The organism is Aliiglaciecola lipolytica E3, assembly GCF_000314975.1.
GTDB lineage: Bacteria > Pseudomonadota > Gammaproteobacteria > Enterobacterales > Alteromonadaceae > Aliiglaciecola > Aliiglaciecola lipolytica.
This window is the reverse complement of the sequence record NZ_BAEN01000059.1, coordinates 173,014-230,684: the sequence shown is the minus strand read 5'-3', so window position 1 is coordinate 230,684 and position 57,671 is coordinate 173,014. Positions and strand designations below refer to the sequence as shown.

General features: G+C 41.4%; 51 protein-coding genes (1 of these 51 running past the window's edge). 21 read left to right on the top strand and 30 right to left on the bottom strand.

Features of this window, described 5'->3' with window-relative positions:
- On the top strand, positions 1 to 1,471 hold the 3' portion of the coding sequence (locus GLIP_RS15215; protein ID WP_008845556.1) for an NADPH-dependent 2,4-dienoyl-CoA reductase. Its footprint begins 557 nt before the window's first position; 1,471 of the gene's 2,028 nt are visible here — the last part of the coding sequence; its start codon lies beyond the left edge, outside the window; its stop codon occupies positions 1,469 to 1,471.
- 67 nt (positions 1,472 to 1,538) lie between these two features.
- Here GLIP_RS15215 and GLIP_RS15210 read toward each other — a convergent pair whose 3' ends face one another.
- The 15 genes from GLIP_RS15210 to ccmA form a co-directional block, all read right to left on the bottom strand.
- On the bottom strand, positions 1,539 to 2,441 hold the full coding sequence (locus GLIP_RS15210) for a histone deacetylase family protein (protein ID WP_008845555.1): 903 nt from the start codon (positions 2,439 to 2,441) through the stop codon (positions 1,539 to 1,541).
- A gap of 35 nt (positions 2,442 to 2,476) precedes the next feature.
- Complete coding sequence (locus GLIP_RS15205; protein ID WP_008845554.1) at positions 2,477 to 3,136, bottom strand: TVP38/TMEM64 family protein; 660 nt, start codon at positions 3,134 to 3,136, stop codon at positions 2,477 to 2,479.
- Positions 3,123 to 3,911: a gamma-glutamyl-gamma-aminobutyrate hydrolase family protein gene (locus GLIP_RS15200; protein WP_008845553.1), complete on the bottom strand. Its 789-nt coding sequence runs from the start codon at positions 3,909 to 3,911 to the stop codon at positions 3,123 to 3,125. The genes GLIP_RS15205 and GLIP_RS15200 overlap by 14 nt, the downstream gene beginning before the upstream one ends.
- 378 nt (positions 3,912 to 4,289) lie before the next feature.
- On the bottom strand, positions 4,290 to 4,829 hold the full coding sequence (locus GLIP_RS15195) for a hypothetical protein (protein ID WP_008845552.1): 540 nt from the start codon (positions 4,827 to 4,829) through the stop codon (positions 4,290 to 4,292).
- Between the two features lie 74 nt (positions 4,830 to 4,903).
- Complete coding sequence (gene murI / locus GLIP_RS15190; protein ID WP_161602058.1) at positions 4,904 to 5,710, bottom strand: glutamate racemase; 807 nt, start codon at positions 5,708 to 5,710, stop codon at positions 4,904 to 4,906.
- A gap of 30 nt (positions 5,711 to 5,740) precedes the next feature.
- Positions 5,741 to 6,517: an MlaA family lipoprotein gene (locus GLIP_RS15185; protein ID WP_008845550.1), complete on the bottom strand. Its 777-nt coding sequence runs from the start codon at positions 6,515 to 6,517 to the stop codon at positions 5,741 to 5,743.
- A complete protein-coding gene (gene ccmI, locus GLIP_RS15180) occupies positions 6,517 to 7,761 on the bottom strand; it encodes a c-type cytochrome biogenesis protein CcmI (protein WP_008845549.1) in 1,245 nt (414 codons plus the stop codon). Before ccmI ends, GLIP_RS15185 begins: the two co-directional genes overlap by 1 nt.
- Positions 7,758 to 8,204: a cytochrome c-type biogenesis protein gene (locus GLIP_RS15175; protein ID WP_008845548.1), complete on the bottom strand. Its 447-nt coding sequence runs from the start codon at positions 8,202 to 8,204 to the stop codon at positions 7,758 to 7,760. Before GLIP_RS15175 ends, ccmI begins: the two co-directional genes overlap by 4 nt.
- Positions 8,201 to 8,773 carry a DsbE family thiol:disulfide interchange protein gene (locus GLIP_RS15170; RefSeq protein ID WP_008845547.1) on the bottom strand — a complete coding sequence of 191 codons (573 nt, stop codon included), beginning with the start codon at positions 8,771 to 8,773 and terminating at the stop codon, positions 8,201 to 8,203. Before GLIP_RS15170 ends, GLIP_RS15175 begins: the two co-directional genes overlap by 4 nt.
- 2 nt (positions 8,774 to 8,775) lie before the next feature.
- Positions 8,776 to 10,806: a heme lyase CcmF/NrfE family subunit gene (locus tag GLIP_RS15165; RefSeq protein WP_008845546.1), complete on the bottom strand. Its 2,031-nt coding sequence runs from the start codon at positions 10,804 to 10,806 to the stop codon at positions 8,776 to 8,778.
- A 12-nt stretch (positions 10,807 to 10,818) separates the two neighbouring features.
- Positions 10,819 to 11,307, bottom strand: a complete 489-nt coding sequence (gene ccmE, locus GLIP_RS15160) for a cytochrome c maturation protein CcmE (protein ID WP_008845545.1) — start codon at positions 11,305 to 11,307, stop codon at positions 10,819 to 10,821.
- Positions 11,304 to 11,576 carry a heme exporter protein CcmD gene (ccmD, locus tag GLIP_RS21510; RefSeq protein ID WP_008845544.1) on the bottom strand — a complete coding sequence of 91 codons (273 nt, stop codon included), beginning with the start codon at positions 11,574 to 11,576 and terminating at the stop codon, positions 11,304 to 11,306. The genes ccmE and ccmD overlap by 4 nt, the downstream gene beginning before the upstream one ends.
- The gene (locus GLIP_RS15150; protein WP_008845543.1) at positions 11,573 to 12,319 is read right to left on the bottom strand and encodes a heme ABC transporter permease; all 747 of its coding nucleotides are present in this window, start codon (positions 12,317 to 12,319) and stop codon (positions 11,573 to 11,575) included. The genes ccmD and GLIP_RS15150 overlap by 4 nt, the downstream gene beginning before the upstream one ends.
- A complete protein-coding gene (gene ccmB / locus GLIP_RS15145) occupies positions 12,319 to 12,987 on the bottom strand; it encodes a heme exporter protein CcmB (protein ID WP_008845542.1) in 669 nt (222 codons plus the stop codon). The genes GLIP_RS15150 and ccmB overlap by 1 nt, the downstream gene beginning before the upstream one ends.
- Entirely contained in the window at positions 12,984 to 13,613 is a 630-nt protein-coding gene (gene ccmA / locus GLIP_RS15140; RefSeq protein WP_008845541.1) for a cytochrome c biogenesis heme-transporting ATPase CcmA, read from the bottom strand. The genes ccmB and ccmA overlap by 4 nt, the downstream gene beginning before the upstream one ends.
- A 213-nt stretch (positions 13,614 to 13,826) precedes the next feature.
- Here ccmA and GLIP_RS15135 point away from each other — a divergent pair, with 213 nt between their 5' ends.
- The 4 genes from GLIP_RS15135 (at position 13,827) to GLIP_RS15120 (ending at position 21,869) form a co-directional block, all read left to right on the top strand.
- On the top strand, positions 13,827 to 16,034 hold the full coding sequence (locus GLIP_RS15135; RefSeq protein ID WP_161602057.1) for a flagellar hook-length control protein FliK: 2,208 nt from the start codon (positions 13,827 to 13,829) through the stop codon (positions 16,032 to 16,034).
- A 12-nt stretch (positions 16,035 to 16,046) separates the two neighbouring features.
- Positions 16,047 to 16,361, top strand: a complete 315-nt coding sequence (locus GLIP_RS15130) for an EscU/YscU/HrcU family type III secretion system export apparatus switch protein (protein WP_008845539.1) — start codon at positions 16,047 to 16,049, stop codon at positions 16,359 to 16,361.
- Positions 16,362 to 16,551: 190 nt separating this feature from the next.
- Entirely contained in the window at positions 16,552 to 21,528 is a 4,977-nt protein-coding gene (locus GLIP_RS15125) for a PAS domain-containing protein (RefSeq protein WP_153886349.1), read from the top strand.
- A 122-nt stretch (positions 21,529 to 21,650) separates the two neighbouring features.
- Positions 21,651 to 21,869, top strand: coding sequence for a hypothetical protein (locus tag GLIP_RS15120; RefSeq protein WP_008845537.1), 219 nt, complete (start codon positions 21,651 to 21,653; stop codon positions 21,867 to 21,869).
- A gap of 90 nt (positions 21,870 to 21,959) precedes the next feature.
- Here GLIP_RS15120 and GLIP_RS15115 read toward each other — a convergent pair whose 3' ends face one another.
- Entirely contained in the window at positions 21,960 to 22,433 is a 474-nt protein-coding gene (locus GLIP_RS15115; RefSeq protein ID WP_008845536.1) for a hypothetical protein, read from the bottom strand.
- Positions 22,434 to 22,982: 549 nt separating this feature from the next.
- Here GLIP_RS15115 and GLIP_RS21505 point away from each other — a divergent pair.
- Genes GLIP_RS21505 through GLIP_RS15100 form a run of 3 tightly spaced genes read left to right on the top strand, consistent with a single transcriptional unit; the run spans position 22,983 to position 25,801 of the window.
- Positions 22,983 to 23,543 (top strand): hypothetical protein, encoded by a 561-nt coding sequence (locus tag GLIP_RS21505; protein ID WP_008845535.1) that lies wholly within the window; start codon positions 22,983 to 22,985, stop codon positions 23,541 to 23,543.
- Positions 23,515 to 24,450, top strand: coding sequence for a hypothetical protein (locus GLIP_RS15105; RefSeq protein WP_040523101.1), 936 nt, complete (start codon positions 23,515 to 23,517; stop codon positions 24,448 to 24,450). The genes GLIP_RS21505 and GLIP_RS15105 overlap by 29 nt, the downstream gene beginning before the upstream one ends.
- Positions 24,431 to 25,801 carry a hypothetical protein gene (locus GLIP_RS15100; protein ID WP_040523098.1) on the top strand — a complete coding sequence of 457 codons (1,371 nt, stop codon included), beginning with the start codon at positions 24,431 to 24,433 and terminating at the stop codon, positions 25,799 to 25,801. The genes GLIP_RS15105 and GLIP_RS15100 overlap by 20 nt, the downstream gene beginning before the upstream one ends.
- A gap of 81 nt (positions 25,802 to 25,882) precedes the next feature.
- Here the strand turns inward: GLIP_RS15100 and GLIP_RS15095 are convergent, their stop codons facing one another.
- From GLIP_RS15095 to GLIP_RS15080, 4 genes are all read right to left on the bottom strand, one after another.
- On the bottom strand, positions 25,883 to 27,517 hold the full coding sequence (locus GLIP_RS15095) for an alpha-L-fucosidase (RefSeq protein ID WP_008845532.1): 1,635 nt from the start codon (positions 27,515 to 27,517) through the stop codon (positions 25,883 to 25,885).
- 171 nt (positions 27,518 to 27,688) lie between these two features.
- Positions 27,689 to 28,864, bottom strand: a complete 1,176-nt coding sequence (locus GLIP_RS15090) for a pyridoxal phosphate-dependent aminotransferase (protein WP_008845531.1) — start codon at positions 28,862 to 28,864, stop codon at positions 27,689 to 27,691.
- A 30-nt stretch (positions 28,865 to 28,894) separates the two neighbouring features.
- Entirely contained in the window at positions 28,895 to 29,719 is an 825-nt protein-coding gene (locus GLIP_RS15085) for a sulfite exporter TauE/SafE family protein (RefSeq protein ID WP_008845530.1), read from the bottom strand.
- 126 nt (positions 29,720 to 29,845) lie between these two features.
- A complete protein-coding gene (locus tag GLIP_RS15080; RefSeq protein WP_008845529.1) occupies positions 29,846 to 32,461 on the bottom strand; it encodes a TonB-dependent receptor plug domain-containing protein in 2,616 nt (871 codons plus the stop codon).
- 536 nt (positions 32,462 to 32,997) lie between these two features.
- Between GLIP_RS15080 and GLIP_RS15075 the strand changes: the two genes are divergently transcribed.
- Positions 32,998 to 33,996: a LysR family transcriptional regulator gene (locus GLIP_RS15075; RefSeq protein WP_008845526.1), complete on the top strand. Its 999-nt coding sequence runs from the start codon at positions 32,998 to 33,000 to the stop codon at positions 33,994 to 33,996.
- A 24-nt stretch (positions 33,997 to 34,020) separates the two neighbouring features.
- Here the strand turns inward: GLIP_RS15075 and GLIP_RS21500 are convergent, their stop codons facing one another.
- From GLIP_RS21500 to GLIP_RS15055, 4 genes are all read right to left on the bottom strand, one after another.
- A complete protein-coding gene (locus tag GLIP_RS21500; RefSeq protein ID WP_008845525.1) occupies positions 34,021 to 34,365 on the bottom strand; it encodes a hypothetical protein in 345 nt (114 codons plus the stop codon).
- A gap of 334 nt (positions 34,366 to 34,699) precedes the next feature.
- Positions 34,700 to 34,939, bottom strand: coding sequence for a hypothetical protein (locus GLIP_RS15065; protein ID WP_008845523.1), 240 nt, complete (start codon positions 34,937 to 34,939; stop codon positions 34,700 to 34,702).
- 8 nt (positions 34,940 to 34,947) lie between these two features.
- Positions 34,948 to 35,385, bottom strand: a complete 438-nt coding sequence (locus tag GLIP_RS15060) for a hypothetical protein (protein WP_008845522.1) — start codon at positions 35,383 to 35,385, stop codon at positions 34,948 to 34,950.
- Positions 35,386 to 35,392: 7 nt separating this feature from the next.
- Positions 35,393 to 35,710 carry a hypothetical protein gene (locus GLIP_RS15055; protein ID WP_008845521.1) on the bottom strand — a complete coding sequence of 106 codons (318 nt, stop codon included), beginning with the start codon at positions 35,708 to 35,710 and terminating at the stop codon, positions 35,393 to 35,395.
- A 218-nt stretch (positions 35,711 to 35,928) separates the two neighbouring features.
- Here GLIP_RS15055 and GLIP_RS15050 point away from each other — a divergent pair, with 218 nt between their 5' ends.
- Positions 35,929 to 36,906, top strand: coding sequence for an endonuclease/exonuclease/phosphatase family protein (locus tag GLIP_RS15050; protein WP_008845520.1), 978 nt, complete (start codon positions 35,929 to 35,931; stop codon positions 36,904 to 36,906).
- A gap of 102 nt (positions 36,907 to 37,008) precedes the next feature.
- Here the strand turns inward: GLIP_RS15050 and GLIP_RS21730 are convergent, their stop codons facing one another.
- The 4 genes from GLIP_RS21730 to GLIP_RS15030 form a co-directional block, all read right to left on the bottom strand.
- A complete protein-coding gene (locus GLIP_RS21730; RefSeq protein WP_008845519.1) occupies positions 37,009 to 37,167 on the bottom strand; it encodes a YqaE/Pmp3 family membrane protein in 159 nt (52 codons plus the stop codon).
- A 71-nt stretch (positions 37,168 to 37,238) separates the two neighbouring features.
- Positions 37,239 to 37,685, bottom strand: a complete 447-nt coding sequence (locus tag GLIP_RS15040) for a PA2169 family four-helix-bundle protein (RefSeq protein WP_008845518.1) — start codon at positions 37,683 to 37,685, stop codon at positions 37,239 to 37,241.
- 364 nt (positions 37,686 to 38,049) lie between these two features.
- On the bottom strand, positions 38,050 to 39,084 hold the full coding sequence (gene recA / locus GLIP_RS15035; RefSeq protein ID WP_008845517.1) for a recombinase RecA: 1,035 nt from the start codon (positions 39,082 to 39,084) through the stop codon (positions 38,050 to 38,052).
- Between the two features lie 204 nt (positions 39,085 to 39,288).
- On the bottom strand, positions 39,289 to 39,783 hold the full coding sequence (locus GLIP_RS15030; RefSeq protein WP_008845516.1) for a CinA family protein: 495 nt from the start codon (positions 39,781 to 39,783) through the stop codon (positions 39,289 to 39,291).
- 164 nt (positions 39,784 to 39,947) lie between these two features.
- Between GLIP_RS15030 and mutS the strand changes: the two genes are divergently transcribed.
- From mutS to GLIP_RS14985, 9 genes are all read left to right on the top strand, one after another.
- Complete coding sequence (gene mutS, locus GLIP_RS15025) at positions 39,948 to 42,518, top strand: DNA mismatch repair protein MutS (protein WP_008845515.1); 2,571 nt, start codon at positions 39,948 to 39,950, stop codon at positions 42,516 to 42,518.
- A 193-nt stretch (positions 42,519 to 42,711) separates the two neighbouring features.
- A complete protein-coding gene (locus GLIP_RS15020) occupies positions 42,712 to 44,343 on the top strand; it encodes a CTP synthase (RefSeq protein WP_008845514.1) in 1,632 nt (543 codons plus the stop codon).
- Positions 44,344 to 44,449: 106 nt separating this feature from the next.
- Positions 44,450 to 45,742 (top strand): phosphopyruvate hydratase, encoded by a 1,293-nt coding sequence (gene eno, locus GLIP_RS15015; protein ID WP_008845513.1) that lies wholly within the window; start codon positions 44,450 to 44,452, stop codon positions 45,740 to 45,742.
- A 58-nt stretch (positions 45,743 to 45,800) separates the two neighbouring features.
- Positions 45,801 to 46,463: a hypothetical protein gene (locus tag GLIP_RS15010; RefSeq protein ID WP_226992230.1), complete on the top strand. Its 663-nt coding sequence runs from the start codon at positions 45,801 to 45,803 to the stop codon at positions 46,461 to 46,463.
- A gap of 270 nt (positions 46,464 to 46,733) precedes the next feature.
- The gene (gene leuA, locus GLIP_RS15005; protein ID WP_008845511.1) at positions 46,734 to 48,293 is read left to right on the top strand and encodes a 2-isopropylmalate synthase; all 1,560 of its coding nucleotides are present in this window, start codon (positions 46,734 to 46,736) and stop codon (positions 48,291 to 48,293) included.
- A gap of 7 nt (positions 48,294 to 48,300) precedes the next feature.
- Positions 48,301 to 49,410, top strand: a complete 1,110-nt coding sequence (gene leuB, locus GLIP_RS15000) for a 3-isopropylmalate dehydrogenase (protein WP_008845510.1) — start codon at positions 48,301 to 48,303, stop codon at positions 49,408 to 49,410.
- A gap of 21 nt (positions 49,411 to 49,431) precedes the next feature.
- Positions 49,432 to 50,826 carry a 3-isopropylmalate dehydratase large subunit gene (leuC, locus tag GLIP_RS14995; protein WP_008845509.1) on the top strand — a complete coding sequence of 465 codons (1,395 nt, stop codon included), beginning with the start codon at positions 49,432 to 49,434 and terminating at the stop codon, positions 50,824 to 50,826.
- A 9-nt stretch (positions 50,827 to 50,835) separates the two neighbouring features.
- A complete protein-coding gene (leuD, locus tag GLIP_RS14990) occupies positions 50,836 to 51,438 on the top strand; it encodes a 3-isopropylmalate dehydratase small subunit (protein ID WP_008845508.1) in 603 nt (200 codons plus the stop codon).
- Between the two features lie 162 nt (positions 51,439 to 51,600).
- The gene (locus tag GLIP_RS14985; protein WP_008845507.1) at positions 51,601 to 52,803 is read left to right on the top strand and encodes an HD-GYP domain-containing protein; all 1,203 of its coding nucleotides are present in this window, start codon (positions 51,601 to 51,603) and stop codon (positions 52,801 to 52,803) included.
- A 131-nt stretch (positions 52,804 to 52,934) separates the two neighbouring features.
- Here GLIP_RS14985 and GLIP_RS14980 read toward each other — a convergent pair whose 3' ends face one another.
- Positions 52,935 to 53,990: a general secretion pathway protein GspB gene (locus GLIP_RS14980; protein WP_008845506.1), complete on the bottom strand. Its 1,056-nt coding sequence runs from the start codon at positions 53,988 to 53,990 to the stop codon at positions 52,935 to 52,937.
- Between the two features lies 1 nt (position 53,991).
- Positions 53,992 to 54,894 carry an ExeA family protein gene (locus GLIP_RS14975; protein ID WP_040523094.1) on the bottom strand — a complete coding sequence of 301 codons (903 nt, stop codon included), beginning with the start codon at positions 54,892 to 54,894 and terminating at the stop codon, positions 53,992 to 53,994.
- A 119-nt stretch (positions 54,895 to 55,013) separates the two neighbouring features.
- On the opposite strand from GLIP_RS14975, the gene GLIP_RS14970 reads away from it, so the two are divergent.
- Positions 55,014 to 56,246: a multifunctional CCA addition/repair protein gene (locus GLIP_RS14970; protein WP_008845504.1), complete on the top strand. Its 1,233-nt coding sequence runs from the start codon at positions 55,014 to 55,016 to the stop codon at positions 56,244 to 56,246.
- 124 nt (positions 56,247 to 56,370) lie between these two features.
- Positions 56,371 to 57,585 carry an ATP-dependent RNA helicase SrmB gene (srmB, locus tag GLIP_RS14965; RefSeq protein WP_008845503.1) on the top strand — a complete coding sequence of 405 codons (1,215 nt, stop codon included), beginning with the start codon at positions 56,371 to 56,373 and terminating at the stop codon, positions 57,583 to 57,585.
- Positions 57,586 to 57,671 lie beyond the last annotated feature (86 nt).

Here is a 57,671-nt window from a genome sequence, read left to right as displayed (position 1 = left end):
TGAATGGGGCGGCAGTCTAGAAAACCGAGCACGTTTAGCGATTGAAACAGTTAAACAAACACGCCAAAAAGTGGGTAGCAATTTTATTATTATTTATCGCTTATCCATGATCGACTTAGTAGAAGGCGGCGCACCTTGGGAAGAGGTGGTGTATTTGGCCAAAGAGATTGAAAAAGCCGGCGCAACTATTATCAATACAGGCATTGGCTGGCACGAAGCACGAATCCCCACCATTTCGACTTCGGTACCACGCGCAGCCTTCACATGGGTTACCAAAAAACTAAAATCAGAAGTCAACATTCCACTTATTACCACAAACCGCATCAATACCCCCGAAGTTGCAGAATCGGTCTTAGCAAATGGTGATGCAGATATGGTTTCAATGGCGAGACCATTTTTAGCCGATGCAGATTTTGTTGTTAAAGCAATGCGAAATGAATCAGATCAAATTAACACATGCATTGCATGCAATCAGGCGTGTTTAGATCATGCCTTTGCGCAAAAAAGAGCGAGTTGTTTAGTTAATCCTCAGGCCTGTTATGAAACAGAGTTGATTTTCAAAACTGTGGCATCGCCTAAGAAAATCGCGGTTGTAGGTGCAGGGCCAGCCGGATTGGCGTTCTCTACTTATGCCGCTGAACGTGGTCATGAAGTACACTTATTTGAAAAATCAGCGGAAATTGGAGGACAGTTCAATTACGCCAAGCAAATTCCTGGTAAAGAAGAGTTTTATGAAACTTTACGATATTACGCTCGCCGCATTGATGTATTAGGGGTTAACTTGCACTTAAATACTAATGTTGACGTGACTAGGTTAACAGGGCAAGGCTTTGATGAGGTCGTCATGGCCACCGGCATAAAACCGCGTCAATTGAACATTCCGGGCATAGACCATCCCAGTGTAATGAGTTATTTAGATGTATTACGTGACCACAAGAAAGTAGGCAAACGAGTCGCCATTATTGGCGCTGGCGGGATCGGATTTGATGTTGCAGAATATTTAGTTGAACAGGAAAACCTCACCACTAACCTAGATAAATGGTTATCGCATTGGGGCATTGACAAAAATTTCGCAAATCCCGGGGCGCTGATGCCGCCTCAGATAACACCCACTGAGCGAGAAGTATTTTTACTTCAACGTAAAGACACCAAAGTCGGTGCAGGTTTAGGAAAAACCACAGGCTGGATCCACCGTACTTCTCTTGCCCATCATAAAGTTAACATGATCAACTCTGTGACCTACGAAGAAATAAACGACAAAGGGTTTCACATCAAAATTGGTGATAAACCTAAGCTATTGGAGGTAGACAATATAATTGTCTGCGCTGGACAAGAACCGTTTAGAGAGCTCGAAAGTAGTTTGCTTGATGCGGGTATGTCAGTGCATGTGATTGGCGGTGCAGATGTAGCTGCAGAGTTAGATGCAAAACGTGCGATACGCCAAGGTGCTGAATTAGCAGCGAAAATTTGAGGATGCCGTAGCGCGGGGATTTATCCTCGATTCCAGAGACAAACACCATGGGCTAAGGCCATGTTACTTATTTTTGATAAACGCCCGCGGCTTGAAAAAGTTGTAAATGCACATCTACTAAGGCATCGATATTGCGCTGATAACCTCCGCCGATAACAGCAGCGACAGGTAAACCTTTGCGCTCACAAAGTTCGAAAACTAATTTGTCGCGTAAATATACCCCCTGAGTACTGATCAATAAATGGCCTAAATCGTCATTTTCATGGACATCCACACCTGCATCATAAATCACAGCATCGGGTTGGAAACTATTAATGGCTAAATTTAACGCACAATCGACAGTGTCCAAATAGTCGAAATCAGTTGTGCCTTTTGGTAGCGGAAAGTCTAAATCAGACTGTTGTTTGCGATGCGGAAAGTTCTTCTCACCGTGAATAGAAACTGTTTTTATATTCGGATTATTCTCCGCCAACTTTGCAGTACCATCGCCCTGATGAACGTCACAATCAAATATCAAAACGCGGTCAATTTGCGGATGTCGTAACATTTGTAGTGCGCTTAAATACAAATCATTGACCATACAAAACCCAGAACCAAAATTAGCAAATGCGTGATGGTATCCACCGGTGAGATTAATTGCTTTTCCATACTCTAATGCCAATTGACTCGCCAACAAGGTTCCTCCTGCAGCCGTCAAGGTACGAGTAATCAGTTGCTCTGACCATGGAAAACCAATACGTCTCATTGCTTTCGCATCAAGTTTTCCGGAGGTGAGTTCTTGAATGTAAAGCGGGTTGAAAACCTGTTTTAGGTTATCGATAGCAACAGGTTCTGGTTGATAAAATTGAGTTTCAGGAACACCCAGTTCCCGCAATTGCGAATAGATTGCCTGATACTTTTGAATCGGAAAGCGATGCCGCACGGGTAAATCTAAGATTGAATAAATCGGGTGAAATACCAGTGGGATCATACTTGGCCTAAATTCTATCCATTGAGTTGATTGGGTTATTGTTCAGTTTGCTTTCTAACCATAATGCGATAAACAATAAATAAAATCACTGCAGCAACGATTGAGGTCGCTGCTAAGCCCGAAGGCTCTTTCATCATTTTTAACGCTCCTTCTCCAAAAAACACCGCACTTAACCCAAGAGGCATAATACCAAGCGTCGAACCTAAAGCATATTTCCATATATTAAGCTGCAATGAACCACCAATAATACTAGTGACAGTGAACGGTGGAGTTGGTGCAAGTCGCAAAGCAAGGACAGCCCAAGCTCCTTTATCATCCATTTTATCTTTGACCTTTTCTAGACTCTTACCAATCTTTTCACCGAAAACTTCTACGCCGATGAATCTACCTACACCATAACCACTTAAACTGGCGAATAAAAAGCCGGGAATGCAAATTAAAATACTGATCCAAAGATTAAAGACTAGACCCACTGCGAAAGCCATCAATGGAATTGGGACCAGAAGACTTCCCCCAATAAAAAAAACGCCTAAAAAGACCAGTGCAGTGGTAAAACTCTGAGGTACGCTGTCTGTGAATTCTGTTATTTTCTCGATACTCAAATAGTCTCCAAGTGGAGTGAAAAAATAAGCAATAACTGCAGCAATTAATATTGTAACAATCACACCCAATTTTATGTAGTTACTTTTCGCCATTATTATCACCCATATTTTTGCTATCTTGTTTAGCTGTTTGCACCAGCCATTCGAATATATTTCTATGTGCTTTCATATAAAACAAATATTCAGGATGCCATTGCACGCCAAGCAATTTGTCACTACTTTTACTTTCAATTACTTGACTAATTCCAGCTTTCTCTTTTGCGGTCACCTCTAAATCGTCTGCGGGCTTTGCTATTGCCTGTGAATGAATCGCGTTCACTTCAATAGGATCATCTCCAGCGATCTCTGAAATCAGTGATTCATCTTTTGTGTAAATAACTTTTTTTCTAGGAAAGGGGCTACGGATCCGCATTTTTTTTTGCAGTAAAGGTAAGGTAGATTGATACATAGTGCCGCCTAATTTAGCATTCAAAAGTTGATGCCCGCGGCAAATCCCTAAAATGGGTTTATCGTGTTCAATTGCGAAATCAATAAACTGCTTCTCCATTTCATCTCGCTCTTTATCGTATGCAGGTTTTGAAAAGTAACTCAACAGTTCCATCGGATAACATAATACTTCTTTAATCTTGAGCCATAGTGAACGATTCACATTTGGAGTTCTCTGTGCAGTGTAGTTATCTGGGTGGATGTCTGAACCACCACCAATAATAACGCCGTCAAAATGGAAACTCCCTTCGAAACGACTTGGTGTGACTCGTACCGGATACCCGCCTGCAATGCGTACATTAAGCGAGGTAAATAGCCAAGCCGTAAGACCAGATTTATCCGGCCCTGTAACGGCAATAGAAGGACGATATTCAACTGTCATGCAACCTCCCCAAAAATACAGGCGCAGAATAAACAGTTTTTAATTCTGTCGATTGAGTATTCAACGTATTTTCCAATTATTATTTTTATATCAATGGTATACAGCAAAGTGTAGGCCACTTAATTGGAAAATGGAGTGCAACGTTAATTTATATTAAAATCAATTAGTTATATAAAAACTCTAATTTAACAAACTAGAAAGCATGATATCAAAACACGTCTAAAGTGAATTAATTTCATAGCTAAATGTAGTTTTTCTATATTTAGCTAGCGTGCTCGTCTACGCCACACTCAGCGGTGCTGGGAGATTTAATCTGGGTGCTAAACCCTATGGAATTTAACTCTAATTTGCTAAGTGACTGTAGCGAAATATGAATTCTTAAGACTGCGGGCAAGTATTGTTTTGTGCCCCCATATCGCATAGAAAGGTATCTTCCATACGTTGTTTCCATTGCTCAAAAGTGCTTTCTTCAACCTCAAAAGCCCAGACTTTTTGAATGTGATAAAAACTCTCTTGACCTTGCATCATCAAATGCAGCATTCGCGCAACTTCCCGCTCCCCGACGAAACATCGAGTTTGCCAAAAGTTCACGCCCTGACCTGACATTTTAGGGTGTGACATATCGATAGATTGAAATTCTTGGCAATGCGACTTACCTGGCTCATCCATTTGCAATCGCTTCTGAGTTAAATCAGCTATCTGATGATAATATATACTCACCGCAAAAGTATCAGCCCAACGCTCACCACGTTTTTGCCACATATCAGATCGATAGGTTTTATCTTCTTTATGAAATAACTGCCAACTTTTAAGTTCTGCAATAGACGGGACAACCAAGTGCTCGCCCTGATAAACGTTTTTGTGACTGGCACAGGCTGTGAGAATGAGTGCGCTAACAGCAATGATTAGGTAACGCATTGTCGAATTCCAAGTTTATAAAAGTCCGAATAACCATAGTCTGAACCAACACGATTTCCAAATAAAAAACTGTTTTAATCCACAGGAAATGGGTGTATTACTTCAACTTCATTTGGCCACAAATGCTCAACGATATTCAAAGAATTTGGATTTGCCTGATTGGAAAAAAGCACGGTTTCTCCTTGTTGTGTATCCGTACTTTTAAGACCTTCTCGGTTTAGTACCGCCAACGTCTGTCTTGCTATAGCATCGCTGGTGTTCACCAAACTAGCTCTGTCCTTCACAATCTCATGAATTTGACGGCTAACGAATCCATAATGTGTGCAGCCTAGAACAATCTGATCAGCACCTTGGTCGATTAGCGGGGTTACAAATTGTTTGATGAGTAGCTGGGTACTTGTAGATTCGATTTCGCCCGCCTCAATTCTGTCTACTAGTCCGTTACAAGCCTGAGATAGCACTCGGCTCTGTTGACTTAAACGCGACACTAGCTGTCGATATTGCAAACTATTGACGGTATTTTGAGTTGCAAGAACACCGACAACACCTGATTGGCTGGCTAACAAAGCTGGTTTAATACCTGGCTCAACACCGATAAATTGAATTGGATATAAAGCGCGTAATTTTGAAATACAAATTAACGTCGCCGTGTTACATGCAACCACGATCAGTTTGACTTTTTGCTGAATAAGAAACTCAACAATGCGCTGACAACGTTGCAATACAAATTGCTCAGACTTTCCGCCATAAGGGGCATTTGCGCTATCTGCCACATAAAGGATATTTTCTTCAGGCATCATTTTGCGGATAGCCGCAGCGACCGATATTCCTCCGATACCTGAATCAAAAATGCCAATTGCTGCGTTGTTTTGGTGAGACAACAAACGATGTCCTTAATGGTTTAGACGATTTTATAAATCGTCTAAAAAGTCCTCAAAGTTCTCTTCTTCCACTTCCGGATCAGTGTTTAAATCAGAGGGTGGCACTTTCCCGTCCGTCACCCTAAATTCAAGATTCTGAAAATACGCATTTTTTACAAACGCGTAAGGATCCAATGATTGCTCTAATTGCCCTTCTTGCTCTATCAACTGAGCTCTTGCTTCTAATGCCTTTATACCGGTGCGAACAGCGGCCGCATAAAACGAAAGGTCTTGTAATGGGAAATAGGATGAATCAACCACATCACCGACAATTGAGCGAATATCAGAAGGTCCCATTGCTGGGATCATTAAATAAGTACCGGTACCAACACCGTACTTTCCTAATACTTCACCAAACTCTTCTTCTTCTCGTTCCAAGCCGATCTTCTCGGCAACATCAATAAATCCTAAAATACCAACAGTAGAATTGAGCACGAACCGTCCCAAACTGGTTAAACTACCGCCCACTTTTCCTTGTAGAAGATTATTCACTGAATTCGAAGGTTCTTCGAGATTTAATGCCGCATTGAATAACCCTTGCCGTGCAGGCTGAGGCACATAATCCACGTAAACAACGGTTGTGGGTCTCAGTATATAAGCATCAAGCACGTCATAATTGAAGTCCCACATGACGCGGTTAAATCCTTCTAAGGAATCGCGTGGATCATTATATTCAACATTCTCGGCTTGATCATATGCCGCCTGTTTTGAAGCACACCCGCCGAGCAATATAGTTGCCAACAAGAGTAAGCAAACTTTACGGTTCATTACTTCAGTTCCTTATCTATCACGATTGATTGACTCATTTTGTTTCCTGGTTGCAGGGTAACTTCCACTTCACCTTGTAACTCCCCAGGCGCTTGTGCAACATTCTCGTCTAAAGAAATTCTAGCGACTAAACGCACTTGCTGTAACTGAGATAACTTATATGTGGGCATCATTGCATTCGCATCAGATAGTTCAACTTGTAAAGGCAATTCAGCTAAACGACTTTTCACCACAGCAGCAGGCATTCGAACTGCACCGCTTGCATCTTGAGCAAAGACAAAAATGAAGGCATTTTCCGGTATTAACGCTTCCAATTCTGGTGTGATCGACACTGTGATTAATACTGACGTACCTGAATTAGCGGGTTTATCATCACTTTGTTGACTACTAGTTTGCCCTGTCAATTGTACAATTCTTTTATCGACTTCAGAGGCCATGGGATCATCGGCTGGTAACATTGCTTTTAACTTCCGCCAACTAGCCAATGCAGTTTGTGTGTCGCCTAACTGTGAAGATGCAACGGCTAACATACCCAAAGCATTTAGATCCTGTGGATTCTTTTGTGACATTTGCTGCAACAATTGTTGCGCTTGGCGAATATAATTCTCTTGTCCAGTCATTACCAGTGTCTGAGTGTAACTAGATAATACACCGTCATGCTCCGGCGCTAACGCATAGGCCTTTTCGAACGACTGCAACGCCGACTCTATACGATTTAACGAGGCATGTAATCTGCCCAGTAACAGCCAGCCTATATAATCATCTGGAGATGACACTAACTTACTTCGCATGGCCAAACTAAAATCACTTAAATCGTCAACCGTGATGCTCGGATCTGGCTCAATGACAATACGTCTGGCTAATTCTAAAGACTGTGACTTTACTCGTTCCCAGTGTTGTAAATCGGCTATTTCGTTACTTTTATAATAAAGAAACCCACATAATAATATTGCGACACCTATTCCAGTCAGAAGAGGCCACAATGCAGCTTTTTGATTGTCACTTCCAACAACCGACTCGTCCACTAAAGCTAACTTTAATTCTTTAACTGCTATCTCTTTATCTTCAGCAGAAATTAGCCCTTCTTGCACTTCACGATTCAGTTCCTGCATTCGTTGCTTGATTATTTGCGTGTTTGTCAGTACATCTTGCTGATGCCGATTACGTTTTCGTAACCAAGGAATGATTAAGATTCCTATAGCTAAGGCCGACAACAGACTAATACCCAGCCAGTAACTATTCATTTTTCTTTCTCCAATAACGAATCAGCTTGCGCTAACACATCTTCGTCAAATTCATTGCTTTGTTTTTTGCGTTGATTGAATACGAAAATCGCAGCGGCAATCACAAAAATCACAGGTAATAGCCACAGCCATATGGTTAGTGGAGTCACAGGAGGCTTATAAGAAACAAAGTCGCCATAACGGGATTTCATAAAGGCCACTATTTCGTCTCGACTTTTTCCCTGGTTGATTAACTCGTAGACCTTGCGACGCAGATCATGGGCTATCATCGCATCGGAATCGGCGATATTTTGGTTTTGACACTGTGGACAGCGTAACTCTTGGGTTAATTCAATGAACAAAGTTTGTTTACTTGGATCATCAAATTCATAGGCTTCTTCCAAGGCTAATACTGGACTTGTTATTAATACTAATAAGCAAATTAAAGTTGTTAAGGTTTTCATTGCGCCATTAACTCATTATAAAGTGGGGCAATTTTATTGCGCCAAACCCGCGTATTAATATCGCCAATATGATGCATTCTAATAATCCCTTGTTTATCAATTAAAAAGGTTTCAGGCGCACCGGTCACACCTAGATCCAAAGAATAATCCCGTTTTACATCAAAGATATTAAATTCATAGGGATTACCTAGCTGTGCAAGTTTTGCAGTCACTTCTTTTTGAATTGTAGGGATGCTCTTAATACCAAAGTCAGGATCCGTGTCTTGGTCGTAATAAAGGCCTATGATACGCACGCCTTGTTGACTCAACTCAGTCAAATAAGGCAGTTCTACGGCGCAGGTAACACACCAAACTCCCCACACATTCATCAAAGTAACCTGTCCTTTAAAGATTTGCGGATCGTAGGTAAGGTCTGGCTGCATCAAATCTGGCAACGAAAAATCGGGAGCTGGCTTATTTAAAACGGTGGAATCCAATTGACGAGGATCACCATATAAACCTTTATATAAAAATACCGATAACACCACAAACAGAGTGAGCGGAATCAAAAAAATATATGCCTTTCTCATGCTTATCCTTGTGTTTTGCTGGCGACAACGTGATTCGCTAAAGGCTTGTCGGCCTCGGCGTTTTTAAGCTGTTTTGCTTTAGCAACTTTAGCCATGCGATAACGTTTGTCTGAAATCGACATGATCCCGCCTAATGCCATGAAAAGTGCACCGGCCCATATCCAATTAACAAATGGCTTGATGTAAATTCTAATGGCCCACGCCCCATCATTGAGTTGTTCACCCAATGCCACAAATAAATCCCGAGTTATGCCACTATCTATACCGGCTTCGGTCATGCTAGTGCGTTGTACCGGATAAAAGCGCTTTTCTGCTTCTAGATGTGTCACTTTTTCGCTCAAAGTTGAATCTGTATACACATCCACTATGCCCACATGGCCGTCGTAATTCGGTCCTGATAAGTCACGAACACCGCTAAACTGGAATGCATACCCGCCTATTTCAATCACGTCACCGGCACGCATTCTGACATCTTTTTCTTGTTCGTAGTTACTGACCAAAGTAATGCCAATTAACATCACTGCGAACCCAACATGCCCTAACACCATTCCCCAATGGCTCGGCGTAAGCTTAGCCAATCGTTCTAGCATTGTTGAAGACTGAGATTTATCGGCAATGCGCTGCATGATTTCCTGCACAGTAGCGATAAGAACCCAAACACTTAAAATCATTCCCAATGTTGCCATATAGGTCATTTGGCTATAGCTTGCTTGTACCAGAAGTGCCGCACATACGCTTAAGGCAAAACCACTAATTAATTGCTTTTGAATGGCTTTTGCTGATTGCTTCTTCCAACGGGACAATGGCCCCATCGCTAACAACAGCACGAAGGGCACAATCAGATACACAAACATTTCATTAAAAAATGGCGCGCCAATGGAAATCGACCCTAAGCCAATTTCTTTATGCACCAATGGCAGCAATGTACCTAACAGCACCACTAATGTTGCTGCCGTTAATAACAAATTGTTACCCATCAACATGACTTCACGGGAAAACCATTCGTATCGTCCAACGCTTTTTAAATGCGGTGCTCTAATTGCGTATAAGGTCAATGAACTACCAATTACAACGCCTAAAATAGCCAGAATAAATAAGCCTCTGGTGGGATCGCTTGCAAACGAATGTACCGATACTAGGACACCAGAACGAACTAAAAATGTTCCCAACAAACTCAACGAAAAAGCGGAAATAGCGAGTAAGACTGTCCAAGATTTAAATATCTTGCGTTTTTCGGTTACCGCTAAACTATGTACTAATGCGGTCCCGACCAACCAAGGCATAAATGATGCATTTTCTACCGGATCCCAGAACCACCAGCCTCCCCAGCCTAATTCGTAATAAGCCCACCATGATCCCAGGGCAATACCAACCGTCAAAAAGCACCATGCTGCTAATGTCCAAGGTCGTGACCAACGTGCCCAAGTAGAGTCAAGTTGTCCTGAAATAAGCGCTGAAATCGCAAAAGCAAAAGCCACGGCGAATCCAACGTATCCCATATACAGCGTAGGGGGATGAATGATCATTCCGAAGTCTTGAAGCAGCGGATTGAGATCTCGTCCATCAACTGGGTAAAAAGGCAAAAGACTTTCGAACGGGTTAGACGCAATTATCACAAACAAGTAAAAGCCAACCGCTACCATGCCCAAAATAGACAACACTCTGGCGACCATTGCCTGTGGAATGCTATTACTTAATACGGCAACCGCCACCGTCCACATTGAGAAAATCAAAATCCACAATAAAAAGGAGCCTTCATGCCCGCCCCAGACTGCGGTAATTTTATAATACCAAGGCAACAAACTGTTAGAGTGGTTTGCTACATAGGCCACACTGAAATCGTCGTTATAAAATGCGTTGACGAGCGCAGCAAATGCAATAGCGGTAAACAAGAACATGCCGATAGCTAAAGGTTTAGCTAATGCCATTAACTGTGGTTGGTTTTTGTAGGCTCCCCACATGGGGTATACCGACAGTAGCAATGACATAAGTAATGCCAAAACCAACGAAAAGTGCCCTATTTCTGCAAACATGTATAGTTAATCCTACTGCCCTGATCCGGTATTTTGATTTGTGTTTAAGTTTTCTGGCTTCACATGCTTGATGCCTTTCATTTTTTCAGCCAATTCTGGCGGCATATACTCTTCGTCATGTTTTGCTAAGACTTCATCAGCAACGATGAAATTGTTTTCAGCCAAACGGCCGGTAGCCACTATGCCCTGCCCTTCACGAAATAAGTCTGGCAATATTCCGGCATAACTCACGGTAACAACCGGCCCAGTATCGGCCAAGTCAAAACTGACCGATAAACTTTCTTGATCACGCTTTACGCTGCCAGGAACGACCATGCCGCCAATTCGGAGTCGTTGTCCAACTTTGGGAGTAACGCCTTGTTTACCATTAATTATTTCAGACGGCGTATAAAAATGATCGATATTTTCACTCAGCGCGCTGAGCATCATCCATACCGCAGCCCCCACAAGTAATACAATCGACAATACCCCGATTAAGCGTTTTTGACGTCTTGGATTCACGATGACTTACCTTCTTGAACAGATGTTGGCTGCGCATTATCTTGCTTTGGATCGTCAGCCTGTTTTAAATTCTTTTGTTGGTTTTGTTTAATTCGTTTTTTTCTAGCGATCTGGGCATTCACCGCTTTGATTAGTTGTTTCTTAGACCAAATGCTTTCGTAAATCACTAAAAACACTGCCAGCATCGACACCCCAAACGCAAGCCAGACATAAAATCCGTAGCCGCCCATTTGCCAAAACGCCTGCCAAGAATCAAATTGAAAACTCATCCTTTGCCCTCTTTCAATAACGTTTTAACCGCCCAAGGGCGATGAATTTCACGACGTAACAACTCATTTTGCAAACGCTTTAAGGTGATTGCCCCAATTAATAGGACTGCTGCCAAGAGATTGAGCATCAACGGCCAGAACATTTCCGGGGCAATTGATGGTTTCGAGAATTTGCTGATTGTGGCGCCTTGATGCAAGGTGTTCCACCATTCTACTGAATAATGGATTATTGGTAGATTTATCACGCCAACGATAGACATAACACCCGCTGCTTTACCAGCTTGTATCTTGTCATCAAAGGATTTATACAAAGAAATCACGCCAAGATATAAAAATAATAAGACCAGTTCAGACGTTAACCTGGCATCCCATACCCACCAAGTTCCCCACATGGGTTTCCCCCAAGCAGCACCGGTAAATAATGCGATGAAGGTCATCATAGCGCCCACGGGTGCAATCGCAATCATCGCCATGTACGCCGTTCTAATCTGCCAAACCAACCCAATCACTGCTGCTAATGCCATAGCGGCATAAGCACTCATTGAGGTAATGGCGCTTGGTACATGGATATATATAATTCGGAATGAATCACCTTGCTGATAATCTGCTGGCGCAAACATCAATCCCCAAATAATACCGATTGTCAGCGTGATACCAGCGCTTAACGAAAACCACGGTAATAAAGTTTGGCAGAGTTTATAAGTTGACTCAGATTTCGCGTAAGGATGTAACCACTTCCACATTAACTTTGACTCACTTTTAATGCATAGGCAATGGCAACAGGCGCCAGTGCAAAGGCTAATAATAACATTGCCCCAATCAAACCTAAATGGGCGGTGTAGGGTAATTGTAATGATGCAGCATCTACCGCTGCAGTTGCAAAAATCAACAAGGGTACGAAAACCGGTAACAACAATAAGGCTAACAATACCCCGCCTTTTTGCAGGCCAACAGTAAGGCCAACCGCTACGGCTCCAACTAAACTAAGTAGCGGCGTACCCACCAATAAAGTGGCAAGGAGTGCCCAATACATGGCTAGATTTAAATTCAGAAACACGCCCAACAATGGTGATAGCAAAATCAATGGAAAAATGCTCACCAGCCAATGCACTAACACTTTCACTACACATACCAAAGGCATGGGAGCACCACTTAACATCAGTTGTTCTAGGGTACCGTCTTGAAAGTCGTCACGAAACAATCGTTCCATTCCCAACAACGAAGACAGGATAGCGGCCACCCAAATCACACCTGGGCCAATTTTTTGTAAGGTTTCTGGCCCAGGCCCAACTCCTAAAGGGAATAGACTAATAACTAAAACGAAAAACATCATAGGCTGCAATAACTCTGCCCGTTGACGAATCGCCAACGCTAAATCGCGCTTAAATATCGCCATCAACATAGCTGTCATATTCGATATTCCAACACCAGCTCAGAAGTGGGATAATCCACGTCCAAGGTTTGATGTGAGGTAATAATAATCGCACCACCTTCACTTAAATGCTGAATCATTTTGTTCCGTAGCAAAGCAATCCCTTGGACGTCCAACGCGGTAAATGGTTCATCTAAAATCCAAAGCTTGGCAGAAGCCTTTAACCAAAGTCGTGCCAGTGCAACGCGACGTTGCTGCCCAGCAGAAAGTTGACTAACCATCACATCTTCTAATCCAACCAAACCTAGATTAGCTAACAATTCGTACAGTTCACTTTCTGACGTAGTCACTTGATTTAATTGGCACCAGAATCGCAAATTTTCGATGGCATTGAGGTTAAGGCTTAATCCCAACTTATGTCCGAAATACACTAAATCTTGGCAGTAAAGCTCGTTTGCTTGCTGAATATTTTGCTGCTTATACTCAATCGTACCTTCTGCGGGATCAGCTAATCCCACTAAAATACGCAAAAGACTCGTTTTTCCTGCACCATTTTGACCGCGTACATACAGTAATTCTGAAGAATCAATAGAAAAGTTGATGTTTTCAAACAAAATCCGATCTTGCTTTACGCATGCTAAATTTTGCCCGCTTAATAGTGCCAAGTGTTGCTACTCTCCAGTTAAAGCTTGTATTACAACGACTTAGAAATTCAAAAGGGATAAACAATTTAGAAAATTGTGGGTTGAATTTCTAGCCGCAAAACGGCGCAAATCATACCATAGCAAAAAGCCAATTCCAGCTATTAGATTCTATATCTTCAACAGGTTATGCTTAGTTATTGTTTATTCTACTCTGGTTTTGCCGATAAGCTGTTTATGTCAGACATATCACTTAATTCGCAACAACAACTTGTTCAGGCTTTGGCACAGCTTTCCAAGTTATCGAACAACTCTCCTGTTGCAAAACAGGCTGCGCAAGTGATCGTGCAATTTTTGGCAAACAATCAAATTAGCTTATCTCTACCCAGACAACAGCAATCAATTACGCTACCAAAACCCAATAATTTACCAGCTGCATTCAACGCCTCGACTGTACAAGCACAATTGCAAAATCAAACTAGTTCATCTGGAAATCAAAATGCCACGTCAGAATTAGTCTTGTTCAGTAACCAATCAAAAGCTGGCGGGCAAACACTTATTGCTTCTTTATCTCAAAAACAATTCTCCAGTTTATTAAACGCAATCAGTACTTTGGTTTCCCCTGGCAAGCAAGCGAAACCGCAATTACTAGAAGCAAAAGTTGTGAATATCGACGCCAATACTGCCAGTTTATCAGTGCAGATAAATGCCAAATCAGAGATCGTAAAAGCGCAGATTCCAATTGATATGAAAGACCTTAAAATTAATCAATTGGTACAACTACAAGTCATTCCAAAAGGCAATCAATGGCAGGTCAGATTAATTGCAGACAGCCAATCTAATGCAGTTCAGAACAGTCATTCCAGCTCCTCTGTAGATAGCAAAAATAATCTAGATCAACTTTCCGGAAATGATTCAAAAAAGAATCAATCTCCCACTTTTCAAACCGCAAAAGAAAACACATCCGGTGCGGGCGCGATAACCAAAGAGTCACTAGTTAACCTAGCAAAAGCAGATGTCATCAAATTACTACAATCCGATTCAGCACGACTCAACAACCCAGCTAACAACTTGGGTATTTTGGTTCCTCGCCAACCGTTGATTGATACCTTGACCAAACAACCACAATTATTGCAAGACAACATCTTAGCAAAGCTATTGCAAATTAATCCAAGTGTGAAAAATATAAATATTGATTTATTGGCCGGCGGTAAAGCGGATTTAAAAGGCCAAGTTGCAGCTCCTATTGCTCAAATACCTTTAACTCAAGAACAAGTTAAACAGGTACAAACAATACTCTTCACCGGAAATGACAAGAAATCCTCAGAACTGATAAGCCAGCCCAGTACGTCTGTCGGAATAAATAATCATGCGCCCAAATTGACCACAGATAAGGCAAATAACCTGCAGAATTCAAAAGACATTACGCTAAACATTCCACAAACAGATGTGGCATCTTTGAGCAAAACCTGGCAATCCCTGAACAGCAAATTAGACGCCATGCCAGTGGAAGTGAAACAGCAGGTACTAACGCAAATCAATGAGCTTATTCGCCGAGTGTTACCTCAGGCAGTGAGTCCAAGTGAGACCTTGCAAAATATTGAGATAGCATTGCGTGATCCCACATTCACTAAGTCGCCAGAAAGTAAAGTTCTGGCAGAGACTATTCTAAAACAAATACAACAAGGGTTGCCCCAAGGTAAAGAAGCTGACGCTGAAAATATTAAACAGATTATGAGTCAAACGCCGCTAAACTTATCGCCGTTACAACTTACCCAAGGTATCTCTTCACAAGGCATAGTAGCCGGCTTAATGACCATGCTACAAATTACCCTGGCGTCACGATTAAATCGAAATCAACCGCAAAGCGGCGAAAAAATAGCGCAAATCGTTACCAGCTTAATCTCAGGAGAGAATAAGCCGGCGGCTTCGCAAACCCAAAGAAGTTTGAATGACCTCAATCAAATGGAGCAAAAACACCAGTTGTTAAAACAACTTGGAAGAATGTTTGCTCAGCATCAGTTCAGTAAATTGAACAATGCCGAACAAGCTTTACAAGGACAAGAAACTTTTTACTACGTGTTGCCCAGTGGTACTGGCGAACAAAAAAAAGATATCGAGCTGCTAATTAAACGCGAACCAGAGAAACAAAATACAAACGAAAAACAACATAACAAAGATGCAATTTGGCATTTAACGATGAAAATGGATATCGGTGAAATCGGGCAAATACTGACTAAAGCCAAATTACAGCAAGAGCAACTTGAGTTGGATTTGTACACCTCTAATGACGCGGTCAAAAATCTTGTTTTTGAGTATTTACCGTTGTTCAAAAAACGTTTGAAAAGCTTGGGAATAGAGGTTTCCAAGGCGCAGTGTCAATTGGGAAAAATTCCCGAACACCTGCAAACTCGCCCTTATCAAATTTTTGAAACCCAGGCTTAAAAGCGATTACACATGAAACATAAAAATAAAACCAAAAGCGCAGTTGGCATAAAGTACCAAGAAGGCGATAAACAAGCGCCAAAGATAATTGCAAAAGGCTTTGGTGATCTAGCTGAAGAAATAATTGCACTGGCAAAACAAAGCGGTGTTTTAGTACACGAAGATCCCTATTTAAGTGAATTTTTAGCACGCTTAGATTTGGGACAAGAGATTCCCGAACAGTTGTATCATGTGATTGCGGAACTCATCGCCTTTTCGTATGTTTTACAAGACAAGTTTCCTGAGAGTTGGGCAGCGTCTCATAATAAAGTGGCAACGAAAGCCTAATTACTTAGCAAGTTAACATTAATGAGTGGTTGGTTTTTATGCAAAGTTTTTGAAATTAACAATGGTTTTAGGTGTAACTTTCATCAACAAAAAACTAACGTGTAAAAATTATATTGCGTATTATTTTCTACACCTAGTTGTTTTTTAAAAGGTTTGTTGAAGAGCGATAACAAGTTAATCTGGAAATAACATGTTGAATGGGAAAAATCTAATGACGCTGCGCGCGCTTAAAAAAGTGGCTAACATCTGCTTCGGTTTGAGTTTATTGTTGCTGACAAATAACGTGTACGCCATCGGTGAACAAGTTTTAAATCAGTCGGCCGAAAATATTGAAATTGGCCTAATCGGCTTGGCGATATTGTTTACCACACTGTTAATCATCATTATATTTTTCAAACTCAGCCAAAAAAGAGCCAAGCAGAAACTGGCGAAAAATCAACAGGTCCTCGACCAAAACAACCAATATCTCGACAATTTCCATGTCGGTATGGTGCATGTAAATCATGCTGGTGAAATACAGTATTGCAATAAACTCGCTGCATACTATTTAGGTAACCGCGCAGAAAACCTGCAAGGTAAAATGCTTACCTCCTTATTTGACGAAGCCGATTCAGAGCGTTTAGTAAAAGGTATCAATGCAAAAATACAATGCAAAGAACAATGCGTTGGGCCGGTAAAAGAGCGCGCTTTATTGTTAGAGTTTGCACCGCAAAAAGATAACCTACAAAATATCGCGTCAGTTATTTCTATTGTTGATTTTAGCGCACCTCAGAATCAAATAGATAACTTAAGTAATGCATTAGCAACAAACAATCAGTTACTTGATGCCACCGATATTGGCCAATTGATTATCGACTTTAGTGAAAAAACCTTTCAAGCCAATCCGGTTTTCACAAGCTTATTGGGCAGTTCTGAAGGCCAACTTGAGGGAGAGATAAAAGCCTTTGAAAAATATATAAAGCAAACAACTCAGTTTGCTTGGAATCAAGCATATAAAGACCTTGAGCGAGGCGAAAACATAGACATTGAATGCAAACTAGATGGCCACGATAACGAATTAAATGTTAGGTTTATCGGATTTCCCACAGCATTTGATGATAAGAATAAAACCCTAAAAGCGCATATTACTGTTACCAATATTAATCCTGTTGTTAATTTAAAAAATCAGTTAGCGGCGAATAAGCAAATAGTCAAAGGCATGCTCAGCTCAAGTAGTAACCCTATGCTACTGTTAAATGAAAACGGCTTAGTCGTAGCCTGCAATACCCCATTCGAATTAATGTTTAATACTTCTGTTGAAAATTTACGTAATCAGCCAGCTAAACAGCTTTCAATCTTACCTTCACAGATACAAGACATAATGCCTGAGGGACAATCTGCCAGCATGGCTTATTCAGCTAGTGTAGGTAGCGCCCAAGAGATAGATTTGCAACTCCCTTCAGGCGATGAAAAAACGCTTAAAGTGAAAATTCAGTCTTTCCGAGACGAGTCTGGTAACCCTGCCGGCTCGGTATGTTTAATGGAAGACGTATCTGAACTCAAGCACACCAAAGCGCAACTCGATCACGAACGTCAACACTTCAACAATATCATCAATAAAGCACCGTTAGGTATTGCCATGATCGATGATGATGATCGCATAGTGCAGGCCAACAAAGCCTTAACACAGCGCTTAGCACTGAGTGAAAAAGAGTTGATGAAAGGGTCTTTCTATCAGTTATTTAATGATCCTAAAAACTCTGGAAAAGCCGCCAAAAAACTGCACAAAAATGGCCGTTTAGAAGGTTTCCATGCTGACTTGAAAGGTAAACAAGAGCAGCTACACCCGAGTGAACTAAACATAGAACTATTCGACCGTGAAAAACAACATTTTCTATGTTGGATTTCTGATATCAGTGACGAGCAATACCAGCAAGATAAATTTGAAAGCTTGTTGTTACACAGCAGTATGCCTATGGCAGTATTGACGGAACAAGGTTTTAACAAACTTAATCCTGCTGCCTGCGAGTTTTTCTCGGTCGAGGATGAAGAAGATTTATTTGGGCATTTCCCTTATTCCAAGAAACTCAATAGTGACGATGCAAACTTAGATGACTTTAAACAAAAAATAGAACAAATAAAACAAGATGGACAGGCACTTTCGTTAACTTGGCAACATAGCCGCGGCGATAATAAACTGCCGTGTCAGGCCACATTTGTCCCCATGTTCAAAGGGCAGGACTTTGATTCCATTTTGTGCATTTGGACTGACCTGAGGGCAATTAAAAAAGCTGACCAAGAACGTTTAGAAGCAATAAATCTCCACCAAGCGGCAGAACGGTTAATTGTTGAGAAACAGCAATTACTAGAAAGCAGTCAAGATCAGCTAGCGAGTAAAGTGAAATCTCTGTCCGATACCCAGACCAAATTAAAAGCGGCTGAAGAAGATATCACCGACAAGGCAAACGAACTATCGACCTTGCAAGAAGCCCATGACAATGTCACCGCACATCTCAATCAATTACAGCAAGACTACCAGCAAAGCCGTGAGTCGTTAGCGAGCAGCGAACAAGCCAATGAAGAACTTGCCGGACAGTTAGAACAAACAAGTAAACGCATCCATGGTTTAGAAAAACAACGTAACCAAATTGCTGATGAACTTCAGTACAGTGAGAAAAAGTATAAAGACGCACAAAAAGAGCTTGCGCAAAGTGAAGAAACGGCACGTAATTTAGAAATCGAGCGTGAAGAACAACAGCAAAAAATGCAGGCTTTTGAAGGCGAAATTAGCGGACTGAAAACCTCTATTCAGCAAAAAGATAAACAAATTTCTGATGTGAACGGGCAAATCAGTGCACTGCAATCCAAGCTTTCTAGTTCAAGTCAGGCTAGCGAAAAACTGCGTCAGTTATTAATCAATCAACGTAAGGCCAGTGAAATTGCGGAAAAGCAAAGACGTGAACTAGAGCAATCCTGTTTTGTAGCGCAATCAGAACTGTCTAACAAAGCGCGTCATATAGACCATTTGCAACATGAAATGAACAAGTTTGAAGAAATGTCCAATCAGCAAAAAGGCGATATGGAAAAACAACAAGCGCTGCTGCAACAAGAGCTTGAGAATAAACAAAAGCAGTTGCAATCAACCCAGCGTGATTTAGATGAAACCAAACGTCAATCTGAACAAGATAAAGCTGAAAAAGAACAACAGCAACAGCGCTTAGAACAATTGCAAGAAGACCTAATGGAAGTTGAACGCCGCAGTGCTCAACAACAAGAAAAAATTGCTGAAGCGGATAAACACTGGGCCGAGCAACAACAGAAACTGCAACAAGAATTACAAGATAAACAACAAAAACTGCAAGACACTCAACAAATTTTACAGCAACAAGAACAGCAGGTAGAAGCTGAAAAAGCAGCTAAAGCTCAACAACAAAAAGTGTTTGAAAAATTACAGCTTGAACTGGCTGAAATGCAAAAACGCAGCGAGTTGCAGCAACAACAGAAAAATGAAGAAGCTGAACAGCGGTTACAAGAACAACAGCGCCAATGGCAACAGGAACTCGAACAAAAACAACAAAAGCTTCAAGAAACTGAACAAATCTTAAATCAGGCAAAACAACAAACTGAAGCTGAAAAAGCACAACAACGTGAGTTAAAGAAACGCTTGCAATCTGAACTAGCAGAAATGGAAAAGCGTAGCGAACAGCAGCAAAAACAAATTATCGAAGAAGCTGATCGCCGCTGGAAGGATAAACAGGATGCACTGCAAGCTGAGCTGCTAGCAAAACAACAAAAATTGTTAGAAACCGAACAAGCATTGCAAAAAACCACACTGCAAACAGAAGCCGAAAAAGCCGCGAAACAAGAGCAACAAAAAATATTCGAAAAATTGCAGTCTGAGCTACTCGAAATGGAACAACGAAGTGCCAAACAGCAACGTGAAATGCAGGAAAGTGATCAGCAATGGCAACAACGTCAAGCTGAATTAAAACAGGAAGTAGAGGCTAAACAATCCCAGTTGCAATTAACCCGCAAACAACTTGATGACAATCAGCGCCAAGCGGATCTAGAAAAACGCGAACGTCTAGAGCAACAGCAAAAACTTGATCAATTAAAAGTTGAATTGGCCGATGTGGAAAACCGCGCAACCAAACAAAAAGAAATGTTACAAGGTAGTGATGAGCAGTGGCGTCAACACCATGCAGAAATAGAACAACAGAAAAAGCAACTACAACAATCTCTTCGTGATGCTGAACAGCAAAATGCGCAAATGCAACAAAAGCTACAGCAGAGTTTACAAGAGCTACAACGAGCTGAATCACAAGTCAGTGATACGCAATCTGGAGAACAAAAACTACAAGCTGAATTAGATCAGGCAAAACGTGAAGCACAGGAATTACAAGATAAACTGAAACAGCAAGAACAACAGGAACTGAAACTTCAACTCCAACTCGCTGAACAACAAAAAGCGTTGCAACAGAGTGAGCAAAATGTGCAAAGTATGCAAAATGAACAACAGCAACTTGCCACCGAGTTACAAGCCATTCAAGCTGAATATGACAGCACGAAAGCGAGTATGAACGCGCAAGACAGTAACCAGTCAGAACTCAACCAAAAACTGCTGCAACTTGAACAAGAATTAAATAACAATAAAACTCAGATAGCTGATAAAGAAACCGAGCTACTGCGCGCACAAAAACAATTAGAATCCAGCCAAGCCAAACTGCAAGACAAAGAAAAAGCGTTAATCGCCGCGCACAAAGAAGAGCTAAAACAAGCTCAAGAGCAACTTCCCAAGGTCGAAGTCAAAGCAACACCTGCGTTTGCCAAAATGGATATGCCCAGAGAGCCACATGTCTGGTTTGACTTATTACCTTATTTGCAAAAAAATCCTCCCAAACAGTCACTGGCAATTGATTTAAGTGCTTTGATGAACGAATTGGAAGGTGCGATGCAGAAAATGGATGATGCAGTAACCCAAGATAACAACAGCGCCATTCTCACCCAAGCGAGAAAACTGGCGCATATTGCACGCAAAGTAAATTCAGATCCACTGGATGATGTAGCTACCCGCCTGGAGGCAGATTTCCGCCAAGGCGAAGTAGACAGTATTTCAATTTTCTGGCCTAGTGTGAAAGAATCCATTATGACAACTTTGCGCGTGATATATTCGCATTTGCACAATTAACCGGCAGTAACAAAGAATGCAGCTAACAGAAAGGGCAAAGTAGTAAAATATACTCAGCCCTACTGTTGCTAAAAATACTGTGAACATGCACTATTCCAAAAAATATCTAAATTCGTTTACCCATGCAGAATCAAATAATTTATCAATTCCCTAGCGGCCAAATTGCCAACCGTTTTTTAAATGACGTGAACGCCGAACAAAGACCGCACATTAAAGCCAAGTTATACCGCGGCTCTGTTAAAGTGCAGGTGACCTATCACTACTCAGATACTGGATTTGATAGCACTAGTGCCGAACTAGATGATCTAGCGCGTCGTTATGACGGTGAAGAAGTTAGCTAAATCTGAATTGCCCAACCCAACCACAGTGACGGCCCACTAAATCTGTAAGCTGCAATAGAATATCCAGTTCCCAGCCCAGCTTTTAACGGATTATTGAATCGTAAATCCAGCTGAAACAGCAGTCGTGGAAGCTGCTGAAGTCTGCTGCGCTACTAGCGCCCCCGCCGTTGGCTGTTCTACCGGATCGGCCTTGATGACAACGGTAATGGTGCCTGTGGCCGTTGTGGTTCCAATAGCTGGATTATTTGGCGCGGCGCCATTGATACTCACTATTGTAACCCCCGCTGGCGCGGCAATTATATATTCACGTCCCGTCACGGGCACAACCGTAACCTGATTACTTGTCACGGTTAAGACAAAAGTGGTGTTAACACCCGCAGCAACTGTTGTAGGTGCCGTTGTCCATGCGTCTATAATTGTCGCCTGACCAGGTGTTGTCCCATTTGGAATAGTGCCTTTGGCTGCTTTTATTGCATTCGAAGTTTTCCATTTGTTATAAAACCAGAGCGCAAGTGCAATTAACAACAGTAGCACTACGATTAACGCAGCAATAAGTTTATCCATTACATCTTCTCCTAAGTTTCTTTATCGGCTGCACGACTTATTGCAGCAACACAATGAAGCGCGCTCACCAAAGCTACGCGCCAATCGACTTCTTATTCGATGACAGTCACTTAGTGTTTATTGTCTTTTCTAACTAACAACTAAAAAAAGAAAGGGGCATCCGCCTGGTGCGACTACAAATTTGTACGAAGATGTCTCGGTAACACTCAGTGCTGAGTAGAGCTTAAGCCTGTTAATACAGGCTATCCATCCATATAGGTATAGCCCATCAGGTGGGTTTTGTCATTGTCAGAATAGATACCCCAGCGCAAAGAGAACACTCCTTATAAATAAAAAAACACTCCATCTCCTAGCGGCCACTGATCAAATAACAAACTAAAGTTGTTGCAAAAACAATCAGCATCGCTAATATTGTAATGGCTACGCCGATGATTCTATTGGCCCAAAATAATCTTATATATTGAACTTAGTTGTCTTCGCTGTGTAGGTGAAAGTAAGCTTCTTAAAGTGTTGTATTTTAAAGAATACATAATGACAAGGACTAGGTTAATGAACTGCTTTTCACTTCGATTTTTACTACTTGGACTATCACTTTCTCTTATTTCAGGCTGCCAATCCAATGGCAACGGTGAAGATACACTGGGCTGGGGGACACGCGCAGTAATTTGCACCGGAGGTGGAATCGCTGGCGCTTATATTGCTAAAGAATTAGCTGAAGCATATTTTGAACGCCGCCCGGGCAATTATAGTGAAAAAGAAATTGATACTTATACCAAAGCATTTCAATTGGGATTATTTATCAGTTTTTGTAAATTAGCCGATTACGCAGGTAATACAATCTATAAAAACTTGTCTGAACAAGGTCGTAAAGAACGAGAAGCACAAGTCTTAGCGGCAGCAGCGTCAAGCACCGCAACTACCTATAGTGATCCATCTAACCCCTCATTGAGCGGCACAGTTACACCTACACGCACTTATCAAGAAACAAGCATGAATAGAGAATGTGTGGATATGGAAGACACATTGGCCGATGGCACCCAGTCCGAAACCATTTATGTTAAGTATTGTCGGGAACTGCCCAATGGAGTCTACCAACCAACAACAGCCTAAGGATTCTACATTGCGATTCTTATGGTTTTTGATTCCGTTGATAGTGTGCAGTGGCGCTCAAGCGAGATTGCAGCTATCGACGGTTTCCAATAACGGGCAAGCTGTTCTTTATATAAAAGACGGTAAAAGCGGTATTGAAACAGGTGATGCGCAAAATATTAAACGCGCCCTATCACAACGAAGTTATTCCCAAGTTTGGTTGCATTCAGGCGGTGGAAATTTATATGAAGGCGTAAAAATTGGGCTAGTTTTGCGTGAGTTCGGTAGTTTCGTCCGAGTCAAAAAAGGCGACTACTGTATCAGCGCTTGTACCATCGCCTTTTTAGGTGGCGTACTAAGAACCGTCGATGAAGATGCGACTTATCAAGTGCATGCCTACTCCAAAGTACTTAGTGGTTTGCGTCCTGAACAGGAGTCACTGGCAAAAGTAAGTCCAGGGAAATTTATCAGAGAATACGCTCAAGAACAGTTTACCCAAGACGCTCCTTTTTGGAGTGCGAGTTTATTCTTATATATTCGCTCTATGATCCAGCATCCACCAGCACCAAAACGCATTCAAGTATTTAATACCTACTCTCAAAACCAATTAACTAACCAGATAAAAAATACAATTCATATGGATTATGAGCGGTACGTACTAAACAATCTGAGTGTCGATGAAAATCGTGGCGCTCAGGAAGGCATTGCTGCTACACATGACATAGCGATGCGTCTTGAACGCGAAGCGATGGCGTATTCACTCATCTATTTGGATTCGTTAGCAAAACAACAACAACTAGGTAAAAGGGCCAAACCCGCTCTTCGCATCCTACGTACCATGTTTGAAAGCAGTATTTTAGCTACTAGCTCTCTAAATCAGTCTACTTTACGAGAATATGGATATACTAATGTTGCCTCAAGTAAATAGTTATAAGTTTTTAATCGTCTGCTGTTTCTGTTTTCTCACTATGTCTTGTGGCAGCACTAAATTAGGGAATAACTTAGGGACCACAGTGAGTGGTCAAGGTAATCAGTTGGTTTTTGCATGGCAAAGCGACCATCCTTTTGCGGCCAACTATCAGCGGGATCCAATCATAGTCGTAGCTGAATATGTCGAAATTGATACCAATGGCAACAAGCGAAATGTAAGACAATATCTAACACCAAGACATTCTCGTCATCAAGCCTCTCAATCAGCTGCTAATATTCGCAGTTTTCAACTCTTGTCGCAGTTGCCTTCACCGCCAGATAGGAGCTCACCTATTTGTTTATATATGGAATCGAAGGGACAGGTGATTCCCATTCGCGACCCGAGTTTGGGCGAGACTGCCCGTTTCCGTTTTCCTGAATGGGAACAGTCTGTTAGAAAAAATACCGTGTCTCTGTTAGCTGAGAGAGACTTATCTATTGCTCGCAATAATGTCACAGTGCTATCCGATCAACTCAGTGCAATTAAGCGAAATTTAAATACAAACCTAAACGACTTTAATCGTCAACTCGCTAATGAAGGACTAGCTAATACACTTGATATTAGCCAAGCCAATCAATGTCCCAATATTCAACTAGCTAATAGCACACAAAAGCGCCCTTATGACGTTTTAGAAGAAAACCAAATCCCCGTTGCTGCCAGAGAAATATGCAGTTTTAGGACGTTCAATGGGCTTTATGTCCCAAGCGGGGGCGTTAAAGCTTTAGTCCTTGCCTATTTGGCGATTATTACACCAGAAAAAACCTTCAGCGTTAACGACATTAATGCAAATCGCGAAACCGATTTTGTGCAATTTCTAAAGATACTAGATGCGCATAAAAAGAAGGTACTGGCTGACGACTATAGTCCCCAATTAGGCAGTAAAAATGATTATATACGCTTCAGCGCACACGCAGTCTCAATGCAACCGTCAGCAATTCAAGCACTCGAAAAAGAAACAACTCTCACCGCTAATGAAATTGCCATAATTAACCAAGTATTGGCGGCAGAGTTGGATGTATTTTCAAGCTGTATTGATGAAGGAGAACAACAGCTAAAAACCAAACGCATTGCCTGGGAAAAGCAAGTTGCGGCATCTCCTCAACGCAGAGTTGCCAGAGAAGCGTTTTTACAACAACGTTGTGAATCATTGTTTGTTGAAGCTGAGCAAAACCTGCAACGCACTGAGGAAGCATTAATCAAAGCCAAAAACGAGTTAGCTAAACTCGAGTCTTTTTACGGCAATGGCACTGCTTCATCCAGTACGAGTACAGTGTCAGCAAATTTGAATTTGTTGCAATGCCAGCTTTGATATAAAGTTGTTCACGACAAATACATTGTTTACTTTAACCTTCTAAGGCAGTCTAAGCTTTTAGAGCTCACGTTTTAGGGTTTACATATTCCCTTCTAAATCAACTTTTTTGGTGCCTTTCAACACGCGTTCAACATTGTGTTCAATAACGTTAGGGACATGTTGTTGAGAAGCAGTTTCAATTTTGAATGTCCATGCGTATTTAGTGTGCGATAAATCTTTGGGCGGAATGATTGTCAAGCCTTGCTCAGTTATCTGCCATTTTACATCAACACTACTACCTAACAATTTGACGGACTTTACGTCAGCGCGTGTCCAACCTTTTGTCGCTTCAATCAATAAAGGCGCTAATGGTTTCTCAAGAGCAATGGCAAATACCGACTTATCTTTAACCGTAAAAGCTAGATGTCCCTGTTTTTGGCCATTCACTTTCCAATAACGGCTCGCGTAAATAGCCTCGCCGTTTATCGATAGCCACTCCCCCATACTACGCAATCGTTCAACTTGCCACTCCGGAATCGTACCATCCGCTTTAGGACCTATATTGATAAGAAAATTGCCATTTCGGCTAACAATTTCAACCATTTCATGAATAACCTCCTCAACCGATTTTTTCTTATGTGGGTAATCTAGCGCCTCTTCAGCGGCTAGATATCCAAAAGAGGTGCCGAAAGTAGTACAACTTTGCCATTTAGGACCAATCACTTTGAGCTTTAGGTTGTCTTTTTCTAAATTGCCAACACCGTCTGGCCAATTACGATTTCCACCTTTGTTGTTAACGTACACAGCCTGATTTTGCGCTGCACCATTATTCATATAGTCGGTGATCATTGCGCGCATCTGATCATCTAAATATTGGATTTCAGGTTTAGCAATGCCTGCTCTGACATTGTTGCCATCGCGAGTATAAATAGGAAAATCATCTAACCACATCATGTCTGGTTGATATTTCTCTTGAATTTCTTTCCAGCGGGCAACATAGTCATCCACAAACGCTTTGTTATAACTAAATTCAGGGCCGTAGAGCATTTTGGCTTCAGGATTACGACGAATTTCTTCTAAAATATCTGGGCGGGCCTCACTGTGCACAGCGTATTTTTGTTTAGCAAAAAAACCGGTATGACGCTCGCGATGATATGACGGCGCATATTTTAATCCATGCTTACGTAGTGCTTTGCCAAGATCACCAACTAAATCACGTTTTGGACCTTTGTCTACAGCATTCCAAGGTGTCAGTTCTGAATCCCAATTTGCCCAACCATCATGATGCTCCGCAGTCATCACCACGTATTTCGCTCCAACTTGTTCAAATAATTCTGCCCAAGCGTCTGGATCCCAGTGTTCAGCAGTAAACTCAGGGATGATATCTTTATAACCAAACTCGGGGGGATGTGCTCCCCAGCGGGACTCTAAATAAGGATAGTAATAATCTGGGTCTTCATAAATCATTTTTGGGGTGTGCTCTGCATAGCCCCGGTCATTTTTTCTATGCCCAATCACACTGTAAGGACCCCAATGAATAAAAATCCCAATTTTTCCGTCATCGAACCAAGCGGGCACTGGCATTTTTTGCAAAGAACGCCAAGTGCCATCATAAGGCTGGGATAAGTTACTATGGGAGACTTGCGATTCGTTATTTAACTTCAGATTATTAGCGGCCTGTGCATCTACGCCAACAAGTGCTGGCAACAACGCCAGTACCAAAATGTTTCTCACAGTAAATTCCTTATGTTAGTCGATATGGATTGGACTATTTATTAAGACAAACTAACCGCTATAAAACAGTAATATTTTTAGTGCATGAGAAACCGCTCGAACATATAACATTTAAAGGTAATAAAAAGACCGCTAAAAGCGGCCTTATGAAACGATTGAAAAATGACAAGTTTATGATTTCATCTGTTTATACATTTCATCGAGCGCCATAGGCATAGCATTGGCATACATTTGCACGTCTTTGATGATACCCGTACTGACTCGCGACCAAGGTTTGTAACTACGATATTGCCCTCGAATTAATACATTTTGTTTTTCCATCGCGGTCCTAAACAAATTAGCATCACCGTTCTCGCCAAGATTTACAAATACGAAATTGGTACTCGATGGCAGTGCAGTTAAACCATTAGCTTTTACCGCAGAAAGGATAATTCCTTTAGCTTCATTCACTTTTTCTCTTGAGAAGGTTTTGAACCCTTCATCATGATAACTAGCAATCGCCGCTGCCAGTCCAGCCTGATTTATGGAGTAGCCGCCCAATCCATATTTACTGATGAATTCCATGTTTTCTTCAGAACCCAACATGTAACCTACACGCATACCGGCAAGTCCATATATTTTTGAGAATGTGCGGGCAACGATAATGTTATGACCTTCATTGATAAGCGGAATCATTGAGTGTTTAGGGCCATCTTCGATAAGTTCGTTGTATGCTTCATCCACCAACACTAAGGTTTTCTTTGACGCCTTGATACAAAACTCTTTTAGTTTCATCGGATCAACAATTCGCCCGGTAGGATTATTTGGATTGCAGACATGTACCATAGCCACGTCGTCATCAATGGCAGCATAAAGTGCGTCTAGGTCAATTTCTAAATCGGCGGTATTCGCCACTCTGCGTATTTCAGGACCACCTTGTCTAATGGGAGCTCTAGAAGTGGTATCCCAAAACAAGTCTGGTCCTAGAATGACGCCTTTAGAGGTTGCGGCCATTGCAGCAAAAGCTAGTATCAAACTCGAGCCAGCGGTAATAGCAATATTACCGGGTTTTAAACTATGGTTTTCAGCGATCATATCGCGTAAATACATGCCTGCATTATAGGCATAATACGCACCGCCTTGGCTACTGGCCTGAGCGATGGCTTTTAACGCTTCAGGACTCGGGCCATAAGGGTTTTCATTTGCATTGAGTTTTGCAATCCCTGGAGCTGGGCCGTAAGTTACTTGTGGTGCAGGCTTTGCTGCTGCGGTTGCAATTCCGGCAGGAACGATTAAGCCTGATGCACCGGCTGCTGAAGCGGCAATGGTGCCACCTAAGAATAAGCGTCTAGATGGATTATAAGTCATTATTGTTTTCCTCTTTTTCTTAAAATGTGATCAGGCTAAAACTTTGATAAACATCGCAGTCGACACAATCACTAAATAAATTCCGAAAAGGCGTTTAAGCTTCTTTTCGCTAAAACTGTGGGCCATTGAAGCACCATAGGGCGCTGTTAATATTGAGCCGATACTAATCGCGATTAGTGCTGGCAAATTGATATACCCAACCGTACCGAAAGGCATATTTGCTGGACTACTATTCTCCATAAACAAAAATCCAAGTGCGCCCGGCAAACCGATTAAGCAGCCGACCCCCGCAGCGGTTGCAACTGCTTGCTGAATCGTCCGTCTACACATCACCATTGTTATGACCGTGGGCGTACCTCCGCCAATGCCAAGCAGTGCTGAAAAACCGCCTAACACGAATGCCAAAGTCGCTTTGCCAATACCTGATGGCATTGAAAAAGACACACCGGGGCGCACCACAAAATCAGGGAATAAGAAGTAGATCGAATAAAGCAACACGCCTGCAGCAAAGACAATTGTGAGCCCTACACTACTGGTGTGATTAGCAATAGCTATTCCTCCTAGTACGCCTAGGATGATCCATATCGACCAAGATTTAAGAACGTCAAAATCCACAGCTCCACGTCTTCTGTGAGCCATCACTGAGCGTGCACTGGAAACAACAATGGATGCCAGGGAAGTGCCAATTGCCACTTTTACCAACTCATCTGAATTGGGTGTGAAAAACGGAAAAACGGCCAATAAGGCAGGAACAACCACAAACCCACCGCCGTTCCCAAACAATCCAGCCGTAATACCGGCCACAGCGCCAGCAAAACACAACGTTAGAACGAACCAGAGTAATTCAATCTCCATCACTACATCGCTCCACTAAAGAAAATTAACACTATGTATACTCAACTTTAAAAATGAATTTCAAATAGTCGCAGGGGGCTTTCGCCCCAACTGCACTATCAATTTTGCATCTAACCTTTTATCGAATTAGAAATTCGCGATAAATTTGGCGTAATAATATCCTCCTTGCCAATCCACCACAGAATCAGAGCGGTAGATTCGACCGCAACAGGTTTCTCCCATGGTGCCAGGGTCAGGATAGCTATCGAACAGATTGCGCACCCCCACTGAAACGGTATACATATCGTTAATCTGATATGCACCTTCTACGTCAAATAAGAATTCCGAACCAAATGTTTGAATGGTCTCTAATGGACTGTCATTGGCGTTTTCATACTCTCCGTAGTAACTAAGGCGAGTGGTAACCATCCAATCCTCATAGCTGTGTTTAACAGAAAACACACCGCGCATTTCAGGTAAGCCATTCTCAAAGTCAAATTGATCTTCGGTGTTAAAATATTCACTTGGATCTGAATCAAACTCCTGCGTGTTATAGTTAATTGACGCTGTGAACATAGTGTCACCAAAGTCTGATTGCAGCGCGTAAGTACCCACTACATCAACCCCTTCAGTTACCGTATCAAACGCATTCTGGAAAAAGAACACTCCACCAATTGACTCAGCACCTACCACGCCAGCAGCAGATAGATTTAAGTAATTATCGTATGCGCCTCCAGAAGATGGATCGGTTGAAACGTCCATAGTTGATACTGCATTTACACGGTCTTCCAACAATATGTTGTAGTAATCAACCGTTAACGTGAAATCACCTAAAGAAGCGGTTAAACCTAATGTAAAGTTAGTAGAAAGTTCAGGACGTAATTCTTCCGCGCCCAGTGCTTGCGCTACCGGACCACCAGCTGGGAATAACCCGGTTGCGACCGGAAATCCATTAGGTAAGCGAGTTGATACATTCGTTGTACCTTGCTGTCCGGGCGTGGGTGCGCGGAATCCAGTCCCGTATGAACTACGTACTGCAAACTCTTCCGTGAATTGGTAGATGGCTGCAATTTTATATACTACCTCTGAGCCAAAATCTGAGTAATCTTCGTAGCGCAAAGCACCTTGAGCAAACAGCTTGTCAGATATATCTCCTGAAATATCGACATATGCCGCATAAGAATCTCGCGAGTAAGTACCAGAGAACTCAGGTGAATAACCGGGAAATCCATTAGATCCCACGCCAACAACTCGATAAACCGGATCTAACCCCGAAATACCGTCATCTTCAAAGCCGTCATCATCAACGTCGTTAGTTGTGTAGTTGCCACAATCCAGTGTAGAACCATCAGCAATAACTGCTGCTCCAGCTTCAGTAGGAGTGTAACTGTCAGTACAAAATCCCCAAGGATCAGAGGTTGCGTAAGGACCAGCAAAGTAGGAATCTTCCTCACCACCTGAAATTTCGTATGATTCATCCAAATAACTTAAACCAAAAGCAAGAACATATTCTGCCATGTCATAAGCAAAATCGGCTTGAAATTGGGTTTCCTCGTTACTTAAATCACCCGGTTTAAAAGAAGTAGGAGACATATTTCCCATAGAAGGGTTAATAGTATTGCTTAACGTGTAAGAAATTTCGTTATAACCATATCGCGCACTTAAATCATAACTAAACGCGCCAGTCATGCCTTTAAGTCCACCCACTAAAGAATAGTCAGTGACTTCACCGAAAAATCGAGGTGTAAAGCCTCCAGGGAAAAATTCAATAGGATTCCAAATCGAACCATCTTCTAAACGTAAATCTTCGATTGTTCCATTACCCGGATAACGATAGAAAAAGCTTCCGTCACCTTCGCTTTCTGAATAATTACCAAAACCGTAAAGTTCGACTTCTGAGTTGATTGAATAACCAGTATTAAAGAATATTCTGGTGCCACTTGAATTGGGTTGTCCCCACGGCTGCACCTGAGAAGACCCATGTACAGTCTGTCCTTGCGCTTCTGCTGCGGCGATATATTCAGCAGATTGATCGTTTACACAAAACCAGCTTTCACAATATTGAGTTCCTCTAAAAGTGGCTTCAGAATCTGAATATTCAGCTGAAATACTAAAGAAGCCATCATCACCTAAGGCAAAACCTTTGTTACCACTGATGGTTAATTGATCACCATCTCCTTCAAAGTGTTGACCCCACTCTGCTGAAAACATGCCACCTTCGGTATTGTTTTTTAATTGAAAGTTAATAACACCTGCAATGGCATCAGAACCGTACTGTGCAGCAGCTCCATCACGAAGTACTTCTACACTTCCAATGGCGGCGGTTGGAATGGTCGCAAGATCAGGACCTTGTGTCCCAGAGCCACCAATGGATACTAACGAAGCTCTATGACGTCTTTTTGAATTGACTAAAACCAAGGTTTTGTCAGTTGGTAAACCACGCAACTGAGCTGGGCGGATAAACGTACCGCCATCAGAAATCGGTTGCCTTGAAATAGAATAAGAAGGTACCAAGGTCTTCAACACATCGTTCATGTCGGAAAAAGCCACAGCATTTAAGTCATCTGCACTTAATACGTCAACTGGCACCGGAGAACTGGTCACTGAACGTGGAGCCCCGCGCGCGCCTACAACGGCTATTTTTTCTAGGTTATCGTCTTCGAGTGTGGCTTCTTGTGCTAACGCTAAAGGTGCACTCAGCATAGAAATTGCGCAACCGGACAGACCCGCGATGATTGCAGCATTTATTTTATTAAGTTTCATTGAGTGTTCCCTAATTATTATGTGTTTTGCCTACTTACATCCTTGCAATATTTATCCTTGTTGTAGTTTTTTATTATTGTGCTAGCAAAAGTCGTTTGGCAGGTTGATGCTTTAAAACGCCTTGCCCTGTTAAAGGACTTACAAGCACCAACTTCAAGCAAACATAGAGATTCTGTTCATGAATCGCCTAAACTGACTAACGCATAAGAGACTAAGAAATGTTCTGATGAGGCGGAAGAAAAAAGATTATGGAGGGCTATATCAAAAATATTGAGCTGCAATTTTTAGTGATAAATTACATAGGGTTACAAGAAAAATATGAAAGAAAAAAACATTGTGACAAAATCCAGAGCAACAGTTCATTAACAATTAAACGCACTTCAAACCACAAAGATGGTACAAAAAGTGCTTAATAAACAACAAATTACAGTAATAGTGCAAAGGATAATGTTCGCAAGAGGAATGTAACTAATATAGTGCAACGGAGGCTAACAATGATCTCAATATTAATTTAAAGAAAAGAGGTACAGTGTTTTATGAACACTAAGCAGCTACAGTATTTTTTAATCACTGTGCAAAAAGGCAGCATTGCTGCTGCAGCGAGAGAATTAGATATTGCCCAACCCGCAATCAGCCAGCAGTTAGCTAATTTAGAGCGTGAAATGTCGGCGGTATTGTTCGAGCGCAGTTTTAGAGGTGTATCACTGACTAAAGCAGGCCAGATTTTTTTAAAACACGCTGAAACTATCACCAAAAATATCAATGAAGCAAAACTAGAACTTCAACAAATAATCAGCAATCACAGCGGAACCGTTCGAGTTGGAATGTTACCGTCGATAGGCAATGTGCTATCAATGCCATTGATTGCCGAAGTGAATCGTTACCATCCACACATTAAGTTAGACATAAGTACAGGCCCTTCGTATGCAGTAAAGGAGTGGCTTAAAACCAACCAATTGGATATCGCGTTAACCTACGAACAAGAAATCGATCATGATTTTATGAGTACTTTCCCGTTAATCGAGGAATATATGTATTTAGTAGTGGGTTGTAACGACAATTCAGCCAATTATCATCAATTACTCAATCGAGATTCGGTTAATTTTTGGGAATTGAGCCAATTTGAACTTTTAATGCCTAGTTTAAAAGATGCCCTTGGACAACTAATCAATATTTACGAACAAAAGACAGGAGTAGCGCTAAAACACGATAAAGCCTATTCGGGGCAATTGATGACTGGCTTACGGCAAGTGATTCAAGGCGAAGGGCTGATGATTTTGCCTTCCTCAGCTATGTATCACTTAGAGGAGAGTAACGTAGTAAAATCGTTAAAAATTGAACAACCAGAAATGAAGCGTTTGGTATTAGCAACTACCAATAAAAGTATGCGAATGAGTGATGCAACACTGCAAATGTTAAATGTCATTAAAAGTGTGACCGCCCATGAACAAGCTTGCGATCATTGGCGTGGCCGTCTGGCAATTTCATATTCATCGATAGCGAATAAATCGCCACTAAATATCGGTGTTGTTTAAGCCACAATAACAAGTCACGGTTATCTAGCGCGATGCGATTTGCACATCTAGAGAATTCTGCTGCTGACTCAGTTCTAAAAGTCGTAAACCTCTTCTTGCATGATCTAATGCCTGTCGATTCCAATTAGACTGGTGAAACTGGATAGAAGACTGATAATAGTAAAGTGCACGCTCTAGTCTTAGTCGACTATTACGGTCTTTAACTGTTCGATCAACTTCTTGTAACTTTTGTGCAAACGTTTCTAGCACTTCTGACACAGGATCGTGGTCCGTCATTTTTGTTTGCTCGGTTTGCTCGGTTTGCCCAATCACCACGGCTGAACTTAAAATTGCTGCAACTACAGTCAGTGAAACGATTAACTTCTTCATTATTTGGTCCTTCAGATTTAAAAAGTTTATTTCTATAAGGATTGTTTTGCAGATTTAGTACCAATTATGAAAGATAAGTAATTAGAGCTGAAAAAATATTCAAGCCATTGTAAATAAAGGGTTTTTATCACTTTATTTTGCACGAGGTTTTTCATTTTTTGTTGTAGTAGAGATATGATTTTAAAAAAATTGCTTACCCGAGTGTAAGTTTTTCCGAATGTGCAAAAAGGCTATTAAATTTGATGGGCTAATGAAGTTCGAAATATGCCGGCATTGCAAATATTCGCTGGCATTTTAGTAACGTTTACAAGAAATACCTGTTAGCGGATTAGGGTTAGATAAAACGTAACAATAACGTCATTAAGGTCCTGCTCGAATGTGCTTGTGAGCTAGACTGCAATTCATAACAGGTCCCTGCAGCAAAAGAAACTAAAAGACCTTTAGGGGATCCAATCCATTGTTTAGATTGATCTTGCGCTTTATCAAGTATGTGATGTTTATTCAAATAAGCTGCACGATATAAATTTGCCGCATTATCAACTTGGTTTTTCTGTTTGGCGAGTAAATCTAACATGATACCTCCTAAGATGATTGCTTCTTTGAGCTTGAATCTTTGGATTTAAAAATCGCATCAAGTGTTGTCTGTAAGCTAATAGAACGTTTTGCATTGATGAAAATCCGCCCTACAATCCAAAACAACATCAAGTTCAAAACGATTGCTGCAATTGCAATCACTGCCCAATGAATACCGGCAACATGAGCCGCATAGCCTGCACTTAGCAATATTGTAGCCCAAGTTAATAGCGCCACACCGACCAACAAAAGTACACACAGGGCGCTCAAGATTATCGCTTTGAAACAAAGAGATATCTCAGCAGAAGCCAACGATTTCGCTTTGCTAAACTGTTCCTTTTGCGCTTCCCATGCCCGCAACCATGAAGCTTGAACGTCAGCCAAATCTGCAGCGTCATTTTCAGACGCTACAGATTCCTCTGAATATTGAGAACCTTCGTCAATCATGATTTGATTATTTTCTTTTTAAGAATGCAGCTAATGCCATTCCAGCAGCAAAAGCGATACCGGCAGTAGCAACTGGATTCTCTTTAGTAAATTTGCCTACAGCAGATGAGTCCCAATACTTGATCGCTTGCTGTTGTTTTTCAGCAATAGTTTCAGCAGAAGCTGACGCTGAATCACGAACTTTTTCTTCAGTTTTAGCTGCATGCTTGGATAAGGAGTCGACTGAGTGGTGAAGTGCATCGGTTACTTTATCAGCAATCGGAGTCCCAGATTCAGTGACATTCTCTTTTACTTTGTTCGAAACTGACGGTGCTTGACTAGCCATAATATTCTCCTTTGTAAAATTTAAATGCTACCTGCTCTTAATTAACAGAATAGTGATTCTAAAGCAGCAACCTCTATGCCAATCAAAACAACCAAATATAATAGTTATAAATCAGATAGTTAACATTACGCAATAAAACCAACTTTAAAAAAATAAGGATAAAGATGTAAATAGTTCTGTTATTCTTTGCAACAATTACATCAAAGCAATTTGCAGACATGATTGAATATGGATTGATCGCTACTAGCGCCCTACTACTTGTTATTTGTTTTCTACCTCTATTTCCCAGCAATCACTGGATTTGTCGAGTCTGGGAATTCCCTCGAGTACAAATAGCCATCTTAATTTTCGGCAACATGCTTCTGATAAGTTTCTTCGCCGATAATTGGCTAATGTACATATTGTTTTTTGTTAACCTAGCAATTTTTCTTTATCAATGTATTTGGATTATTCCCTACACTTTTATTTATCCGAAAGAAGTCCCCAACTGGCATAGCAACCAGAATAAAAGCGGTGTCAATATTAAGGTGATTACATCTAATGTTTTAATGACAAATAAGTCTGCACACAAATTAATTGAGCTCGTTAACCAGCACAAACCAGATATTTTAGTGACCCTTGAATCGAACAAATGGTGGCAAGATGCACTCGAACCATTACATCAAGATTTTCCATTTAGGGTAAATAGACCGCTAGAAAATTTATATGGCATGCACCTATATAGTAAATATGAAATTGAAGACTTGGAGGTGAGGGATTTAATTGAAAAAGATGTACCTTCAATACACTGTTATATAAAGTTTGCAGAGAACATTAGAATAAAGTTTCACTTTGTGCACCCTGCGCCACCTTCACCTACCGAAAATGAAACTGCAAAGCCCAGAGACAAAGAGTTACTTTTAATTGCCAGAGAAGTAAAAAAACACAAAGTACCCACTATCGTAACAGGCGATTTGAATGATGTGGCCTGGTCACCTACAACCCGTGAATTCCGGAAGAAAAGTGGCTTGAAAGACCCTCGTATAGGTAGAGGCTTTTACAATACCTTTCACGCAGACTACGTACTCACAAGGTGGCCGCTAGATCACTTATTCCATTCTGATAATTTTGTACTCAGAGATATCAAGCGCTTACCTTCAATTGACTCTGATCACTTTCCATTTCTGACAGAACTTGTGCTACGTTCCCCCGAATAAAAATGTAATCTAAAAGCATGTAAAAGGTAGTTGGGAAGTTCATCGACAATCTGGAGAGTAGTCCGCATGCCGTTCAAAACGGAACACTGCGGACTTTACACATTATCTTTTAGCGATAATCCATACAGCATGAATGATGCCGGGAATATATCCTAGAATAGTCAGTAATATATTCAAAAAGAATGCGCCACTGAATCCTACTTGAAGGAATACACCAACAGGTGGTAACAGAATCGCAAATATCAACCTAACGATATCCATATTAAATCTCCTAATAAACCAAACGTTCAATAGCCACTCTATGAGTGGCTACAGTTTCTTTAAACGCGTACTTATGCGGTTAATTCTTGCAGTGCTTTCATTTGGTCATGACAAGCCTGCATAGTGCTTCTGATTTCATTTAACGCACGTGCACACACTTCAGGTTGGTCTTCTTCGAGGGCTTCGTCGATAACCTCAAGAGTTTTATCCTCAACCTCTTCCAATTGACTTACATAAGTATGTTCTTTATCGAACGACAACATACCTGCCAATTTGGTGTACATGTTACGTACATTTACGGCAATTGATTCGCCCGTTTCTTTCTTTCCTTGTTCAGCGATAGCAAAAGGCTGTAAAGCTTCGACTGCTGCTTTTTTTTCAAACATCATTTTAGCGAAGATTTGCTTCACTGATTCATGCTCAGCTTCACTAATGCTTTCCTCATAAAAATCAGCACCTGCTCTAAGTACAGCTATAACATCAGTTACCTTATTCACTTGTTTTACGTCATTACTCATAAAAATCTCCTTTAAATGATTTAACGAAAATAACCAATGTTGCACATTGGTCTCATGTGAAGTGAGTGCAGAAACTGAGCCAGTTGCTAGAAATGCGAATAAGGAGTCGTTTAAAAAAACAAGACAGAAATATTTTAAGAGAATAATCAATAAGATAGGGAAACTTTAAAAAATTTCCATTGTACAAACTAACAATAGCACTGCCGTCTGCAACTAAAGTTATTGATGATTGCGTGTAAAAATTTTACGCATTTAATGGAAAGATTACATTTGAGGATTAAGCAGTGTAAGTGAAACTTAAAAAAAACCCCGCTAAGAAACTTAACGGGGAACTCACGCTTAGGAAACGCACTATATGGTTAGGCTATAGCACGTCTTCAGATGCTAGGGGCTCTTCTGGCTTAACGGTTTTAGACAACAACAACTCCGCTCTAAGACGCTTTTCAATGTCGTCTGCCATTTCTTTATGTTCTTTTAAATATTTAACGACGTTTGCTTTACCTTGGCCAATACGTTCGCCATTGTAGCTGTACCAAGCGCCGGCTTTTTCAACAAATTTTTGCTTAACACCCAAATCAATAAGCTCTGCTTGTTTACAAATTCCTTCACCGTACATAATTTGGAATTCAGCTTGCTTGAATGGAGGAGCAACTTTATTTTTAACCACTTTAACTCTGGTTTCATTACCCACTACTTCGTCACCGTCTTTAATCGCGCCAATACGACGTATATCAAGTCGTACAGAAGCATAAAATTTAAGAGCGTTACCACCGGTTGTTGTTTCTGGGCTGCCGAACATAACCCCAATTTTCATTCGAATTTGGTTAATGAATATCACCAAAGTATTTGAACGTTTAATGTTGGCAGTTAGTTTACGTAGAGCTTGAGACATCAGGCGAGCTTGTAATCCAACATGCGAATCACCCATATCACCTTCAATTTCTGCCTTTGGTGTTAACGCCGCAACCGAGTCAACAACCACAACATCAACCGCACCAGAACGCACTAACATGTCGCAAATCTCTAGCGCCTGTTCACCGGTATCTGGCTGTGAAACCAACAGATCATCAATATTTACGCCCAGTTTGGCAGCATAGACTGGATCTAATGCGTGTTCAGCATCAACGAACGCACAGGTCTTACCCATTTTTTGCGCTTCTGCGATTGCTTGTAATGTCAGTGTGGTTTTACCTGAGGACTCAGGACCATAAATCTCAACCACTCGACCACATGGCAATCCGCCTATACCTAAGGCAATATCTATGGTCAGTGAACCAGTTGAAATAGCATCAATATCTAATGCTTGGTTATCACCCAGGCGCATAATTGCCCCTTTACCAAACTGTTTTTCAATCTGCCCAAGAGCAGCTGATAAAGCGCGAGATTTATTGTCGTCCATCGGAATATCCTTCGAAAATAGCGTGATTAATTGAACTAGGGTTCAACAAACTTATTTTTTATTAAAGTTGATTTTTAAATCAGTGCTGAGAAGTATACTGTATGATTATACAGTTACAAGTACAGTTTTGAGTTTTTTTGTTTTTTTTAGTTTTTGACCGTTCTTCATCCAAGTCTTTGTATATTTCTAAACGTAAAACTGAATTCATTCGTGTTCTGTTATTAGTTCAGAGCATTGTTGCAAAGCGTATTCAATTGCCAACCCCCTCACTTGATGCCTGTCTCCATTAAAGATTTGCTTTTTAGTCGTGACCTTCCCTTTCACAAAAAATCCAAACCAAACTAAACCAACGGGTTTATCATCACTTCCGCCATCAGGGCCTGCAATACCGCTAATTGACACCCCCACTTCCGCAGCAGATTTTAGCGCACAACCTGACGCCATTTGCTCCACGGTATGGTCAGACACAGCTCCAGAAGACATAAGTACTTCCTGTCTGACACCTAACAATACTTGTTTAGCCTCGTTTGAGTAAGTGACAAAAGACTGTTTAAACCAATCTGAACTGCCAGCGACACTGGTTATTGCAAAAGCCACCCCACCACCGGTGCAAGATTCAGCACAACTTATTGTCCATTGCTTTTGTTTAAGTTGTTGACCAAGTTTTTTAGCGAGGGAATCAATTTTATTTGGTAACATTTGTAAGAACTTGCCCATTCAGAAAATATTAGGGGGCAGATTCTAACAACAGCTAGAAAAAAAACCCATACTTCTTATAATGCCCATAGATTTTTAATAGCCTTAATTCGAATAAATCATTTATTCCTAGCAAAGCCTCAACTTGCAAAGAGACAGCAATCGCAATGAGTAACAGCGTCAAACAGCCTGATCTTGAAAACCACACTCCGATGATGCGCCAGTATTTGAGCATTAAAGCGGAGCACCCAGACATACTACTGTTCTATCGAATGGGCGATTTTTACGAGTTATTCTTTGACGATGCGAAAAAAGCAGCTGAATTATTAGATATTTCGCTGACCGCACGAGGCAAGTCTGGCGGAAATGCCATTCCTATGGCTGGCGTGCCATATCATGCAGTTGAAAACTACCTAGCTCGGTTAGTAAAAATGGGACAATCCGTCGCCATAGTTGAACAGGTTGGTGATCCGGCTACCAGCAAAGGCCCAGTAGAAAGACAAGTACAACGCATTGTGACACCGGGCACGGTAACCGACGAAGCTCTTCTGGAAGATAAACAAGATAATCTTTTAGCCGCAGTATTTGTACACAAAGAGGTGTTCGGTTTTGCCACAATTGATATCACCAGCGGTCGTTTTAGCGTTGTAGAGCTATCCAGTGAAGAGTCGCTTTTAGCCGAGTTACAAAGATGCAATCCTGCTGAACTATTATATCCAGAAGGATTCACTCACCTACACTTAATTGATGCTCGGGCTGGCTTACGCCGTCGCCCAGTTTGGGAATTCGACTTTGAAACTGCCTGTACCCAATTAAATAAACAATTTGGCACCAAAGAATTGAATGGATTTGGCATTCAAGATGCCAAGGTAGCCATATGCGCGGCCGGTTGTATAGTGCAATATGTCAAAGACACGCAACGCTCTGCCCTCCCTCACATTCGGAAAATTCAACTACAAAATCAAAATGAAACCGTGTTGATGGACGCCGCTACACGTCGTAATCTCGAATTGACCTTTAACTTATCAGGTGGTGTTGACCATACCCTCGCCAGTATTCTAGATCATACGGTGACACCTATGGGTAGTCGCCTATTGAAACGCTGGATTCAAACACCTATTCGTGATGTCGATGTCATAAGTGTGCGACAAGACCGAATAAAAGCATTGCTTGAAAATGATTATCAGGATCTTCGAGATTGGCTAAAATCGGTGGGAGATATGGAACGCTGTTTGGCAAGACTTGCATTACGTTCAGCCCGACCAAGAGACTTTGCACGCTTGAGCAACGCCTTTGAAATACTACCAGACATCCAATCTAGATTATCAAATTTAGGTAATATTTTTGCAACGTTAAGCGAAGATATCAACAACTTCCCAGAATTTAGCGATTTATTATCCCGAGCTATTATTGCAAATCCTCCTGTACTCATTCGCGATGGTGGCGTGATTGCACCCGGCTACAACGCAGAATTAGATGAACTGAGAAATCTCGCCAAAGGGGCAACAGATTATCTAGAACAACTAGAGTTAAGAGAGAAGCAGCGTACTGGTATTTCCAGCCTCAAAGTAAATTACAATAAAGTCCATGGTTATTACATTGAGATAAGTCGAAGTTTCGCTGATCAAGTACCAGCAGATTATGTGCGCAGGCAAACGTTAAAAAATAATGAGCGTTATATCATCCCGGAATTAAAAGAACATGAAGATAAAGTGCTTACCAGCCAAGGGCGCGCCCTCGCTTTGGAGAAGCAGCTTTATGATCAACTGTTTGATCTACTGCTTCCACAATTGAATGAATTAATGATTTCTGCAATGGGATTAGCTGAACTAGATGTCATCTGTAACCTGGCGCAAAGAGCTGAATCATTGGATTTGCATTGCCCACAAATGAGCCAAGAAACAGGCTTGTTTTATGAGCAAGGTCGACACCCAGTAGTGGAAAATGTGATGAAATCTCCATTTATAGCAAATCCATTGGCGATGACTCCTTCAAGACGCATGTTGATCATAACAGGGCCAAATATGGGCGGAAAATCCACATATATGCGGCAAACTGCATTGATCGTGCTAATGGCTTACATGGGTTCTTTTGTCCCCGCCCAACACGCTGTAATTGGACCAATCGACCGAATCTTTACCCGTATCGGCGCCTCGGACGATTTAGCATCTGGACGCTCGACCTTTATGGTTGAGATGACTGAAACCGCCAACATTTTAAATAACGCCACAGCCAATAGCTTGGTATTGATGGACGAAATTGGGCGCGGTACTAGTACTTATGATGGGCTTTCACTGGCATGGGCTTGTGCGGAGTTTCTGGCTTGTAAAATTAATGCTTATACCCTATTTGCTACCCACTATTTTGAACTTACTCAATTGGCAAATGAGTTGGAAAGTTTAGCAAATGTTCATTTAGATGCGGTGGAACACAATGACGAAATTCGCTTCATGCATGCAGTCCAAGAAGGGCCTGCCAACAGAAGTTATGGACTTCAAGTAGCACAATTAGCCGGTGTACCCAGAAGCGTTATCCATTCAGCTAAACAAAAATTGGCTATATTGGAAAAACAGCCGAAAATCGATAAGGAAGAGCTAACAGTAAGTACCCACTCACAACAAATGGACTTGCTCGATTCTGTCGATGAATTACGCATTAAATTAAAACAAATAGAGCCCGATGAGTTAACCCCAAAAGAAGCCCTAGCGCTACTATATTCGCTAAAAGAAATATCCTAACCCTGCGACAAAAATGAAAACCAAATAAGCGAACTTTTTCAGATTGTTATATATCAACTTTTATATACCTTAATCGAAAAAGTTCGTTGTATGGACAGGCACCTTTCAGTATACTGTTGAGCCGTCCATACGCCGAAAATTGTCGGTACCTTGGTCAAGTATTCTTTTCAACTCCAAACGTCTTAGGTTACACATGACAAATTATATTTTCGTCACAGGTGGTGTAGTTTCATCACTTGGAAAAGGTATTGCTGCAGCTTCGTTGGCTGCAATCCTCGAAGCTAGAGGATTGAAAGTAACGATGCTCAAACTGGATCCGTACATCAACGTCGATCCTGGCACTATGAGCCCCATTCAACACGGCGAAGTATTTGTTACTGATGACGGTGCAGAAACAGATTTAGATTTAGGTCACTATGAGCGTTTTATTCGCACCCGCATGACCAAACACAATAACTTTACTACGGGTCGTGTTTACGAAGAAGTACTCAAGCGTGAAAGACGTGGTGATTATTTAGGCGCAACAATTCAAGTTATTCCGCATATTACTAATGAAATAAAACGCCGTGTAATTGAAGGTGCGGAAGGCGTCGATATTGCAATTGTCGAAATTGGTGGCACCGTGGGTGATATCGAATCCCAGCCTTTCTTGGAAGCCATTCGTCAATTAGGCGCAGAGCTTGGTCGTGAGCGTGCAATGTATATGCACCTAACCCTAGTCCCTTACATGGCCGCCTCTGGTGAAGTAAAAACCAAACCAACACAACATTCAGTTAAAGAATTGCGCTCAATCGGTATCCAACCTGATATATTGGTTTGTCGCTCTGAAAGTGCATTGCCTTCAAATGAGCGCCAAAAGATAGCATTATTTACTAACGTCCCCGACAAAGCAGTTATTGGGCTCAAAGATGTTGATAGTATTTACCGCATTCCTGCCGGTTTGAAAGCACAGGGTATGGACGAATTAGTGGTTAAACGTTTTGGCTTGACTTGTCCAGAAGCTGATTTAGCAGAATGGGAACAAGTTCTTTATGCTGAATCAAACCCAACTGATGAAGTTAACATCGGTATGATTGGTAAATATGTTGAGTTGCCCGACGCGTATAAATCGGTAAATGAAGCATTAAAACATGCCGGTCTCAAAAATCGCTTATCAGTAAACATCCGTTACATTGATTCGCAAGATGTTGAAAGTAAAGGCGAAGCCGTTTTACAAAACCTTGACGCAATTTTGGTACCTGGCGGTTTTGGTGAGCGTGGTATTGAAGGTAAAATTGCCGCCGCTAAATTTGCACGTGAAAACAAAATACCCTATTTAGGGATATGTTTAGGTATGCAAGTGGCGTTAATTGAATATGCCAGAAACGTAGTTGGCATGACTGACGCAAACAGTACCGAATTTAATCCTGACACAGCCTTCCCGGTTGTGGGTTTAATCACCGAATGGCTAGAATCAGACGGCAGTACAGAGGTCCGAGATGAAACCTCCGATCTTGGTGGTACAATGCGTCTAGGTAGTCAATTGTGTCATTTGATTCCAGGTACAAAAGTTCACCAAACCTATGGCAGTGCGGAAATATTCGAACGCCACAGACATCGTTATGAAGTGAACAATAACCTTCGCGACGAAATAGAAGCATCAGGTTTGGTCGTATCTGGCCTGTCAACCGATAAACGTTTGGTTGAGGTAATCGAGTTACCTGACCATCCATGGTTTATTGCTGGCCAATTTCACCCTGAATTTAACTCTACACCCCGTGACGGCCACCCATTATTTACTGGGTTTGTGCACGCCGCTGGTGAATACCATAAAAATAATAATTAAAGAAAAACCAAGCGCCTAATCGCATAATCATTAATAAAAGCCGCAAAAAGGCTAAATTGTGCGTGTGCTTAGAACGTAAATTAATCATTTTTATAAGGCAACAAAGATGGCAAAAATCAGCAAGATTATTGGCCGCGAAGTAATGGACTCACGCGGTAACCCAACAGTAGAGGCAGACGTATACTTAGAAAGTGGTGCTTGGGGTAGAGCTTGTGCTCCATCTGGCGCTTCAACCGGTTCACGCGAAGCTTTGGAATTGCGCGACGGTGACAAATCCAGATATCTAGGCAAAGGTGTATTAAAAGCCGTTGCTGCTATCAATGATGATATTCAAGCTGCATTGATCGGTAAAGACAGTTTGGACCAACGGTCTGTTGACCAAATTATGATTGATTTAGATGGTACAGAAAACAAAGAAAAATTCGGTGCCAACGCCATCTTGGCAGTTTCATTAGCGATTGCAAAAGCGGCTGCTATGGAAAAGAAAGTTCCTTTATATCAACATATCTCTGAATTAAACGGCACGCCAGGGCAGTATTCAATGCCTGTTCCAATGATGAACATCATTAATGGTGGTGAGCACGCTGATAATAACGTAGATATTCAAGAATTTATGGTTCAGCCAGTAGGTGCACCTAATTTCCGTGAAGCACTGCGCATGGGAGCTGAAATATTCCATAGCCTTAAGAAAGTGCTATCTGCTAAAGGTTTAAATACTGCGGTTGGCGACGAAGGCGGTTTTGCACCAAATTTGAGCTCTAATGAAGAAGCATTAAAAGTAATCATTCAGGCAGTTGAAAGTGCCGGTTATGAAATGAACAAAGACGTTACACTAGCGTTGGATTGTGCTTCATCAGAATTTTATGTTGATGGACAATACAACATGAAAGGTGAAGGTAAAGTCTTCAGCTCAGAAGAGTTCGGTGATTACCTTGCGGATTTATCTGCTAAATATCCTATTATCTCCATAGAAGATGGATTAGATGAAAGTGATTGGGACGGTTGGGCTTACTTGACTGGCAAAATTGGTGACAAGGTTCAATTGGTAGGTGATGATTTGTTTGTTACCAATACTAAAATCCTTAAGCGTGGAATCGATAACGGTGTAGGTAACTCTATCCTAATTAAATTTAACCAAATCGGTTCGCTTTCTGAAACTTTAGATGCAATTAAGATGGCAAAAGATGCAGGTTTCACAGCGGTTATTTCTCACCGAAGTGGCGAAACAGAAGATGCAACAATTGCCGACTTAGCGGTAGGTACTGCAGCAGGACAAATCAAAACGGGTTCACTTTGCCGTTCAGATCGTGTTGCTAAGTACAATCAATTGCTACGCATTGAAGAAGCTTTGGGTGATTCGGTAAATTACGGCGGTCGCGCTGAAATTAAAGGTCAATAAAGCTAATGGGCATGTGCCAGTATAGATTTTATCTGGTACATGCTTACAACCACGTTGATTGTCTGATATAAATCAGATGATGTCCGATACCAATCATCAACAACAAGTTGATATATTCGCCTCAGATCAAAGACAGCGCCATTTTGCCGAGCTGTGTAATGCCCTGTACGAAAGAGAATTACATTCATTAAGCAAAAAAGCACCTAACAACATTCGCTTACTACAGCGCCGTTTGGCAGGTTTGTCTTACCACATTAAAAACGCTGCAGAGTATCTTTTAGCACACGACTTTCCAATTGACGTCGATGTGCACAATGGCAGTTGGCAGGCAAAACAAGCAGCCAAATGTGTTGTATCTAAATATAATCCCGAAAAATCAGTCAGTTGGTTTGAATCACATTCGAGAATGGGCTTACCCTCACCGATTTGTATAAGTGATATGGGTATCCAAACCGTGGAACTGGATTCCGTAGACAGAATCGATAAAGACACGCATCAACTACACTTCAATAAACATGGTTGGTTTGGATTCGATGGTAAATATTTAGGTGAGTACGAACATGCTATGCAAAACAAAACCTTATTAATTCCTAATAAAGTAAACATTACGGCCGCTTGTTGTGGACACAGTTGGAATCATAAAGGTAAAACCATGCCCAGAGCTCTTAGCCTTCGAGAATTACTTCTGTCGACCACCATTAATTGGAAAACCTATAAATAAAAATTTAGTTATTCCAAACCGATATATGAGGAATTATCAACATAGGTTGACGCTAGGGAAGATAAAGGATACAAATACACCAACAGAGATTTTATCTATTTTATGGTTAATTGAGACCGACGTGACGATTCAAAAAGTAACTTTACTTCACATTCTACTCCTTCTGGCAGCGAGACTGCACGGGTAGGTTGTAAATGTTACAACTGATTTTAAAACCCGTGCAACGCACGGGTTTTTTTATATGGGCTATATCTTAACAGGAGAAAAAATATGTCTAATCAAGTGAAAATATTTGATACTACTTTGCGTGATGGCGAACAAGCGCTACCTGCAAGTCTCACTGTTAAAGAAAAACTGCAAATCGCATTCGCTATTGAAAGATTAGGTGTTGATATAATTGAAGCAGGTTTTCCGGTATCTTCGCCGGGAGATTTCGCATCAGTACAAAGCATTGCGCGAGAAATTAAAAATGCGACCGTATGTGGCTTATCCAGAGCATTAGAAAAAGATATTGATGCATGTGGCGAAGCGTTAAAAGTCGCCAATCAGTTTCGCATTCATACCTTTATTGCCACCTCAGATATTCACGTAGGTGCTAAGCTTAAAAAGTCTCAGGAAGAGATTGTTGAAATGGCTGTTCGGGCGATTAAACACGCTCGTCGTTACACTGATGATGTAGAGTTTTCCTGTGAAGATGCAGGTCGAACTCACATTGATTATCTTTGTCGCATGGTAGAAGCCGCCATTACCGCGGGAGCAACCACGGTAAATATCCCAGATACGGTTGGTTATACAACGCCAACAGAATTTGGCGGCATCATTAAAAATTTATTCGACCGTGTCCCTAATATTGATAAAGCGACTATCTCTGTGCATTGTCACAATGATTTAGGCTTAGCTGTTGCCAACTCGTTAGCTGCGGTTGAATATGGTGCGCGCCAAGTAGAAGCGACAATAAATGGTATTGGTGAGCGTGCAGGAAACTGCTCGTTAGAAGAAATCGCGATGATTTTGCAAACCCGACAAGCCATGTTGGGCCTTAATACCAATATCAATTCTCATGAAATTTCTCGCACTTCAAAATTAGTTAGCCAACTGTGCAATATGCCTGTTCAGGCGAACAAAGCCATCGTTGGTGCAAATGCATTTAGCCATTCTTCGGGTATTCACCAAGACGGCGTACTTAAAGCGCAAAATACATATGAGATCATGACGCCTGAAAGTGTTGGTATCAATAAGAACAATCTTAACTTAACTTCTCGTTCAGGTCGCCATGTGATTAAACATCGCTTAACTGAGTTAGGTTACAAACAAACTGATTATGATTTGGAAGCCATTTACAGCGCGTTCCTGAAATTGGCTGATAAAAAAGGCCAAGTATTTGATTATGATCTCGAAGCCCTATTGTTTTTTGATCAACAAAAGCAAGATGAGGCGTATTTCGAATTATTGTATTTACAAGCTAACTCAGGACGAGAAATCATTCCTAGTGCAACCGTTAAAATGCGAATTGGGGAAAAAGAAATCACGGAATCGGCGATTGGAAATGGCCCTGTAGACGCAGCATTTAATGCGATTACGAAAGCCATAGGCCACAATCGAGTAGACGTTGTCGATTTTAAACTAGATTCAAAAGGTGAAGGAGCCGATGCGCTAGCTCAAGTGAGCGTAATTGCAGAGTACAACGGTCGCCGGTTTAACGGTATTGGGTTAGCCACAGATATCGTCGAATCTGGTGTGAAGGCTTTAATTTATGTGTTGAATAACACGCATTTAGCGGACCAAATTGACCAACAGAAAAAACAACAAGTTAATATAGCAGGGGTTTAGAAAAAACATGTCAAATTATGAAATTGCCGTTTTGGCAGGAGATGGAATAGGTCCAGAAATTATGGCTGAGGCAAAAAAAGTCCTCAGTGCCGTAGAACAAACATGCGGATTATCTTTTACTCTTAACGAATATGACGTGGGAGGCTTGGCCATCGACAATCATGGACAAGCATTACCTGAATATACCCTGCGAGGCTGTGAACAAGCCGATGCCATACTATTTGGTTCTATAGGTGGCCCTAAGTGGGATAACCTGCCCCTTGAACAACGCCCAGAAAGAGCGGCATTGCTGACATTGCGTAGTCATTTTGACTTATTCAGTAATTTACGCCCAGCTAAAATATACCCTGGGTTAGAAGCGCTATCACCGCTTCGTGCTGATATCGCTGCCAGTGGCTTTGATGTACTAGTGATTCGAGAACTTACTAGCGGTATTTATTTTGGGCAACCAAAAGGTTTAGAAGGCGAAGGTGAAGAGCAATTTGCATATGACACCATGCGTTACTCTAAACGTGAAATCCGTCGCATTGCCAAAAGCGCTTTTGAAGCCGCAATGAAACGTGGCAAAAAAGTCACCTCTGTAGACAAAGCGAATGTGTTAGTCTGCTCGCGCCTATGGCGAGAAGTCACTGAAGAAGTTGCCAAAGATTATCCTGAAGTTGAACTTGAACATATCTATATCGACAACGCGACTATGCAACTGTTGCGTACACCCAATGAATTTGATGTGATGTTATGTTCAAACTTGTTTGGCGATATCATTTCTGACGAATGTGCAATGATAACAGGCTCTATGGGCCTACTTCCGTCCGCAAGTGTAAATGAAACCGGTTTTGGTATGTTTGAACCTGCCGGTGGCTCGGCCCCGGACATTGCAGGCAAAGGTATTGCCAATCCTATTGCCCAGATACTCTCTGCTTCTATGATGTTACGTTTTAGTTTAAATCAAATAGAAGCGGCTGACTTGATTGATGATGCTGTACTTAAAACGCTGGCAGATGGGGTGTTGACAGGTGAACTACTGTCAGCTGACAAACGCCATTTAGCAAAAACCACATCACAAGTTGGCGACGCAATTTGCCAGCATATATTGTCCAGTACTGGTCAAACGGCATAGATATAAAATTAGGAATTAATAATGGCAAAATCATTGTATGACAAAATCTGGCAAGCCCATGTAGTAGATCAATTGGGTGATGACAGCTTAATTTATATTGACCGACACTTAATTCATGAAGTGACCTCGCCTCAAGCGTTTTCGGGTTTGAACGAAAAAGGCCGTAAAGTGAGACGCCCAGAAAAAACCTTTGCAACCATGGATCACAGTATCTCAACCCGCTCTTTAGCGATTGATGCTTGCGGACCTGAAAATCAATTGCAATTACAAACCTTAGCCAACAACTGTAAAGAACACGGTATAGAACTATTCCCTGTGGGACATCAAAAACAAGGTATCGTGCACGTTATTGGTCCAGAGTTAGGGCTAATTTTACCCGGTATGACTGTTGTTTGTGGTGATTCTCATACTGCAACCCATGGAGCATTTGGAGCGCTAGCGTTTGGTATTGGTACTTCGCAAGTTGAGCATGTATTTGCAACTCAAACTTTGAAACAAAGCAAAGCCAAGAGCATGTTGATTAATGTTGACGGCAAACTACCTGTCGGGATTACGGCGAAAGACATTATTCTCGCCATTATCGGTAAAATTGGTCACGCTGGTGCAACAGGTTACGTTATCGAATACGCTGGTGAAGCCATTCGTAACTTGTCGATGGAAGAGCGTATGACCATTTGCAACATGAGTATCGAAGCAGGTGCAAAAGCGGGCTTTATCGCACCTGATGACACGACATTTGAATATATTAAAGGTCGTGAATATGCCCCTAGTGGTGAATCTTGGGAAAAAGCCATTGCTTATTGGAAAACATTGCATTCAGACGACGGGGCACAGTTTGATATGGTTGTTGAGCTAGCGGCTCAAGACATTACTCCACAAATCACTTGGGGCACCAACCCTGGTCAGGTAACGGGAGTAACAAATACAGTACCTGCTCCGGAAGATTTTAGCGATCCCATCGATCGAGAATCAGCCATTAAAGCACTAGCTTACATGGATCTAAAACCGGGAACTAAATTAACTGATATTTCCGTGAATAACGTATTTATTGGTTCTTGTACCAACAGCCGTATCGAAGATTTACGCGCAGCCGCGGTGATTGCCAAGAAAGGCAAAGTTGCTAAAGGCGTAACAGCCATAGTCGTTCCAGGCTCTGTTACTGTTAAAAAACAAGCTGAAGATGAAAATTTACATCAGATTTTTATCGATGCTGGATTTGAGTGGCGACTCCCCGGATGTTCGATGTGTTTAGGTATGAATGATGACATTCTTAAAGCTGGAGACAGATGTGCATCAACCAGTAATAGAAACTTTGAAGGACGACAAGGTAGAGGAGCTAGAACCCATTTGGTCTCCCCTGCAATGGCCGCAGCCGCAGCGATTACTGGCCACTTCACTGACGTTAGAGATTTATAGGAGCAAATGATGACAGGATTTACAACGCATTTAGGTACAGCGGCCCCACTTGATCAGGCCAATGTCGATACCGACCAAATCATTCCTAAACAGTTTCTAAAAGGCGTGACTCGCACCGGATATGGCAAGCACCTTTTTCACGATTGGCGTTATTTGGACTTACATGAGCAGGAACTCAATCCAGAATTTAGTTTAAACAAACCTGAATACCAAGGGGCGAGCATTCTATTAGCACGTGAAAACTTTGGTTGTGGTTCAAGCCGTGAACACGCACCTTGGGCGCTCGACGATTTTGGTTTTAGCGTGGTCATCGCAACTAGCTTTGCCGACATATTCTATGGCAATTGTATCAATAACCAACTTTTACCCATTTCGTTACCGAATTCAGAAATGGATGTGCTTTTTAATGCGGTGAAAGAAAATCCTGAGACGCAAATTTATATTGATTTACCGAATCAAAAAGTTAAATTTGCAGATTCTGAATTTCAATTCGACATTGCCGAACACCATAAAAGCAACTTAATTAAAGGTTTGGATGCAATCGGGCAAACCTTAGAATTAGATGACAAAATACTTCAATACGAAGAAAATGCACTTACGTGGTTAAGATAAAGCGTTAAAAAACAATGTACTCTGGACTGACAACAAGATGTCAGTACCAGAGTGTTTCTATAACGGATTAATTGTCATGTAAAACAAGATTTACAATCTGTATTAGGCTAAAATAGCGAAAAATAAAAATAATAAAATATCACTTAGGAGAGTTGGTTAGCGATGCTCGAAGCAATCAAAATCGACGATTTAAAGCCAGGCATGTTTGTTAATGATGTTATCGAACAAAACGGCAAATTAAAAATAAAAACGAAAGGATTAGTTAAATCTGACAAATCAATTGATGCTTTGAAAGCCAAAGGTGTTATTAAAGTACAAATTGATATTTCTCGTAGTAATCTTCCCCCTCCTCCTACGCCACCTAAAAAAGTCGTAGAGGAACAAGTTCCACCACCTGAGATCAAAAATCGATCTTATAGCGATAAAGAGCAACTTGAAGCTGCCACTAAGCTATACGATGAAGCGTTGATTATACAGAGTCGATTTTTCAAGCGATTAGCAGCTAAAGATAACCCGTCACTTTCCGCTGTAAAAGATCTGAGCACGAATATTATTGAATCCGTCATTCACATGCCTAACGGCTTAAGCTGTTTAACACTATTAAATAAATCAGGTAAATACTTGATGGAACATTCGTTAAACTGCTCGATTTTATTGACGATGTTCGCCCAACATAGAGACATGGGTAAACAAGCGATTGAAGATTTAAGTTTGGCTGGTTTACTAATGGATGTAGGTATGACCAACATGCCAAGTGAGCTAGTTCAATCACCGAATAAGCTGACTCCTCAGCAAAAAGAAGTAATAACTACCCACGTGGATATTGGACTGGATCTAGTGGATCGCTGTGGCCAAGTGTCTGCTTGTGTACAAGATGTCATCTTTAATCATCATGAAAGAGTTGATGGTTCAGGTTATCCTGACGCACAAAGCGCCCACGATGTGAGCGAATTTTCGCAGATGGCTGGAATTGTCGATAGTTATGATGCAATGATCAATGACAGACCATTTCAGAAAGCAGTTACGCCCTCCAAAGCCCTGATAAAACTGCTTAGCGACGACAGCTATGATCAACGTTTAGTTGCTCAATTTATCCAATGTCTTGGCGTACATCCTACAGGCTCGCTGGTCAAGCTCGATAACGACAAGTTAGCAATTGTTTTACGAGCTAATAAGAATGCGCCGAGTAAACCTGTTGTTGCAGCGTTTTACAATTTAAAGAGCGGTAGCTATTCAGAAGTGAAGAAATACGATTTAAATCAGGTGAGTGTAAAAATTGAAAGCGCGGTTAGACCTGAAGAGTTTGGCTTAAACTTAACTAAATTTTTAAAAGAGATACTGATTAATAATCTTACTTCTGATTAGGAAATGTTGTTCTAAAACAAAAATATCAGCGTGCAGACAATAGCAAGAGTCAGGTAAACATCGACTTCCGTCATCCCTGCCTGTGCAGGAATGGCGGAAACAAATGAACTAGCTGAGTGTACCCCGTAATTTTACCAATCTGACAATGCATCCATACTAAACTCCTGTCCTTTGAATTTAAGTATCACATGCTGAGGTTCGATTCCTACTAAAATAAGTCCGTCGTCTATCTCCTGCCCTTCTACGGCTCGTTTTCCGTTTACTCTAACCCATCTTTCTGTTGGCGTTGAAACGTACATATGAGTAGAAAAAGCTAAGCTAGGTAGTTCTGTTAATACCCAAGCTGGCAGTTCATTAACGGCGGGCACATCTCGAATAGGTTCGGCATCAATTGTCGGGTCTGTAGGCGTTTCATCACCAATAGAGGCTAGGGCATTTCTGAATCGTTGCAACAGTTCAGGTGGGATGTTCTTTTCCTCATCAGCTTCCAGCTGTTCCTTTTCCTCTCGTTGTTGCGCTTGTAATTGCTCAGTTTGATCTTCTGATTGTTGCGCTTGGATAACGTCATTAGAACGCTGTTCACTTTGCAGCTGCTCAGAGTCATTGATGTCGTTCTCAATGATAGGCTCAGAGGTTTGCATTGCGATATCATTGCTTCCGTTATCGGTCGCTTGTTGCTGTTGAACTTGTTGAGGGTCATTAGTTGATGTTTCGGAATCAACCTTTGCAACATTCTCAACATTGTTGATAGGAGTACTAAGCAAATGTGTATAGTTATTAATGTTAGCTAAGATTAAACCTAAACAAAAACCGCCTATAACGACTAAGCTGACAACAAATGATTTTTTTCCATAGTATTGCCAAGCTTCGGGCAACTCTTGCACTGATGGCAAAAACAAACTGCGATTAAACTGTTCAGAAATACCCTGATCAATGTTTTGGGTTAATGTACTGGTGTCCTCAACCAATTGCTGAGTTTTAGATTTGGCAATTTTGGGCTTTTTGATTTCAACCGTCATATCTGGGTCGACTTCAACTTCCTGCACGCCCATTTCTGCCAGTGCTTTGACCATCTCATCACTGCTAACCAAACCTGATTTTTTTATTTTCACTGGGCCGTTTTGAGCGGTGACTTTAATAATCACCATGCCCGTTTTAAGTTGTTCTATATTGATTATTTTGGTCATCTCAGCGCCCCACCAAATAGCCCAAAACTATCGCTATTACGAAGCTACTGGCTAATATGAACGTCCACTGCTTACCTTGTCTTTGTTTAACAACATCATCCCCTAAAATTTGCCTAGCTGCAGCGATAAATATATGTCGACGAACGATAGGGTGTTGTTTAGTAAACGTGAGCGTCAGCGCGCGATCACATAACAGGTTGATGACTCGGGGAATACCACCGGTTATTTGATATATGGCCTGCAAGGTTGGCTGACTGAAAATTCGATCGTGTCCATTAGCCACTGACAGTCGATGAGAAATATAATTTTTAACTTCAACGGACGATAACGGCAGCAAGTGATATCGTGCTGTTATGCGCTGTGCTAATTGTCTTAGCTCATTGCGCTTTAACAATTGTTGTAATTCAGGCTGACCAATTAATACCACTTTGAGCAGTTTTTCTCGATTTGTCTCTAAATTAGTTAATAGACGCAGTTGTTCAAGCACTTCAGGTAATAAATGTTGTGCTTCATCAACGATTAGAACGGTATTAATTCCATTGTGATGATTAGTCGTAAGCTTAGTAAGTATTTTGTCGGTAAAGTACTTTAAACTGGCTTGTTTTTTCAGATAACGGATATTTAATTCATCACAGATGGTAGCCAATAATTCGATTGCTGAAAGTGTCGGGTTTAAAATCATCGCGACATGAGTATTATCAGGTAATTGCTGCAATAACTTTCGTGACACAGTGGTTTTGCCGGTGCCAACTTCGCCGGTAAGCATCACGAATCCCCCACTCTCCCGTAGACCAAAAATTAAATGGGCCAGCGCCTCTTTATGGCGGGGACTCATGTAAAGATAGTCAGGGTTTGGGGCGATAGAAAACGGGTTGTCAGACAATCCAAAATAATTAAGATACATATTTACTTAAATAGACCAATCCATATTTGCGATGAATAAGGTAACACTATTTGTGGTTAACTCAAAGACTGCTTACTATAGGTAATATTAAGTTTAAATAAATAGTGAGTAATAATGCCATGAAGTGCTATTTGGTGGGAGGGGCTGTACGTGACCAATTGCTTGGCCGCGAAGTGCATGACAAAGATTGGGTGGTGGTTGGTGAAACTGTCGATTCAATGTTGGCAGCTGGATTTACCCAAGTTGGCAATGATTTCCCGGTCTTTTTACATCCCAAAACCAAAGAAGAATATGCGCTGGCTCGCACTGAACGCAAGAATGGCAAAGGATACACGGGCTTTGATGTCGATAGCAGTGTAGAAGTCACGCTAGAAGAGGATCTCCAGCGCCGTGACTTAACCATTAATGCAATGGCATTAGATCAACAACAAGAACTGATCGATCCATTTAATGGTCAAAATGATTTACAAACTCGTCAGTTGCGTCATGTTTCTCCTGCTTTTCCAGAAGACCCGTTGCGTGTACTTAGAGTTGCCAGATTCGCTGCCAGATATCATCCCTATGGATTTAAAATCGCCCCAGAAACTATGACGTTAATGAAAGCCATGGTGAGTGAAGGAGAACTTGATCATTTGATTCCAGAGCGGGTTTGGAAAGAAACGTCACGGGCACTACTAGAAGATACACCAGATATTTATTTCGAAGTGCTAAGAGAATGTGGTGCGCTCAAAGTGTGGTTTCCGGAATTAGACGTATTATGGGGTATTCCTAATCCTGTTCAGTGGCACCCTGAGATTGACACTGGGATCCATACTATGATGGTGGTCCAGCAAGTAGCAAAAATAAGTGATAATCTAGCGGTGCGTTATGCGGCATTGGTACATGATTTGGGTAAAGCTCTCACAGATCCAGTTCAATGGCCATCCCATCGAGAACATGAAGAGTTAGGGGTCGCACCAATTCAGGCCTTAAGTGATCGCTTAAAAGTACCCAATGACTGTAAAGAACTGGCAATAATGACCAGTGAATATCATACCCACATCCATCGCGCACTTGAGCTTCGCGCTGCCACGGTATTAAAAGTGTTTAATCGTTGTGACGCTTGGCGTAAACCGCAACGTTTTAAAGATTTATTAACCGCTTGTATTGCTGACGCAAAAGGGCGATTAGGATTGGAAGACCGCAGCTACCCTCAAGCAGATTTTATGTGGAAAGCTTACGAGGTAGCGAACAAGGTAGACGTAAAATCAATAATTCAAGCGGGCGCAGAAGGTAAGAACATCAAATTACGGCTAGATGAACAACGTATCAATGCTATCAAGACCTTTAAGCAATCTTATGTCGCTTTGTAAAGGCTATACCAATACATTCCATCGCCGCCAACAAAGGTTAATCGAATAAACGCTGCCCTAAACTAGATTAGTCCTCTATAATTGCAGCAATTACGTTTATCGCCTTCTACACCTACGGAAAAATATGTTTGAAGAATTAGAACTTGACGAAAAACTCTGTCAAGCAGTGGCCGAAATGGGATATTCCACCCCAACTAGTATTCAGTCTTTAGTCATTCCACCAGCAATGGAAGGACAAGACATTCTAGCCAATGCCCCAACAGGCACTGGAAAAACAGCAGCGTTTTTACTACCCGCCTGTCAATTTTTATTGGACTTCCCAAGACAACATCCCGGCTCCTGCAGGATACTAATTCTAACCCCAACAAGAGAACTTGCGCTGCAGGTTTATGAGCAAGCATTACAAATCACAAAACACACTGATTTAGTGTGTGGTGTAATTACCGGCGGCATCAATTATGGCACTGACAGGGAAACACTGGAAAAGAACTTAGATATTTTAGTCGCCACACCAGGCAGATTATTTGAACATATTGAAAAAGAGAGTTTTGATTGTCGAGATATTGAAAGCCTCGTTCTAGATGAAGCTGATCGTATGCTAGATATGGGGTTTTCAGCAATTGTAAATCAAATTGCGGCAGAAGCCCGTTGGCGTAAACAATCCATGTTGTTTTCTGCAACACTTGAAGGTGCTGGTATTGCAAGATTTGCCAAAGATTTACTAACCAATCCAGTATTATTGGAAGCCAACCCAAGCCGAAAAGAGCACGCTAAAATCTTACAGTGGATTCATCTAGCCGATGATCCCGCGCATAAATACAACTTGCTGAAAAGCATATTAAGCAATCAAATCCAGTCAGCAGTGGTGTTTGTTAAAACCAGAGACAGACTTAATCAACTCAAACAAATGCTCGAACGAGACGGCTTTTCTATCTCTTGGCTACAAGGGGAAATGCCTCAAGATAAACGCAACAGTGCATTACAACGATTCAAAGACGGTGAAATCAACATATTGTTAGCAACCGACGTGGCGTCTAGAGGTATTGATGTAGATAACATCAGTCATGTAATCAATTATGATTTACCGCGTAGCGCAGATATTTATGTACATCGCATTGGTAGGACAGGCCGCGCAGGCAAAAAAGGCACTGCAATTTCATTAGCAGAAGCACATGAGATGGGTATCATTGCCAAGATTGAACGTTATACCAAACAGCGCTTAAAGCGCCGTGTTATTGAAGATTTACGTCCTAAAAATAAAGAAGCGAAACCACCGGTTAAAAAGAAAAAGCCGAAGTCAGAGAAAAAGAAAATTAAACGACCTAAAAAGAAAAAATAATTAGTTCGACGCAGCAATTTAGACTTTGTTTCAAGGGTATTAAGTTTTATAGTCCTGTTAGCGCAAAAATCATATTATAATTAAGT

Bases quoted from the DNA above. Each gene is read 5' to 3' on its own strand.
- GLIP_RS15210 (WP_008845555.1), bottom strand. From the start codon at position 2,441: ATGATCCCACTGGTATTTCACCCGATTTATTCAATCTTAGATTTACCC.
- GLIP_RS15205 (WP_008845554.1), bottom strand. From the start codon at position 3,136: ATGGCGAAAAGTAACTACATAAAATTGGGTGTGATTGTTACAATATTA.
- GLIP_RS15200 (WP_008845553.1), bottom strand. From the start codon at position 3,911: ATGACAGTTGAATATCGTCCTTCTATTGCCGTTACAGGGCCGGATAAA.
- GLIP_RS15195 (WP_008845552.1), bottom strand. From the start codon at position 4,829: ATGCGTTACCTAATCATTGCTGTTAGCGCACTCATTCTCACAGCCTGT.
- GLIP_RS15185 (WP_008845550.1), bottom strand. From the start codon at position 6,517: ATGAACCGTAAAGTTTGCTTACTCTTGTTGGCAACTATATTGCTCGGC.
- ccmI (WP_008845549.1), bottom strand. From the start codon at position 7,761: ATGAATAGTTACTGGCTGGGTATTAGTCTGTTGTCGGCCTTAGCTATA.
- GLIP_RS15175 (WP_008845548.1), bottom strand. From the start codon at position 8,204: ATGAAAACCTTAACAACTTTAATTTGCTTATTAGTATTAATAACAAGT.
- GLIP_RS15170 (WP_008845547.1), bottom strand. From the start codon at position 8,773: ATGAGAAAGGCATATATTTTTTTGATTCCGCTCACTCTGTTTGTGGTG.
- GLIP_RS15165 (WP_008845546.1), bottom strand. From the start codon at position 10,806: ATGTTTGCAGAAATAGGGCACTTTTCGTTGGTTTTGGCATTACTTATG.
- ccmD (WP_008845544.1), bottom strand. From the start codon at position 11,576: ATGAGTTTTCAATTTGATTCTTGGCAGGCGTTTTGGCAAATGGGCGGC.
- GLIP_RS15150 (WP_008845543.1), bottom strand. From the start codon at position 12,319: ATGTGGAAGTGGTTACATCCTTACGCGAAATCTGAGTCAACTTATAAA.
- ccmB (WP_008845542.1), bottom strand. From the start codon at position 12,987: ATGACAGCTATGTTGATGGCGATATTTAAGCGCGATTTAGCGTTGGCG.
- GLIP_RS15135 (WP_161602057.1), top strand. From the start codon at position 13,827: ATGTCAGACATATCACTTAATTCGCAACAACAACTTGTTCAGGCTTTG.
- GLIP_RS15130 (WP_008845539.1), top strand. From the start codon at position 16,047: ATGAAACATAAAAATAAAACCAAAAGCGCAGTTGGCATAAAGTACCAA.
- GLIP_RS15125 (WP_153886349.1), top strand. From the start codon at position 16,552: ATGTTGAATGGGAAAAATCTAATGACGCTGCGCGCGCTTAAAAAAGTG.
- GLIP_RS15120 (WP_008845537.1), top strand. From the start codon at position 21,651: ATGCAGAATCAAATAATTTATCAATTCCCTAGCGGCCAAATTGCCAAC.
- GLIP_RS15115 (WP_008845536.1), bottom strand. From the start codon at position 22,433: ATGGATAAACTTATTGCTGCGTTAATCGTAGTGCTACTGTTGTTAATT.
- GLIP_RS21505 (WP_008845535.1), top strand. From the start codon at position 22,983: ATGAACTGCTTTTCACTTCGATTTTTACTACTTGGACTATCACTTTCT.
- GLIP_RS15105 (WP_040523101.1), top strand. From the start codon at position 23,515: ATGGAGTCTACCAACCAACAACAGCCTAAGGATTCTACATTGCGATTC.
- GLIP_RS15100 (WP_040523098.1), top strand. From the start codon at position 24,431: ATGTTGCCTCAAGTAAATAGTTATAAGTTTTTAATCGTCTGCTGTTTC.
- GLIP_RS15090 (WP_008845531.1), bottom strand. From the start codon at position 28,864: ATGACTTATAATCCATCTAGACGCTTATTCTTAGGTGGCACCATTGCC.
- GLIP_RS15085 (WP_008845530.1), bottom strand. From the start codon at position 29,719: ATGGAGATTGAATTACTCTGGTTCGTTCTAACGTTGTGTTTTGCTGGC.
- GLIP_RS15080 (WP_008845529.1), bottom strand. From the start codon at position 32,461: ATGAAACTTAATAAAATAAATGCTGCAATCATCGCGGGTCTGTCCGGT.
- GLIP_RS15075 (WP_008845526.1), top strand. From the start codon at position 32,998: ATGAACACTAAGCAGCTACAGTATTTTTTAATCACTGTGCAAAAAGGC.
- GLIP_RS21500 (WP_008845525.1), bottom strand. From the start codon at position 34,365: ATGAAGAAGTTAATCGTTTCACTGACTGTAGTTGCAGCAATTTTAAGT.
- GLIP_RS15065 (WP_008845523.1), bottom strand. From the start codon at position 34,939: ATGTTAGATTTACTCGCCAAACAGAAAAACCAAGTTGATAATGCGGCA.
- GLIP_RS15060 (WP_008845522.1), bottom strand. From the start codon at position 35,385: ATGATTGACGAAGGTTCTCAATATTCAGAGGAATCTGTAGCGTCTGAA.
- GLIP_RS15055 (WP_008845521.1), bottom strand. From the start codon at position 35,710: ATGGCTAGTCAAGCACCGTCAGTTTCGAACAAAGTAAAAGAGAATGTC.
- GLIP_RS15050 (WP_008845520.1), top strand. From the start codon at position 35,929: ATGATTGAATATGGATTGATCGCTACTAGCGCCCTACTACTTGTTATT.
- GLIP_RS21730 (WP_008845519.1), bottom strand. From the start codon at position 37,167: ATGGATATCGTTAGGTTGATATTTGCGATTCTGTTACCACCTGTTGGT.
- GLIP_RS15040 (WP_008845518.1), bottom strand. From the start codon at position 37,685: ATGAGTAATGACGTAAAACAAGTGAATAAGGTAACTGATGTTATAGCT.
- recA (WP_008845517.1), bottom strand. From the start codon at position 39,084: ATGGACGACAATAAATCTCGCGCTTTATCAGCTGCTCTTGGGCAGATT.
- GLIP_RS15030 (WP_008845516.1), bottom strand. From the start codon at position 39,783: ATGTTACCAAATAAAATTGATTCCCTCGCTAAAAAACTTGGTCAACAA.
- mutS (WP_008845515.1), top strand. From the start codon at position 39,948: ATGAGTAACAGCGTCAAACAGCCTGATCTTGAAAACCACACTCCGATG.
- GLIP_RS15020 (WP_008845514.1), top strand. From the start codon at position 42,712: ATGACAAATTATATTTTCGTCACAGGTGGTGTAGTTTCATCACTTGGA.
- eno (WP_008845513.1), top strand. From the start codon at position 44,450: ATGGCAAAAATCAGCAAGATTATTGGCCGCGAAGTAATGGACTCACGC.
- leuA (WP_008845511.1), top strand. From the start codon at position 46,734: ATGTCTAATCAAGTGAAAATATTTGATACTACTTTGCGTGATGGCGAA.
- leuB (WP_008845510.1), top strand. From the start codon at position 48,301: ATGTCAAATTATGAAATTGCCGTTTTGGCAGGAGATGGAATAGGTCCA.
- leuC (WP_008845509.1), top strand. From the start codon at position 49,432: ATGGCAAAATCATTGTATGACAAAATCTGGCAAGCCCATGTAGTAGAT.
- leuD (WP_008845508.1), top strand. From the start codon at position 50,836: ATGACAGGATTTACAACGCATTTAGGTACAGCGGCCCCACTTGATCAG.
- GLIP_RS14985 (WP_008845507.1), top strand. From the start codon at position 51,601: ATGCTCGAAGCAATCAAAATCGACGATTTAAAGCCAGGCATGTTTGTT.
- GLIP_RS14980 (WP_008845506.1), bottom strand. From the start codon at position 53,990: ATGACCAAAATAATCAATATAGAACAACTTAAAACGGGCATGGTGATT.
- GLIP_RS14975 (WP_040523094.1), bottom strand. From the start codon at position 54,894: ATGTATCTTAATTATTTTGGATTGTCTGACAACCCGTTTTCTATCGCC.
- GLIP_RS14970 (WP_008845504.1), top strand. From the start codon at position 55,014: ATGAAGTGCTATTTGGTGGGAGGGGCTGTACGTGACCAATTGCTTGGC.
- srmB (WP_008845503.1), top strand. From the start codon at position 56,371: ATGTTTGAAGAATTAGAACTTGACGAAAAACTCTGTCAAGCAGTGGCC.